We start from the raw sequence: 57303 nt of genomic DNA on the forward strand, positions 1-57303 counted from the left end.
TGCCGTTCAAGAATGTGCATAAACACTTTAATTATTTGATTGTCCTCTTGACAGGAGCCGAGCCATCATTTCTTTTTTTGCGAAAAATTATCTCTACTTGAAATTAATTGAATACTTAGCTTTAAATTCACCGGCTGGATCAAGTTTATTGATCCCCTTTTTCTCGGTCAATTCGCCTGAAGTATCGATCGAATCAGCGATTCCCCACCAAGGCTCTAAACAAATATAATCGCCTTTTTTCGGATAAGCAGACCAAATACCGAGGAATGGGGCATCCTTAGTTTTCAGCGTGACGCTATGTTCGGTTTTGTCAGACAAAATTTGAATTTCATTTTCGTCATTCAATTGGAAAATCAAGGCATCATTTTTGAAAATCTCGTGGTCGACTTGCCAATCAACATCCGTCGGAGCCAAGGTACGATGTTCGAAATCGATTCCGCCTTGTGGATTGAGCGGAATTTGAATGCGGCTCTTACTAGGCTTGAAGCGCATGAAATAATCGTCAAACTTCAGATCATCAGTCAACGGCACTCTAAAGGCAGGATGACCACCGACACTGAAGTAAAGTGGCTCGGTCGAACTTGGATTGGTTACATAATACGTCACTTTGAGCAATTGATTGATCAAAGCGTACTTAACTCGGAATTCAAAACTGAACGGATAAACCGCGTGTGAGGCTTCTGAATCTTTCAGCAAGAAAGTAATACTGTGATCCGTTTGACGTTCTACCGCAAACTCTTGATCACGCGCAAATCCATGTTGTGTTAAATGATAAGTTTTCCCCTGATAGGTGTACTCGTCATTCTTCAACTTACCAACAATTGGGAAAAGCACTGGCGCATGACGCCCCCAAACCGCTGGATCTGCTTGCCACAAATACTCATAGTCATTATGTTGACCAACGACGCTCTGTAATTCGGCGCCCAAGGTCTCAATTTTGATCCGATAAAATTCATTACTTAATTCAATCTGCATTACGTTCACCCGCCATTAAAGAATATATTTGCTTAGATCTTGATCGGCAACAATATCATCGATCCGATCAGAAACATATTGTTCCGTGAGCAAGACTTCACCCATTTGCATATCTGGCCCGTCGAACAGCACTTCTTCAAGCACTTTTTCGAGGATGGTTGAAAGACGACGCGCACCAATATTATCACTCCGTTTATTGACCTCGTCGGCAGTTTCAGCGATTTTTTCGATAGCCTCTTTGGTAAAGGTCAATTTCACACCGTCGGCACCAACCAACGCAATGTATTGCTTGATCAATGCGGATCGAGGTTCAGTCAAGATTTGAATGAAATCGGCTTTGGTCAAGTCATTTAGCTCGACTCGAATTGGAAAACGACCTTGTAATTCAGGAATCAGATCACTCGGTTTACTTTGTGCAAATGCGCCGGATCCGACGAACAAGACGTGGCTCGTATCTAAAGGACCATATTTCGTGTTCACTTGCGAACCTTCAACAATTGGTAAGATATCGCGCTGAACACCTTCACGGGAAACGTCGCCAGAATTATTTTGTTTGCGAGAAGTTAACTTGTCGATTTCGTCAATAAAAATAATCCCATCATCTTGGGCGCGGCGAATCGCGCGTTGATACAAATCATCTTGATTGACAAGTTTCTCAGAATACTGACGGACTAAGATTTCGCGTGCTTCCTTAACTGGCAACGTCCGTGAAATCTTGCGTTTCGGTGCCAGTTGACCGAGCATATCACCCATATCAACACCCATGCTGCCCATCATTTCATTCATTTGGTTCGTCTTTTTCGGTTCTTCAACCTTGATCGTCACTTCGCGGTTTTCGAGCAAGCCCCGATCGAGTTTCTCGGCAAGATCCATTCGTTGTTCTAAAATTTCCTTGGAAACTTCTTGCGAATCATTATCATCCTGATCTTGATTAGGAACTGGCTGTTGCATCAGCTGATTCATCATTTGCATCATGTTATTGGGCTGTTTTTGTTGCTTCTCTTTACGTTCGCTAGGTGCTAATAAACGGATCAACTTTTTATCGGCTTCTTTAGTTGCTTGACCGCGAACCTGATCGTAAGCTTCATTTTGCTCGATGGTCACCGCAGTGTCAGCCAAATCACGAACCATTGCTTCCACGTCGCGGCCAACATAGCCAACTTCAGTAAATTTAGTTGCTTCAACCTTAACAAATGGCGCGTTGACAATTGCGGCTAACCGACGCGCAATCTCGGTCTTACCAACACCAGTCGGTCCGATCATCAAAAGGTTTTTCGGGGTAATATCTTTTTGCATCTGCTCATTGAGCTGGTGACGTCGATAACGATTATAAAGCGCAATCGCCACCGCCCGCTTGGCCGCATGTTGGCCAATTACATACTCATCAAGAGCAGCAACGATCTCTTTAGGTGTTTTTTCTAAAGCCATAGGAAACTCCTTTTTGTAAGTTGTGAGCCGCCACGGGTTGAAATCAAGCATTAACTCGGCTTTAGATAAAATCCTGCTTTTGGATTTCATCTAAAGCCAGTTAAGCGGAAATTTCAGTGGTGGCGAACACGTTTATACTTCGTTCATCCACAGATACTTTCTCGCTGATTAATCCGTGAATTGATCCGTAATGATTTCTTGATTCGTGAAAATATCGATAGATGACGCAATTTCGATGGCTTCATGAGCGATCTCTTGTGCAGTCATGTCTGGTGAATGCCGCGTCATCGCAATAGCAGCCGCTTGGGCAAAATTCCCACCAGAACCAATCGCAATCACGTTCTCATCTGGTTCGATCACTTCACCGTTGCCCGAAATCAGCAATAAATGCTGCTTGTCAAAAGCAATCAACATGGCTTCTAGCTTCTGCAATGTGGGGTCTTTACGCCAATCCTGTGCTAATTCAACGGCAGAGCGACGCAAATCGCCACTATAAGTACTTAATTTCTTTTCAAACCAGTCAGTCAAAGTGAATGCATCCGCAACGCCGCCGGCAAAACCGATGATGACGCGATTGTCGAAAATACGACGAACTTTATGTGCGCTTGCCTTCATAATATATTTCTCGCCCATAGTCACTTGACCATCACCTGCGATGGCGATTTGTCCTTGATGCTTTACTGCAACGATTGTTGTCATTTCGAATCCTCACTTATCTGTATTTTTTTCTTTAGCTCTGGGAAAATACTGTTGATAATCAGCTTGTAAATGTTGCATGGTCACGTGTGTGTAAATTTGGGTCGTCGACAAACTAGCGTGACCTAATAATTCCTGCACAGTTCGCAAATCGGCGCCGTGGTTCAACATTTGGGTGGCAAAAGTGTGGCGCAACATATGCGGATGAATGTCGCTAGTCAGACTCGATTTTTTAATCACCTGATCTAAGACATAAGCGATCCCGCGTGACGTGATCTGTTTTCCAAGTTGGTTCACGAAAACATAATCGTGTTGCACTGGCGTTTTACCATTCATTAACTTGACTCGACCATCTGCTAAGTATTGTGTTAACGCATTTTTGGCATGATGTCCAAAGGGAACGTACCGATCCTTGTTGCCTTTACCGTGAACGAGAACAATTTGCATATCTAAATCCAACTGACCGATCGTCAATTGGCTGACTTCGCTGACCCGCATACCTGTTGCATAAAACAATTCTAACAAAGCTCGATTACGTTGGGTCAAAGGTTCATCGCCTTGAACCGCTAAAAACAAAGCGTCCATTTCTTTTTCGTAAAAGAAACGAGGTAAGGTTTTCGCCTGTCCCTTGATTTGGATAGACGTAAACGGGTTTTGTACAACTAGTTTATGGTTTTCCAAGAAGCGATAAAAGGACCTTAAGGCGGATATTTTGCGGCTGATCGAACTTCTGGCTAATTTTTTCTGGGTTAAATCGGCTAAATAGGTTTCGACTTCGTAACGTTGAACGTCTCGGTACGACTTTAAGCCGCCGTTTTGTTCAAGAAAGTCTGTAAATTCATTGATGTCGTCTAAGTAGGCTATTTTTGTGAGCTCGGAATAGTGTCGTTCAACGATCAAATAACGCGAAAATTCTTCCAGCCACTTTGTTTCTGCCATAAAAAAGCCTCCATCCAATATATATACTTTAACATATTGTCTGCAGGTTTCGAGTAAAAACTCTTTTTAATTAACGGTTTGTGCCGTTTCGGCGATTAATGCCAGCGCACGATCTGCCAGTGCTTGCTGCCGAGCTTTTTTATCACGGATCTGTGTTGGTAATCCGGGGAAAATACCAAAGTTAGCATTCATCGGTTGGAAATGTTTCGCACTCGCATGGGTGATATAGTGTGCCATTGAACCCATTGCAGTTGCTGGTGGCAAGGTCAGCGGTTCTCGATCTGTTGCTAAACGAGCGGCATTAATGCCAGCTAACAAGCCACTTGCGGCACTCTCCACATACCCTTCAACACCTGTCATTTGACCGGCGAAAAACAGTTGCGGATTTTTCAGTGACTGGTAAGTCGGCGCCAACAATTCTGGTGAACTCATGAAAGTGTTCTGGTGCATGACACCATAGCGAACGAATTCGGCGTTTTCCAAACCAGGGATCAAACGGAAAACACGCCGTTGTTCACCCCACTTCAAATGTGTCTGAAAGCCAACAAGGTTATAAAGACTCCCGGCAGCATTATCCTGACGCAATTGAACCACCGCATAAGGTCGTTCACCCGTCCGCGGATTCTCCAAGCCAACTGGTTTCAGAGGCCCGAATAACATCGTCTTCGCCCCACGCCGAGCCATGACTTCGATCGGCATGCAGCCTTCAAAGACTTTATCATCCTCGAAGCCATGCAATTCAGCCTGTTCTGCGTGCGCCAATTCATGCTGAAAGGTTTCAAATTGCTCCCTGTTCATTGGACAATTCAAATAGGCAGCCTCACCTTTATCGTAGCGAGACTTTAAATACACCTGGTCAAAGTCGATCGATTCTTTCGTGATGATCGGCGCAGCAGCATCGAAGAAATGCAAACCGTCAACGCCATTAAATTTCTGAATCGTCTCGGCCAACGCGGATGAGGTCAAAGGACCCGTCGCCACAACAGTGATACCTTCAGGAAACTCGCTAAGTTCTTCATTGACGATTTCAACGTTAGGTAACTGTCGTAAAGTCTCGGTAATTTGCTCCGAAAACTGATCGCGATCGACCGCCAAAGCACCGCCGGCAGGAACCGCATTTTCGTCGGCCACCTTCATCACCAACGAGTCCAGTTGACGCATTTCTTCTTTGAGCAAACCGACAGCATTCGTGACTTGATTGGCGCGCAATGAATTCGTACACACTAACTCGGCAAACTGAGCCGTGTGATGTGCGGGCGTGCTTTTCACCGGCCGCATTTCAAATAAGCGGACTTTGACACCACGTTTGGCAATTTGCCAAGCGGCTTCAGAGCCAGCCAAGCCAGCACCGACAACATTTACAACAGGTTCATTCGTCATTTAGATAACCTCATTCGGATTATTTTTGAACTTGTTCTTCATAATCGCCGTTAGGACAAATCACTTGGCGACCGCCTTTAACTTTTTTCTCAACTAAATAATGGCCATCGACTGGGCAATCACGACCAACTGGCTTGTCCCAATTGACGAAATCACAGTCAGGGAAACGAGAACAGCCATAAAAGATCCGATTGCGTTTCGACTTACGTTCGATAACTTGACCCTTGCCACACTTGGGACAAATTACGCCGATTTCTTTAACGATTGCCTTGGTATTTCGGCAATCAGGGAAACGACTACAAGCATAGAATTTACCGAAACGGCCCATTTTGATCACCATTGGTGCCCCACAAATATCACAATCAAAACCAGCGGGTTCATCTTTGATCTGAACTTTTTCGATGCCGGTTTCGGCTTTATCTAATTCTTGGGCAAATGGCCGATAATAGCGGTCCACAACTTTGACCCAATTTTCTTGACCGGCTTCAACGCCATCTAGGTCGTCTTCCAGTTTGGCAGTAAAATCGATATTAACAATATCTGGGAAAAATTCTTCGATCAGCTTATCAACGATTTCACCTAATTCAGTCGGTTCAAAACTTTTACCGTTTAACTTCACGTAATAACGCTTCTGAATCGTATCGATCGTTGGTGAATAGGTTGACGGACGACCAACGCCATTTTCTTCCAGTGCCTTGACTAAACTTGCTTCGGTATAGCGTGCGGGTGGCTGAGTAAAATGTTGCTGGGGATCGGTTTTAACCAGTTTAACTTGATCACCCACAGCTAAGTCAGGTAATAGATTATCCTTGGAATCATCGCTGCTGCCTTGATAAACTTTGGTGAAACCAGCAAATTTCATCTGCGATCCGTTGGCACGGAAAATCACACCATTTTGTTCCAAATTAACGGTAACAGTATCGTAAATCGCTGGTGTCATTTGACTAGCCAGAAAACGGGACCAAATTAATTGATAGAGACGCATCTGATCTCGCGTTAAAACGTCCTTCAAAGATTCAGGTGTCCGTGTCACCGAGCTTGGACGAATCGCTTCGTGGGCGTCCTGCGCCCCTTCTGGATTCTTCGTCTTGTGGAGTTTAGTCGCGGAATATTCTTCGCCGATATTTTCATGTAAATAAGTTGCGGCCTCATGTTTGGCAATGCTAGAAATTCGTGTGGAGTCTGTCCGCATATAAGTGATCAGACCAACAGTTCCTTGCTTGCCCAGACTAATTCCTTCATACAATTGTTGTGCCAACATCATCGTTTTGCGAGTCTTGAAATTCAGACGACGGTTAGCTTCCTGTTGTAATGAACTCGTTGTGAATGGCGCAGCCGGGAAGCGTTTACGCTCTTTCTTAGTGACGCTGGTAATCGCAAAAGGTTTTTTCTTATCGACTTTTTTGAGAACGGCTTGAACGGCATCATTGTCGGCTAACGGTTGCTTCTTACCGTCGAAACCGTAGAAATTGGCTGCAAATTTTTTGTCGCGACCTTTTTGGAATTCTGATGCCAGACTCCAGTATTCTTCAGGCACAAAGGCTTCAATGGCGCGCTCACGATCGATCACTAATTTCAGTGCAACCGATTGAACCCGCCCTGCTGACAGCCCTTTTTTGACCTTTGCCCACAAAATTGGACTGATCGAATAGCCAACTAGACGGTCCAAGATCCGCCGTGCTTGTTGGGCGTCCACTAAATTCATGTCGATGCTGCGAGGTGTCTTAAAGGCATTCTTAACGGCATCTTTGGTAATTTCGTTAAAGACAACGCGATTATCCGCACCCGGATCGAGATCGAGAATATGCGAGACGTGCCAAGCAATAGCCTCACCTTCACGATCGGGATCGGCTGCCAGATAAATATTATCGGCTTTTTTCGCTGCCGTCTTCAGACTTTTAATGGTATCGCCTTTACCGCGAATATTAATATAACGAGGTTGATAATCATGCTCAATGTCAATGCTCATCTGACTTTTGGGCAAATCACGAATATGGCCTAAACTAGCAACGACCTTATAATTTTTACCCAAATATTTCTCAATGGTTTTGGCTTTTGCTGGGGATTCCACAATAACAAGATTTTTGGTGGCCATGCAAAAACTCCTTTCTTGATCCAATCACACTATTATGAATCTCCGAAAATACCGACGATTCAAATCGGAAATAATCATAAGCTAGATTTTATCAAATTGTCAACCATTAGAAATCAGGCAATCAAAAAATAGCCTGACCAAGTCATTAAAAAGAGCTTTGATTAGGCAGATATATTCAGCTGAGAAATCCCTTGAAAACTTGAGAGCGGTCACATCATTGTCGGACTTACTGGAATTTGGAGGCACTACTAACTGAGGCGGTATTTTATTTTTCGGTCCAGGTAAATATTTATTAATTTAATGATCATGTACTCAGACTTGATAGGCCTGAAAATCGGTCAAAATATCTTGAGCAGTCAATACTGGCGTTGCGCCAGCCTGAATTAATTGATTCGTTCCTTCTGATTCTTCATCCAGAATACGACCAGGAATTGCAAAGACATTACGATTCTCCTGCAACGCCAAATTAGCCGTGATTAATGAGCCGCTCCTTCTGCGAGCCTCCGTCACCACCACGGCTTCCGATAAACCAGCGATGATCCGATTGCGCTGAGGAAAATGGAAACGTCGTGGTGGATCACCAGGCAAATATTCCGACAGCAATAAACCTTGCTGACTAATAATCTGTTGCAAGGGGGTATTTTGGGGCGGATAAACAAGATCCACCCCATTGCCGATCACCGCGATCGTTTTGCCTTTAGCCGACAGCGTTTCTTGATGGACTAACATGTCAACACCCACTGCCAGCCCACTGACAGTCACGAGTTGATGATTCACTAATTCGGGAATGATTTTCCGTAAGCACGTCTGACTATATGGTGTACATTTCCGCGCACCCACAATGCCAACTTTTCGCGACTTCAACAACTCCCGCTGCCCTCGATAAAAAAGGATGATCGGTGGTTCGTAGATTTCCGCCAATTCCAACGGATAATCCGCATCTAAAATCGTCAAGTATTGCTCCGAAATCTTCCGGTTGTTTCCATGAGATAAATAGCCTGGGAAAAATTCGAGATGCGCACGCAAATAAGTGTTCACTTCTACCCAAGTTGTTTCTGCTGTAAATGGCGCAGTTGCCAGTGCTTTCGCCAATAATAGTTGATCATGATACCGCCAATATTGATTCGTTTTAGCGGCCAACAAAATTTCATTTTTATTCAAAAAAATCACCTACTCTTAATTACACCAGAATAGATGATTTCCCTTTTAAATTTATAAATATTGATGAACCGGACTAAAACTGTGACGATGAATTGGCGTCGGCCCCAATTCAGCCAGGCCAGCCAAATGTTTCTGCGTACCATAACCGGCATTGTGGGCAAAATCGTAACCCGGATAAACGTGATCGTACATACCCATTAAATGATCACGAACTTGCTTGGCAACGATACTGGCTGCGGCAATGCTCGCTGATTTTTGATCGCCTTTGATCAACTTTTGTTGTGGGAGATCAACGGGCACATGCATCGCATCCACTAACAGAAAGTTAGGGTGAAAATGTAAGTCATTAACTGCTTGAGCCATCGCCAGTTCGGTAGCGTGATAAATATTTTCGCGGTCAATTGTCGGTGCGTCACAAATGCCGATGCTTAAATCGACCGCCACGCCGAGGATCTCTAAATATAGCTCTTCCCGTTTGCTCGCCGATAATTGTTTCGAATCATTCACGTCGAGTAACTGAAAATCGTGGGGCAAGATGACTGCTGCCGTAATCACTGGACCAGCCAGCGGTCCCCGACCAACTTCATCGATGCCGGCGATCAACGGATACTGTGGCCATAATTGTTTTTCGAGGCGTAAGCGTTCTGCTAGCGCCTGTTGACGAGCCTGTACCTGTGCCTGCCGTCTTTGAAACTGTTTCAAGGCTAGTTGTACCCCTTTGCGTGGGTCGGCCGCCAGCACGGTTAAACGCTCCAAATCAGGCGTCATTAAAAGTTCGGCTTTAATTTGGGCAATCGACTCCGACTCACTCACGGTCTGATCACCTGTGATTCCACCGGCGGTTGTTCCAAGGTCAAGCGTCCCAACGCACCACGCCGATAATCTAGAATGATTTTAGTCGACATGCGATCAAAATCATCGCGATAGCCATATTTTTTCGTCATTGCCAATAATAAATCTGGATCGCTTAGTTTCAACTGCTCGGCAGTCATACCGTAAACTTTCGGTATGACGTTTGGATAATTGGCTCTCAAAAAATGGATGGCAAACAAGGCGATATCATCTTCGTGATACAACCCTTCTTTAATTGCGCCAGTCAAAGCCAACTTTTGGCCGATCAATTCATCTTCAAACTTGGGCCATAAAACACCCGGTGTGTCGAGAATTTCTAAGTTCTGTTTGGTCTTCAACCAATTTTGATTTTTAGTCACACCAGGGCGATTTCCTGTAACAGCCACATTTTTACCGACTAAGCGGTTCAGAAATGTTGACTTGCCCGAATTCGGAATACCGATACACATTGCTCGGATCACCGAAGATTGGATGCCACGCTCATGCTGGAGTTTTAATTTATCCGCCAACATTTCGTTGGCAATTTTTAACAGTGGACCGAGCGGTTGTTTGTGTTGCGAATCGGTTGTTAAAACCGGCAAACCATTATCTTGATAATAATTTTTCCAGGCCGACGTTAACCGTTCATCCGCCAGATCCGTCTTATTTAAAACTAGCAGATGTGCCTTCTGTTGAACGAGTTCATTCAACATCGGATTACGGGAACTTTCAGGAATGCGCGCATCACTAATTTCGATCACTAAATCAACTAACTTTAATTGCTCTTGGATATGACGGCGCGCCTTGGCCATATGACCCGGAAACCATTGAATAGTTGCCATAGTGTATATCCCCTTTCGTAGCAAGGCTTTCAAGCTCTTGCTCTGATAAATTTTCTTAATGGTACCACTTTTGTGCCATGTGTCCCGTTGCTGGTACCATATTATTAGCATTTTAGCGGTAATAGCTGAACTTTGTTTACACCGGTTGAAGACTAATACCAACCTTCCTAGCGAACGTATCAATTACTTCAACCGACTTTTCTTGTGAATGTGAAAGGCGGTGCGTATAGCCATCAGTCGTCCGTTCTTCAACGTGACCGACTCGCTCTTGCACTTCTTTCAACGTTACAGAGGAATCATCACGCAAGACGGAGATATGAATGTGTCGGAAACTATGTGGCACTGGATTTTTCGTCCATTTGAAGCCATAGCGTTTTTCACAATTCTTTTCCAAGTCTGCTTTAATTCTGCCAAGTACTTCACGAAAACTATGTGACGTGATCGGTGAACCGTACTCGGTCCGAAAAATCACTTGAAATTCATGAAAAGCATCACTCGGTAATTCCTTCATCCGCCTATCAAATACGGCATTACGGTGTATCGCACGCTTCAATGCAGCAATCGCAAAATCAGGTAACTGCTCCACCCGTTCGCCAGCAACCGTTTTGACGGTATCTTCGTAGTACTCATCAACCCGTAAGTCATGTGATTGCATGGAACTAGAAATCGTAACTGTTTTTTTAGCAAAATCGATCTTATCAGATGTTAACCCTGATGCTTCACCAATTCGGCAACCTGTTGCAATCATAAATAGTGCCAGATCATAGTACGCCGGATTGCGGCGTTGTGCCAATTCAGTGAACAAGACTTTGACCTCACGCGAATCAAGAAACTTACTTTCCAAGCGATCCTTCCGCTCGATTTTTTCAGTCGTTGTCGCTTTTAAATGCAGAACGGCTGTCGGTGAAGCTGGAATGATGTTATATAGCACCGCATGGTCGAAAAGTTTATTGAAAGTTGATTTGATGTGTTGCATGGTGGCAAAACTAGCGCTGTATTTTTCGCGATAGTCTTGCAAACATTTATTGACTAACATAGGCGTGATGTTTTTTACCAAAATATCGTCTGCAATAATTTGATTCAACCGCCTAATAACAAGCGCCTCGCGCTTAATTGTCATTGGTTTAACAGACTGTTTCCACAAATCAAACCAATCTTCGCGTAAATCTTTGAACGTCCATTTTTGAACGCGCTCATCAAGTGCTTGAGCTCGCTGTGAAGTTAGCTCTTCGATCTTTTCATCAAGTTCTCGCGCCGCTTGTGCTTTACCTCTTTGAGAATTAGACTTAAAACTTACTGAGGCCCGTTTCCGTTTGCCAGTTAAGGGGTCAATATAATTCTCGAAAGCGCGATAAGTTGAAGTTCCGTCAGCGAGTACTCTTTTTTGAAAATGCATAATTTTATCCTCCAATTCAAATTAATAAACAGGAAAGATAAAATGAGATTAAATAGCTATTTCATTTTACCATGTCCCGGCGGTGTTGTCAGACGTTTCGGATGTAATGATGCTGTTTCCAAAACAAGAATTCTTGAAAGGTCGCAAAGTTGATCAATACAATTTTGTGTGTAGGATTAATAACGCCCTGACGAAAAGTAGCGTCATTACGCATTTCCGACAACCACCGATTTAATGTATAAATATTTAGACCCTCATAGCGTTTCAACAATGCTTGCTTGGTTCCCCATTCCGCTTTACCGGCGGAGTCGCCACTATATGGTACACTTGTATTTTCCATTTTTTCACTTCCTAATTTCTAGATGAAGTGAGATAATAATCGTAGATAGATTGCTTATTTTATCTATTTTAAGGTGTAACTACTTGCTTTGGTCGGCGTAGTTGCATCTTTTTATTATCTCAATCGCCATTATGTTTGGGTTGCTGAATCATTATTTCTTCGGGACTAGCCAACATTTGTTGAATCATCACTTGTTGATTTTCACTTAACTTGGCCTCAGCAATGATCGTCATTAGAGTATCCTCGCTTTTAGCCGAATCAATTGCCATTAACATTTTTAAACTTGGCGCCACTTGTTTCTTGATCCATTGAATAGTTTGGTCTAAAGTGACCGGTTCCGGCGAAACGGCCAAACGTAACTTATCGGCATATTTACCAATAAACTGTGCCCACCGATCGTCCAACGGCCATTTTGACGTTGGCTTGTTGGCAATCGGCTTCACAAAACGCAAGTAATTATTGATAATACCGAACACGGTTCGCTGCGGGTTGCGATAGGCCAATAGATCGGCGACCGTTTGCTCAGCCCGTTCGTCAAACACACGAATCTCAAATCGATTCTTGATTTTGGTCTCCGCCAACGCTTTACCTAATTTAAAATATTGCTCAATATCTTTCTGATAAATACAAAAATAAATTGCACTTTTACGTGAGCCAAAATAGAGACTTTCTCCTTTTAAATTGTCTTTGTCGCGGACAAAGTATTTACACTCCCTGAACTTTGTAATGTATTCATGACGCATACTCTTTTTAATCAAGTAATGAACCGGGAGCACATCTAAATAATCATTGATGGCTAGATCAATGCGTTTAACTACGCCATCAAGGGCCAGTGCCTGCCGTAAAAAGTCATACCAGCTCTGTTCACTGGCCACTAAAATGCCTTCCAGTTCGCGACAACCTTTCCCCTTCAACTCAATCAATGAACCGCGATTATCGTCTTCCGGTGAAACAAAAATTTCCATATCGCCATGCCGAAATTTTCCACTGTAGCCATAACGGCCATAAGGTTCATAAACAAAATAAATCGGCTTGATGCAGAAAAGTGCCACGATCAATTCGTCAACATCATGGGTTGGAAATCTGATCCGGACATAGTCAAAACAAATGTTTAATGCGGTGATGCCACTCAGTTCGCGAAAGGCTGCGGTTAATCGTTGGCGCATGGCCTCAGTTAATGGTCGCTTACTGTTCAATAGTTGATTGAGATAAGAACGACTGATGCCCATTGACTTAGCTAGCTGACTTTGCTTAATTTTTTTATCCTCCAACTGTTGCCAAAAAATATTAAGCCAATCAGCTTGGACCTGGTAATCAATTAGAGTTAAATCTTCATTCAAGTACGCTCACCTCCAAAATTTGCAATTCTTAGTCACGGTTAACAGCAACTTTGTTGCTTGAATACCTAGAAATTGGCATTTCTTGCTGCTGGATTAATTAACCGTTTATACTTTCTACCCCCCTATTAGAACTTGGGGGTTGAGGCGGCCGGCTAAAGCCGACCGCCGCTCACGCTAGCGGCTTTCGCGTTGCACGCCGCGCGTGGCGGCGGCTAATCTTTTTTCCTCCTTTATTCTGTTTTCAAGGAACGATTATGATCAATGCCAGCAAAAATTTGTAAGAATATTTCACTTGGCTTAGATCATATAAACATGATAACGTAGGCCTTTAGAGCTGGTCAATCACCTTATGCCACCTACTCAAAGACCGTGAGTAGTCGTTGTAGTTGTCTACTTTAAGTAACTAAGTTAAGATAATCATGAGGTGATGATAATGATCGAAAACTTTGGTCAAAACATAAAAAGATTGCGGCAAAAACACCAGATCACGCAAGAAGACTTAGCCATTGCCATCGAAGTTCAAAAACAAGCAATTTCAAATATTGAACGCGGTAAAAGTTATCCTAGTTTTGAAAACTTGGACCGAATTGCCAGATTTTTCAATGTTTCCGCCGTCGACTTATTTGGCACACCGGCTGAAATTGAAATCAGTAGCACTACTGCTATTCTTGATCGCATTGATGAATATACTGACAAAACTGAGCACCTCTTTCGCTTAATGCACCGCATAGATGATTTTTCACCGCGTCAAATTGATGGTCTTAGTGATCAAGTTCATGAAATTATGAGCTATTTTCAACCCTACACAAAAATCAATGAAGATGGTACCCCAGAGACTGATAACAATGATCGACCGATCGTCCGCCAATCAAAATATCGGCAATTACCAATTAAAGAAATCAATGCCTTATACAATAAAATCAATACCATCAATGCTTATCACCAAACGCAAAAAAATCACCTTCAAAAGAAGATGATCAATGAATGATAAAAAATATCGACTACTGCTTAATTAAAATAATAGCTGCATAATATGCCTAATAGTGTCACTTTCAAGAATGATCATGATGCCTAAACCAATATAAATAATGGCCATGATCCAATCACCAAAACGATCAAGAAAGTTCTTTACAAAATTCACTTGTGAGAACTTATCACCAAGGAAAACTAAAAAATAAATACAAATGGTAAAAACAAACAGCGTTACGATTAGCTGTACCAGTGATAATGATACGAAGTAAGGAACAAAAAGGCCAATATTATCCGCACCACAAGAAGCTACCGTAATTAAAGCCACCGTTGCAATTAAATTCTTATTTTTACGCGCTTCAATTTTCTGATCAACTTCTGCGGCTTCATCTTCTTTGCTAAATATATATTTGATTCCAAAGGCAATGGGAATCAACCCTAAAAAACCTAGTAACCATTTGGCGGGTACGTAATGGAGAATAAATGCAAAAAACAAACTAATTCCAATGAGCGTATATGAGCCTAAGAACTGACCAATATAAATTTGTCGGCGATGCTTTGTTGAACGATATTTTGAAAAAAGTAACATTAAAATAACTAATAAGTCGATTGCAGTTGATGTATAAAGAATAATACTCGTTATAATTGTCCTGATCATTTTATTTTCCCCCACCAGCATTGATTTTTCCGGCATCTTCAGCTAAACACCATGCCCGTTCTAATAAAATTGCCGTACATTCATCAATGATCTGATATTCAATGAAGTTGCCATTACGCTTCGCTTTAACTATCTTTTGATCTACTAGACGTTGTAACTGGTTTGAGATGGCTTGGACCTTCATATTTAGTGATGTAGCAATCTCACTAACGGCCATATCTGGTTCACGCGTTAAGCAATGTAAAATTCTTAGCCGCGTATTATTTGCGAGTACTTTAAAAAGTAAAGCAATGTCAGCGGCTTGATTCTCATTTAACAATGCCCGATCAGCCAAATCTGGTTTACCCGGACAACAGTCTACTTGTATCATTAGATCACTCCTCGTTTATTAATCTATTACATTATATCATGTAATAGTGTTGTCCCCAATTTAATTTGAATCAAAAAATAGAGTAGCTCCTATAGCCACTCTATCTGACATTAACCACTATTCATATTCACTAGTTAAATTAAAACTAAGATACAGGTCTTAGTTTTAATTTAATCTACCAGAAGATGCCAAAGTTTCGTTACTATCATTTTGCGCCATTTTAATTCTTTCAATATAAATAGCCGCCAATCATTGTCCTCAGAGTAATCTGGTAATCATATAAAAACAGATAGTAGAAAGCTTAATTAATAATGAAGTGAAGTTGTTCCTTCAGTTATAAATTAATTCCTTAGCGTTTCGCATTCTGTTGTTCCCAGTTCTGTGCTGCGATTTGTACTGCATCCCAAGGTGATCCAACTGGTGGTGAATAGGATAAGTCTAGGTCGCTAATTTCGGCTACTGTCATATCATTAAAAATTGCCGTAGCAAAAATATCACTGCGTTTAGCAACTTCACTACCGTAATGACCAATTAACTGCACGCCTAAAAGCCGGCCACTTTTTTGATCACCAGTAATTCTGATCTTAATTTTTTGAGCACCGGGAAAATAAGCCTTATGGTCATCAACATCAGTTGTTACCGTGAAAGGATTAAACCCTGCCTGGATAGCCTCACTTGTCAATAACCCTGTCCGTACAACAACTAAATCAAATGCCTTTAAAACTTGTGTCCCCAGGCTACCTTTAAAGGCACGTTGAATTCCAGCAATATTAAAACCAGCAATTCTTCCTTGTTTATGTGCAGTCGTACCTAATGGCAAGTAGGTTTCACCTAATAAATGATGTCTTGTTTCCACCAAATCGCCGGCCGCCCATATATCAGGTAATGAGGTCTGCATATATTGATCAACCTCGATGGCCCCGGCAATTCCAGTTTCAGCACCTACCTTGACCAGTAGCTCATTATTTGGTTGAACACCAACAACGATTAAGACTAAATCATACGTAGAAGATTGTGTCTTTTGATGCTCATTTAAGCCAACAATTTCCACGTTGCTACCAGTTTCATTAATTTCTGAAACGGTTAAACCAGTAATAACATTGACGGCATTAGCAGACAACTTTTGATGAATAATTCGGCCTAAATCAGCATCAACCGTGGAAAGTATTTCTGAACCTCGTTGAAAAATAGTGACGTCTAAATGCCGTTTTCTTAAAGCCTCCGCCATTTCGATTCCGATATAACCAGACCCAACAATTGCGACCTTCCGAACACTATCTGTAGCTATATTTCTTTCAATCGCAAAGTAATCTGCCATTGTATGCAAAATACGAACTTTACTATCTTGCTGTTGAGCTTGCGCCAGGTCCACACCTTTAATACCCGATAGTTTTGGTCTAGCCCCTGTTGCTACAACCAAGTGGTCATAATGATAAGTTTTTAATTCGCCTGTAAGCGCATGTGCTACGACTTCATGTCGTTGCGGTTCAATTTTATCTGCAATCATGTTCATTTGAAATTCAATACCAGTCGAAGTCAATTCTTGTAAATTACGATGAGCTAGCAAGTGCCAATCCGGCACTTCTCCGCTGACTGCATAAGGTATTCCACAAATTGATAAATTTGGGTACTCATCTGCTAATAATATCTGAACTTTTAATTCAGGTTTAAGTTCTTTAGCCTTTAAGGCCGCCGAAATTCCGGCGTCACTGCCGCCGATAATTAATAATTTTTCCGTTTCATTTGCCATTTAATTAATTCCTTTCACCGTTGTTAGCGAACAAATGCACGACTTAAATCCTGATGTAGATAATCTGAAAACTCTTGGAAGGTTGGATAATCTCTTTGTTTAAAAATTATACCGTTAACCATAGTAATTGGTAATACAGTGATTCCATATTTTTTTAATAGGTCATTTATTTGATGATTACGAACAAAGGCGTCCGGATTTTGTGTAAGATTTCTGCGTATGATTATATTTTCACCATCTGCATTAACATGACGTTGAATTGCGGTAGTCTGAATCAATTCTTTCTTTACACTGGGACCACAAACACCAGTTGCACAACACATCGCCTCTTCAAATATTTCAATTTTAATCGTCTTTCACCTCGCATATTAGACGATGAAAATGTTCAAATTCCTTTTCTATTTGTGTATAATCACGAAAATAGCTGACCGCTAGATTATTTAAAATCAAGTGATTTATTTGCAAAAAGGCTATTTTTACCTTATACAAGTTCTGTTGTATTGTTAATTCACTACTGTATTTTAATTCAAGCAAATTAATTTCTTGGTTGGCTTGAATCAGGTAAACAGCAGAAATTGATTCTATTTCAGCTTTCGTGGCCTGTTTCACTAAAGCATCGACTATGTTTAATCTATTAGCTAATGAATCTTGTTGTGCATACTCAGTTTGCATCATAGCAAGTCATCCTTTCTCAACCAAAAAGACTTAGCGATAACCATAAACCACATAATGTAATAAATAGGACTGGAATCGTGATCGTGATCCCAATTTTAAAATAAGTACCCCAAGCAATTTTTACGTTTTTTTGCGCCAAAACATGTAACCACACTAACGTCGCCAGCGAACCGATTGGTGTGATCTTTGGTCCTAGATCAGAACCAATAATATTTGCATAAACTAACGTTTGGTGCATTAACCCTGATACATTAGCGCCCTTGATCGATAAAGCATTGATCATTACCGTTGGCATATTATTCATCGCTGATGACAGGAACGCTGCCAAATAACCCATTCCCATGGTCGCCACAAACCGGCTACCAGTTGCCATTTTGGCGATAACACCAGCAAGTAATGTTGTCAAGCCAACATTTTGTAGGCCATAAACCACCACATACATTCCGATTGAAAAGAAGACGATGTTCCACGGTGCTCCTTTAATGACTGCCTTAGTATCAACGTGATGACTTTGTTGACCAACCAACAAGAAAATTGCGGCAATCGTAAGTGCAATAAACGAAACGGGAATGTTTAGAAAACTACTGCTAAAATAACCGATCAATAACGCCGCTAACACGACCCAAGAGAACTTAAATAATCGTTGATCTTTGATTGCAGATTTTGGTTCAGCAACCTGATCTGCATCATAATGTTTGGGTAAGGCCTTGCGGAAATACAAATATAAGATACTGATGCTGGCGATCAGTGAAAAAAGATCAGGGATCCACATTCTTAGGGCATACTCGGAAAATGTAATGCCGAAAAAGTCAGCGGAAACAATATTGACTAGATTACTAACAACTAATGGTAACGAAGTCGCATCGGCAATAAAGCCACTGGCAATAATAAATGGGAAAACCTTTTTTTCATCAAAATGTAGGGCTCGCACCATTGCCAGAACGATCGGCGTTAAAATCAATGCCGCCCCATCGTTGGCAAAAAGTGCCGCCACGATCGCACCTAAAATAACGATCAAAATGAACATACGTACACCATTGCCTTTAGCCAGTCGTGCCATATGTAAAGCGGCCCACTCGAAAAAGCCGATCTCATCTAAAATCAATGAGATCAAAATAATGGCAACAAACGACAAAGTGGCGTTCCAAACGATCCCAGTAACGGTACCCACATCTTTAAATGTGACGACCCGAAATAGCAGTGCAAGTACTGCCCCACCAATTGCGGTCCAGCCTATTGATAGCCCCTTAGGTTGCCAAATGACGAATAATAACGTGAGTAAAAATATAAAAACAGCAAAAAAGACTTGCATAATTCCTCCCAACTACCAAAATCAGGGTATCGCTACCCTGATCAATTGATATCTTTATTTAAATCGTTAATAGCGTTTGTTCAAAATCTGGTTGCCACTGTTCCACTGCAAAATGATTGGCCGAAACGTCTTTGACTTTTTCGATCCATTCAACTTCATTTTGTGCCCGTGCTTGTAAACACGGATGCGTGGTTTGTGTAGCCAGCATGCTTTGATTGACCAACCACCATGTATGGGCAATTTGCGCCCGGTTTAAATCTTCATTGAGCCGCATTGATTCGTAGACTGGCGTTGTTTCCGGTAAAGTCACCATCACGATCTCGGTTTGTTGGGGATCTTGCAACCGTGGCAATAGATCAATAATTGCTTGTGGCACGTCACCGGCTGTGCGCTTAACTTCCTGTGCATAGCTTTGAGTGGAATCTAATAGTAACAACGTGTGCCCAGTTGGCGCCGTATCGATCACCACCACGTCACTGTCGTTTTGCGCCACAATATTAGCAAAAGCGCGGAAAACCGCAATTTCTTGCGTACATGGTGAACGGAGATCTTCGGCGACATAATCAACGTCAGCCGCTTTCATGGTTTGGCGAGCCGTTGCCAGTACTTCAGCTTGATAATCTTTCAATACCTGCTGCTCGTCAATATGGCTGATCGTAACTGCCGGATCAGCTGTTTTAAAGAAATCTAGATGATCGGCCGGATCAGTGGTGGCTAGATGAACGGTTTTATGTTGGGCCACTAATTTCTGCGTGATCTGCACCGCAACCGTTGTTTTACCGACGCCCCCTTTGCCCATGGTAAAAATAATCTTTTTATCCGTCTTGATCAGATCAGCAACGATCGTATCTAAGTTGGGATAGTTATTGGTCAGCGGCGGATAGGTAGCTAATGCGGGTTGTGTTGCCTGTAACACCAGGTGTAATTTATTTAAGCCGGTAACGTTGTAGGCGCGTAACGGCACTTCATACTGAGCAAATTTTTTTAATACAGCCGGCATTTGTTGTAGATCAGCCTGTTGTTGCGCAAAAATAGCCTGCGAAGCGTGATCCGTCGGTGTTTTAAGCGTGCCATTAATGATCAACTGCTGATTAGTCATGCCGATCGCGGCTAGTTCTTGTGCTGCTCGTGCTGCTTCAAGTAATGAGGCTTTTTGTGGCCGCGTCACCAACATTAATGTGGTCAAGTCCCCATTGCTTAACGTTGCTACCGCTTTTGCATAAATTGCTTTTTTATCACCCATACCGGCTAATTGGCCTAAGCAAGAAGCACCGCGATCATTTTCATCTAAATAATTATTCCACGCTGACGGTAGCTGTAGCATGCGCAAGGCATGACCAGTTGGCGCCGTGTCAAAAATAATATAATCAAAGCGCTGGTCAACCGCCGGATCAGTTAAAAAGTTGGCAAATTCATTGAATGCCGCGATCTCGACCGTACAGGAACCGGATAGCTGTTCTTCCATATTTTTAACAGCAGCATCCGGCAATACGCCGCGATAAGGGCCAACAACACTTTCCCGATACTCACCAGCTGCGGTCACAGGATCAAAATTGGCGGCAAACAACCCTGATACACCATTGATTGCTTGCGGTTTATTGGTTAATGCTGTATTGAAAACATCCTGTAAATTACTAGCTGGGTCAGTTGAAACGAGCATCACTTGATTACCAGCATCAGCCAAATTAATGGCGGTTGCACTGGCCGTCGTTGTTTTACCAACGCCACCTTTACCGGTAAAAAACAAATAATGAGTTAAATTAGCGTTTTGTGGTTGATAGTCCTGCATTGATATCCTCCTCAGTCACATAGATATTTATCTATATATAATTCAAAAGAAATGGCCGCGCCATCTCTTACCTTTAGTAAAATTTAGCAACAGTCACCATCACCGCCACAGCAACCGCCTGTTTGCTCAGCTGGCACGAAAACTAGCCCAGTATAGTCAGATAATTCATCGATCGTTGGGTACGCGCCCGTTTTAACGATCTGGCCGTCAACCACGGTGATCGGTAAAACAGCGTCAGCATCATCCTTGATGGCCGCTAAAATATCGGCTCGTTCACTAAAAACATCAGGATTATTACTTAAATTGTAACGGTCAGCTTCAATCGTTTTAACACCTTGTAAAGCATCAAAGGCAGACGTGATCATTAAGAGATTTTGATCAACGGACGGACCACAAACCCCAGTCGAGCAGCACATTGCTGGTTCAAATAATTCAATTTTTTTCATTTGTCATAACAACCTTTCCTGAAGCACATTCTTCACAATCAACACAGCCGTCATCGTGGCAAATACAGTGATCATCACTTGATAATAATTGCGCCGTATCCTGCTTAAAGGTCAGCATAAAATCGGGGCGTAACGTATAATGCTGCCACTTACCTTCCTTGCGTGCCGCAACAATACCAGCATTTTGCAAAACTTTCATATGGTGGGATAAAGTCGGCTGTGAAAAGTCGAAGTGCTCTAAAATATCACAAGCACACAAAGAACCACAGGAAAGCAGATCAATAATTTTTAAGCGATTTGGATCGGCCATTGCTTTCAGCATTTGAACATACTTTTGATAGTCCATTTGTAAGCTCCTATTCCATAATTAAGGTAATCTATTAGTTAAATACGCTAATAATAAACATTGATGTTACAGTGATACAGACTGAACTTGCTACTTTTGGTTTTGGCTTAATCAACAACAGAAAGCCAATCCTGTTTAGCAGAAAATATTCAACAAGCAGATACTTCTTGCTAATCAGTGTTGCCAAAATGAATGATTATGACCGCTTTCGTGGTGATTTTAGGGAACTTAGTTGCAAACTCCGCAACTGCATTTCCTCAACTCAACTTGCTTCGATCACCGCAAGAAACATCGTATTTTGTAAACATAGACGCGCATCTATATCTATAATATAGACCCATATCTATGTAAGCGTCAAGCTTTATTTTGAAATAAAATAGCAGCATCTATTTTAGATCATACTGAATAATCACATTCTTCCATGATTAGTTTTTTAAGCCGATAGATTAACCAACTTCAAACTTGGATCGATATTTCGTTTTGAAAATAACTTATTCAAATCCATAAAAGGAAGTCCATATGTCCCGGCGGCCTTTTTGCGGTACCAATTTTGGTACCATAATTTGATAATCATTGCTTATTATTGCTCAATCGGCCAAATTTCTATACAAAATTGGGAGAAAAAGATACCTAAACTTTCAAATCAACGGCAAACAAAAAAGCCCGTTTTATCAGGCTTTTAGCTACTTAAATCTCATATTATCCCGCTGCTTTTTTACAATATCTAGTCATTTTTTATAGTGAGCTTCCAGTCTACCATTGAATCGTACTCATGCTCGTAACTCCTTTCGAATTAACTTAACGTTTTAGAATCGATATTTTCAGCTGTTAAAAATCTTCTTTTCAATTGAAACCATCTCGTAATTAAAAATGAATCAATCCAGATCAGTATCTTCTATTTTAACATTTTTAAGGCTACTTTGCTTTAGTTTTCTGATCTCTGAACGAGTCATCCACTAATGGCACCGGCTGAATTCTGAACCACCTCACAAAAACACTTTACTTTTAAGTATATAGTTAGTACACTAACTATATCTCGAAAGGAGTTTCTTTTATGCCCAACACCGGTTATTTACTCATGAATATTTCAAAGAAATTAAAATATCGTCTGAATGACGCACTCACTGAGCTAAATATCACCATTCAACAATGGTCGGTCCTCCAACAATTACACCGGCTGAGTCAGTCCGGCGCACAAATTGCGGCGAATGATTTGGCGCAGAGATTAGATATGGATAAGCCGACTATTTCCGCAATCATCAAACGGTTGGAAGCAAAAAAGCTCGTCTACAAAACTAAAAACAGTCACGATAATCGCCTCTTTGATTTATTTTTAAGTGAAACTGGCGCCGAAATTTACACAAAGGCCGCCGTGATCAGCAATTCAGTTCTAAATCAGTTCATGGCGCAGCTTTCAGAGACAGAGAAGTCCCAATTAAACCAACTCTTACAAAAACTCGATCGTGAGGAACAATCATCATGACAAAAATATTAGTGCTCGGTGGCACCGGAAATATCGGCTTTCCCTTGATCAATGAACTTGCGCAACATCAAGAGATTCAAATTATTGCCGGCGTTCATCATCCTGAAACAGAAGCAGCCAAATTTGCGGCGTTCAAGAATGTGGCGGTAGTTCGTTTTGATTTTTTAGATTCAACAACTTTTCCTGATGCATTGGCGGATGTTGAGCGCGTCTTTTTCGTGCGACCGCCACAACTGTCAAAGCCCAAGGTGGATATGTTTCCCTTCTTGGATCAAGTGAAGGCTCATCAGGTTAAACAAGTTGTTTTCGTCTCGTTGATCGGCGTCGAGAAAAATCCAGTCACGCCCCATCATAAAATCGAAAAGCGCATTGTCGAATTGGGTATTCCCCACACCTTTATTCGGCCCAGCTTCTTCATGCAAAATTTAAACACCACACACCTCGCCGATATTCGCGACCATCACGATTTATATATTCCTGCTGGTCATTCAAAAACTAGCTTTATTGATACTCGCGACATTGCGGCCGTGGTGGCCAAATGTCTTTTAACCGACCAATACCTGAATACCGAGCTGGAAATCACCGGTGCAAAAGCCTTAACATATGACGAAATTGCAAGTATAATGTCGAAAATTCTACAAACGCCGATTCGTTATAGCCAGCCAAGCCTATTCAGGTTCCGCAAGACGATGCTCAAACGTGGAGTTAAAAAAATTACGTGAATGTAATGGTAATGCTCTATCTGATCACTCAGCTCGGTAATGCGAAACAGACAACATCAACGATTGAACAGGTTCTTGGGCGCAAACCGATTTCGTTTGAGCAATATGTGAGTGACCATCAAGCCATTTTCGAATCTTGACTCTAATTCGATCAAAATAATTCATAAAATGAATCGTACGACAAAAAATCCCTCAAGTTTGAGGGATTTTTGTCTTTCATTCAGCTGCATTCAAATTATTGTTTTACTTACTTTGGATCTCTTTCACTGCTGCATTCAGCGCATTATCATGATTGAGAATGTAGACACTTACTTCTTGATAGAGCGCGTTGCGGGTTGCTTCGTCGAAAGTACCGGTTTGATTCGCTAATTTGGCTTTGATCTGCAATTGCTTCACTGCGGCAATTGTTTGTTGATCGTAGATACTTGTTTCCTCGACGGTGTAACCGAGCGCGCGAAGATTCTGTTGCAACAACTTCACTTCAGAACCAACGGATCCCGTTTTCAGCGACTTTTCATTTGAAATCAGTGCCAAATTGGCGATGGCTGGATAACCCGCCTTGATATCTGGTGTGATCCCTTTTTTATTGATCCAAGTTTTATTCGGTGTTAACCATTTGGCGATGGTAAATTTCATCTCACTGTTATTTGACAGCGGGATTACCGTTTGAACCGTCCCCTTGCCGTACGTTTTGGTACCGACTAGCTGGGCGCGTCCAGCTTCTTGCAACGCTGCACTGAAAATTTCGGCGGCGCTCGCACTGCCCCCATCCACTGAAATCGTGACTGGCTCGTCGATCTTGAATCCCTTATCATACTTTTTACCAGCACGATAAACCTCTTCGCTGCCTTGGCGCGCCTGCACACGCATGATCACTTGCTTATTCTTGAGGAACATACTGCTCAATGACAAGGCTGTATCCATTAAACCACCAGGATTACCACGAACATCGATGATAAATTTCGTCGCACCTTGTTTACGCAACGATTTAATAGTTGTCTTCATTCCACTAACCGTGTTCTCAGCAAAAGTCGTGATTTGAATCTTGCCGATCGTGTGATCTGTCGCTAATAACTGACCAGTCACGGTGGCTTGATCGACTTTTCCCCGCTCAACTTTCACGGTAAAAGTTTGGCTGCCTCGCTGAATTTTCAACGTGACTGAACTCCCCGACTTACCGCGAATCTTGCTGACAGCTTGATCGACAGTCATTTTGGCCGTCGATTTGCCATTGATCGCCACGATTAAGTCCTTGGCTTTCAATCCTGCCTTTTCAGCCGGTGAATTTTTGATCGGTGAAACAATTTCGATGGCATTTTTACCTTGCTGAACCTCGGCACCGATGCCTTCAAACGAACCAGAAATCGAATCATTCAGGCTAGTAGACTCATCACTTTGCAAATACTGTGAAAACGGATCGTCGAGACTCGACAACATCCCGTCCACTGCGCCATTGATCAGTTTTTTCTTGCTGACGGATTTATAATAATTGCCCCGGATATTCTTGTAGACGCCGATCACTTGACTCAGCTCTGAATTGGTCGCGATCGTATCTTGAAGACGCGACAAAATAAGCAGCACGCCAATAATCGTCCCGACACAAAGTGCACACAGCAAGCTGAACCAATAAGTGAATCGTGTAAAACGTTTAGGTGCTTTTTTCTTGGTTTTGACTGGTTTTTCATTGTCAGGTGCTATTTTTTTCGTCTCATTTTCTTCTTTTGTGGCCAAGTTTTCCTCACCTATGCTTCGCTGTCCAGATAATGCTGATAAGCAAGATCAAAGACGGTCATATTTGGTAAATAGTTGCCATTTAATTCTAAGTAGCGAGAAATGCGGTCATAATCCTTGTCCTGCTTTGGAAAAGTTTGGTCAAAGAAGGCATTATTCGCAAATTCTGCGATTTCATCATGACTATTGGGATTACGCTGAGTCATGAGATATTGATAAAAAGAACGTCGTAATTCCATGCATGCACCTCTCTATTTTTAGGTTGTGAATTTCTAGACGCCGATAACTCAGCGCATTGCCCTTTATTCAGGCAAAAATGCGCTGAAGTCGATTTTGTCATTGTCGAGATCGATGTGATCCGCTCGAAAACTCATGCCATTATCGGTTTTAAACTTACTCAAACGCAATGTGATCGTTTGTTTTTTCGTATCTAGTGAGACCCATTTTGGAAAATGATAATCATGTCCAACAAAATTCATGACGGTGCTGACTTTTACCGGTAATGCGCCGATTGCTAATTGCTTGGCCTTCAACTGAACATCACCATTTTCAAGAACGAAGGGATCAAAACTCAGGGTAAATGGGATTTTAGCACCTAAGAATTTGAATTGCCCCGACAAGATCGCCCGATCCGATAAAGTAACTTTGTACTTGAGTGAATCGTCTTTTAAATAATGTTTGAGATAAAAAGCGACCATACTATTAACTTGCTTTTTAGTCATTTCCACGGTAAAAACGGGATCATCTGCTCGAGCCACATCCTTGGCAGTCGTCGTTTGTGCCGGTGTTGTAAAAAGTTTGGTGCCCAGAAAAATGCCCGTTCCCAAAAGCAAACCGAGCAAAATTAAAAATAACCATTTCCAAATATTGACCCCACGCATTTTGCGCGTGGGTCGTTTAGTCTTTTGTTCCATGAATAACGTTTCCTCTGTTAACAGATTATCGACTACTCTTCATAAAGCCATGTCGATTTGATGGCTTGGATCTTTTTAATGAGTGTATTGGCGATTGCTTGGTAACCACGATTGTTCGGGTGAAAATGATCCTCCGTGTACAAGAAGGGATTGCTGGCACTGGTCTTTGTACTCGTTTGACTCGTTGCCAGAACGGAACCTTTAGGATCGGTCATGACTGAATCAATATCCACGTAATAAGTCTGCTTGAAGTTCTTAATCACAGTTTGCGTGGTCTGATTCCAATGATCCATCCCTTGTTGCAATGCCTTTAGTTTAGGGAAATAAACATAAAACGGATCATAAATACTCGCGATCACGATCGGCGCGTCTGGATTTTCGGTGCGGATCGCCTGAATCAGCTTGGTTAAATTTTTCTGATAAGTCTTGCTGGCAGTAATTACTTTGGCCAGATCAATATCGGAAATATTATTACTGATCGTGTGCATCAGATCATTGGCACCGACGGTCATCGTGATCAAGTCGGCGTCAGCTAATCCTTGCCGTACTTTCTTCTGCGTATTGATCCGTTTCAAGATTTGAACAGACGTATCGCCACTCACCCCGTAGTTTGAGGTCACAACATTCGTTTGATCGCGCAGTTCCATTTCTTTTTTGATCAGGGGCACGTAACCGCCGCTCGAGGTTGCATCGCCGACGCCATAGGTCAACGAATCACCGATTGCCGTGAGCCGAACCGTCTTTTTGATCTGCTTTTGCTTTGAGACCGTCGCGACTTGTGACGATTCAGTGGCAGGCGACTTGATCAGCACGTTTAATCCGACGAAAACAATTCCCGCAACTGCGAGAACGACAATTAACATTCCGATTATTTGTTTAACTTTTTTCAATATAATTCACAACCACCATTAATTTAAAAATAAAGAGTGACTAAAAAAGGAGGCACAGGAACTGCCCCACTTTTCTGACTAATCTGTATAGAACATGACCGCCATCGCGCCGGCACCACTATGCGTTGATACCACTGGGCTAGTCGGAGCCACCAAGACCGCAACGTCTGGGAAAATGACTTTTAACTGCTCCTTGATTTGATTGGCTAGCGTGGGGGCATCCGCATGAGAGATCCCGATCATTTTGATAGGTCGAACGGATTGCTGCATCTGTTCCAACAATTCGTGATAAAAGTTATTGATCGTCTTCATGCCGCGACCCTTATGAATCGGTTCCAAGGTATTATCACGAAATTGTAGAACGACTTTGACATTCAATAAGGTCGATAAAATACCGGACACCCTGCTGAGACGACCACCTTTAACTAAGTTCGTTAAATTCGTGACCGACATATAAAGTTGCGTATGTTCCTTGACTGTCTGCATCGCATCGATAATGGCAGTCATCTCTTTGCCTTCTTGGGCCATTTTCGCAGCCGTCAAAACTTGAAAGGCCATGGCGCGATCGATAAATTCGCTATCAACCACCGTGACGCCGGCTTTAGAGATTTGTGCAGCTTGTCGCGCCGCATTGACAGTCCCGCTTAAATTCTTAGACATGTGAATTGATAAAATTTCACTGCCATCTGCGGATAATTCATCGTATTTATCTAGAAAAGTTCCGATCGAAGGCTGGCTTGTTTGGGGTAAATTTTTCGCAACCGCCATTTTCTCCATAAACTCCGTACGCGTGATGTTGACGCCGTCCGTGTAGATCATTTTATCAATGACAATTGTCAACGGGACAACCGTAATTTCATATTGTTTGACTTCTTCCGCTGACAATTGAATCGATGAATCGGTCACGATCTTAATTTTATTTGCCATGCCTAAACTTCCTTCCAAAAATCTGGATTAAATATCTTGATTTTATTGATCTAAACTCATGAAGTTTACTGTTAATAATGCTAATACAAATTAACCAAAAAGTCGACAGAGAGGCTCTAAGATAACCTGAGATTTATGACACCCGTTTGATTTCACTGTCAACGTTATCCATTATAACATGCAGGATAGAAATTCCCCACAAAAAATCGGGTGGTACACCTCATTTTAAAGCTAGATCCGTTGGAACTGATTGAATGTTAATGCCGGTGTATTGCTACTGGCAGGTACTTTTTTCTGACTGACCAAAGCAAATTCGTGCCAAGGGAGTGCGGACATGTATAAGTCACCTTGGTAAAGATGCGCAATTTTGGTTTGATAAAGGATGTCCACCGAATCCGCAAATTCCTCGAACAAGCTGACACCACCGATCACGAAAAACAACTCATCCGGCGCATCACGAACCAACTCATGAATCATCGCGGGTTGATCAACCACCTGCACCCCTTGCGGAAATTCGGACGCCGGTCGATGAGTCAAAATCACATTCGTTCGGTTTGGTAAGGGTCCCTTGGGAAATGATTGAAAAGTTTTTCGGCCCATAATAATCGTGTGTCCAGTGGTAAGTTCCGTAAAATGTTTCATTTCGGTTGGCAAGTGCCAAGGTAGTTGACCGTGGTTACCGATCAAGCCGTTCTGGTCTTCTGCCCAAATATAACTCAGCATGGTTTCACACTCCTAAACTGCAATTGGCGCCGAAATTGCCGGCTCTGGTTGATAATTTAATAATTTAATATCCTTCATTTGGTAATCCGCTAAATCAGCTCGTGGTTCATCGGTCAATTGCAAAGTTGGTGCGTCATGAATCGGACGTTCCAACTGCAACTTGACCTGTTCCACGTGATTATCATAAATATGCGCATCACCAAACGTGTGAATAAATTCGCCGACTTGTAAACCAGTTTGTTTAGCAACGAGATGAGTCAGCAACGCATAACTGGCAATATTAAACGGCACGCCTAAGAAGATATCGGCGCTACGCTGATAAAGCTGCAACGATAATTTACCTTCGTTAACATAAAATTGGAACAACGTATGACAAGGTGGTAAGGCCATATTAGGGATATCTTCCGGATTCCAAGCAGAAACGATCAATCGCCGTGAATCTGGATTGGTTTTAATTTGTTCGACCACATCATGAAGCTGATCAATGGTTTCACCTTGACTCGTCTGCCATTGCCGCCATTGCCGACCATAAATCGGACCTAATTCACCAAATTCCGCGGCAAATTGATCATCATCTAGGATTTGCTGGCAAAAAAGTTCGTGCTGTTGTTGATACGCCTCCGCAAACTGTGCGTCCTGCAATGAACGATGACCAAAGTCAGTCATATCTGGGCCGTGATAAGCAGCGCTGCTAACGTAATTTTGAAACGCCCACTCGTCCCAAATATGATTATGATGTTGCAGTAAGAAACGAATATTGCTATCACCACGTAAAAACCACAATAATTCGCTCTTGATCAAGCCAAAAGGAACTCGTTTAGTGGTCAATAATGGGAACCCAGCTTGCAAATCAAAGCGCATTTGGTAGCCGAACAAACTATAAGTTCCTGTCTGTGTGCGATCATTTTTGTGATGACCGGTTTCTAAAACGGTTCTGGCAAATTGCAAATAGGTTTCTTCATTAATGTTCATTGTCATCCTGCTTTCATTTGTCGAGTTGGTTTGTTGCCCACTGTAACAAAATATCCGATTGATTTTTAAGTTGTCCCGTCACAACTGCGGCTTCGGCTTCATCCAGTAATTCACCGATGATCGGACCTGGTCGCAAATTTAATTTATCGATCAAATCGGCACCATTAAGCTGCAGTTCGTGCCGCGCTTTGATGGGAAGTCGCTGATACATAATTGCCAGCTTCGTGAAATCGGCGCGCCAACTTAACAACGGCCAAACAGTGGCTAAACGCTCAATAATATTGGCATCGATTCGATAAAGTTGGATGGCAGTTGGCCAGGCTTCGGCTTTTAATTGGCGGCTAAAAGCTAACGTGCTCAAGCTATCCTCGATCACTTCATTAGCCGATTTCCAAGCGTGTAATAATTGTGTCAATTGTTCACGAGAAAGCTGCAAACTTTCTGCTAATAAGACCCAAATTGCGGCTTCATCGAGTAATGGCTGTTGTCCTGACAAAAATGTTGGAAAGACAGAATCAAGTTGATCAAAAAATGGGGTTTGTTTGATCAAGCCACTTTTCACGAATTGTTGCCAACCAATGCGCCAATTTTTACTTAGCATCATTTTAACAAATTCAGTATGGATCCGTTCAACGGCAATCTTTTGCAATAACGGCGCGTTATGTAGTAAGCTGTTGTAAGTATCTGCGGTGATCTGGAAGCCTAACTGGCTGGCGAAACGAACCGCACGCATCATGCGTAGTGCATCCTCGTGAAACCGTTCATCCGCATTGCCAACGGCACGAATTTCCTGCGCCGCTAAATCATCGAGACCGTGATATTCATCGATCACTAAGCCATCCGCGCGAACCGCAAGCGCATTGATGGTGAAATCGCGTCGTTGCAGATCTTGCTTGAGTGAGCGCACAAAAGTCACATGATCTGGTCGCCGAAAATCCTGGTAGCCAGTCTCGGTCCGAAAAGTTGTGACCTCATAACCAACACTGTCCATCATCACCGTGACGGTGCCATGCTTAATACCAGTATCGATCGTCTTATGAAAAATTTCCTTGATCTCAGCCGGAAACGCACTCGTGGCAATATCAACATCCGCAATTGGTTTCCCTAATAAAAAGTCGCGAACAGAACCGCCAACAAAATAAGCTTCATATCCATGAGCCTCAATTTGCTGTAAAATAGGTAATGCCCGTTGAAATTCAACTGGAAACTCTTTTAAATACATTTAAACACCTGTTTCTTTATAAATTGATCAGATCGACTGTGTGAAACCACACCGCCAAAACATTGACTTTCGCAACTTGTAATCGTGCTTGCTGCCACTGAAATTTCCGTTTAACTGATTAAGCATTTGATTCTAAAACAAATCAAAGTGCTTAACGCAGTTAATACTCAATTTCAACCGTGGCAGTTCGCAACTTTATTTTAGGAGTAATCATCATGCAAATGCAAAATACAGAATGGAAAAGTATTGATTGGCGGACCACGATCCGCGAATTTCTGATGATCACCATCGGTGCACTGACTTATGGGTTCGGATTAGTGGCCGTCAATATCAAGAACAACCTAGCAGAAGGTGGCATGACTGGGGTCACCTTGATTTTACGCGCTTGGTGGAACTTTGATCCCGCCTATTCAACTTTGATTTTAAACATTCCCCTAATCATTCTTGGGTACCATTTTCTCGGTCGCAAAGGCATGATCTACACGATTTATGGGACGCTGGCGCTCTCTGCATCTTTGTGGATCTGGCAACGCGTGCCCTTCGCACAAACTTTAAACCTACATCATGATTTGTTCATCGCCGGTGTTTTAGCCGGTATTTTCGGTGGTTTCGGTTCTGGACTGATCTACCGTTTTGGGGGCACGACGGGTGGTAGCGATGTTGTCGCTCGCATTCTCGAATTAGAACGCGGTATTCCCATGGGAAAAACGTTACTCGCCATTGATGTGATCGTTTTGCTGACATCATTAACCTACTTGGACATTGAGCATATGATGTACACGCTGTTGTCCTCGTTTGTTTTCTCCAGAATCGTGGATGCCACTCAAGATGGCAGTTATTCTGCGAAAGGCTTGCTGATCATTAGCGACCAGAATGAAGCTATCGCCCAACAATTAATGGATCAACTAGAGCGTGGCGCCACTTTTCTGACTGCGGAAGGCGCCTATCAGCATGATAAACGGCCAATCGTTTATTGTGTGGTGGCACCGAGTGAAGTCGTTCAAGCTAAGAAAATTATTATTGGCCTCGATTCGCAAGCCTTTGTTTCGATCATCGAAGTCCACGAAGCCGTTGGCGAAGGGTTTACCTACTTGCGCAAACCCACGCGAAATCTACTCAGCATTCATCGACGTCAACATTAAAACTGGTTGTCGTCTGCCTCAAGATCTAACAGCATCGCTTCAAAATCCGCATCATCTGGCACTAATTTCAAATATTGTTGCAACGCTAATTTTAATTCCGGTGTCATGGCTTGGGATTGCAAGAAAATAACCATTTGTTTCATGAACTGCGAATTATCTTTTAAATTCGGATAAGCCGCAAAATAGTTTTGTTTAGCTAGTTCAGGATCATCGAGATGATCATACGCTTGTGCCAATTGCCAATTCACTTGTGGATCAGCTTCATCTTCATCAGCCAAAGGCGCCAACAGATCGACGCTGTCTTGGTCGTGACCGGTTTCTAAATAATGCTGTGCTAACATTAATCGTAAGGATTGTGCCTCGGGATCGAGGCTCAGTCCTTTTTTAAGTAGCTCTTCAGCCTCGTGCTTAGCGCCCACTTTAAGCGCCGCCTGAGCGCCCAAACGATACAAGTCTAGATTATACTCATCATAGCCTAAACCGACCTGTGCAGCCTGTAGGGCCTGCTGATAGCGTCCTAAATCAGACTGGCTCTGAACCAATGGCCGATACAACGCACTATAGTCAGAATTTTGTTGTTGCAAACGGGTCAGGACTTGAATGGCCTTGTCATCATCATGAACTTGTTGATACAACACACCTAATTCAAATAACTGTTCATCCGTTGCCAGATTCTCAGTGAGTTTCTCGTCAATAGCAATCGCTTCTTCATATTCACCTAAACCTGACAAAGTTTCGGCCAATCGTTGCTGAATGGAAACTTGAGCCATGAAGTCGACTTTTTGATCTAATAACGACTGATAATAACTAAGCGCATCTTGATAACGCCCTTGATTCAAATATAATTCACCCAAAGCAAAATCTACAACAGGCTCATCTGGCAATAAAACCTTAGCCTCTAACAACTTACGTTCACTAACCTCAGGCAAGTTGATCGATTGATATAAATCAGCCGCTGTCAGCAAACTTTGCGGATAAACAGCAGAATTCCCCGAAATCTGATCGAGTAACAACAGTGCCTCATCTGTTTTATCATCACCGATATCCAGTTCTGCCAGGATCAACCGCACATCATCCGCATCTGGATATTTAGCCAACAACTTCTCGGCGATTCTTCTCGTTTGCTGATTAAATCCGAGTGCCTGCAATTCTTCGGCCAAACTAAATAACGTGTCATCATCATCATGACGCAAGGCAGACGCAAACTTCTTCTTAGCTTCTTCTAAATCTTGATCATTCAGCGCATCTAGCATTTCTTCAGAATAACTCAATTAAATCCCCCGCAATTATTTATTATCTATTAATTATAGCGAATTTGACCAAAAGTAGCCAACCCAACGCGTTGAATCAAAAAAGTTCCCCAACCGACTCATTCATTTCAAATCTGTAAACCACCCCCACTCCAGCGTTCAAAATAGAGGTCATCAATCATAAATACCCCATCAAACCATCGTCTATGATCTAACCGCACTAACTCTACAAACCGAATGAGACGTTCATACCAGCCAACCACCACCCCAAAAACAAGCCACAAAAAAAACCGCTAAAGCTTCACAGCTCTAACGGTTTATGTCTTACTTATTTTACTGCATCTTTAAGTGCTTTACCTGGTTTGAATGCAGGTACAGTACTTGCAGGAATTTCAATTTCTGCACCAGTTTGAGGGTTGCGGCCTTTACGAGCTGCACGTTGACGAACTTCGAAGTTACCGAAGCCGATCAATTGAACCTTCTCACCCTTAGCAAGAGTTGATTGGATTGAGCTGAATACGGCGTCAACTGCTGCAGTTGCGTCTTTCTTAGTCAAGCCAGTCTTTGTTGCTACGTTGTCGATTAATTCTGCTTTATTTGCCATGGATTTCACCTCCTGCTGTCAAGTTTTTTCAACTTGAACATATCATTTCTAACTCAATAAAAATGATGAAACAATGATACATTTGAATCACTATTCCACAACTTAAGTTACCATAGAAACACCGTGGCGACAAGGTTTTTTTCAAAAAAATCATCAATAATCAACAAAAAAGTTGTTAATCAGTCAATTTAGGTACAAAAAGTGCCTTTAAGCCTGCTGTTATTTGCGTTGACGCGCAATTAAATGAATTGGTGTCCCAGAAAAATCGAAGCTGGCGCGCAATTGATTGATCAAGAAACGCTGATAAGAAAAATGGAATATTTCTGGATCGTTGACAAAAGCAACGAAGGTCGGTGGCTTGACCGCAACTTGGGTTAAGTAATAAACACGAAGACGTTTGCCTTTGACCGTTGGTGTCGGTGTGATTGCAACTGCGCGTAACAAAACATCGTTTAAGACAGATGACTGAATTCGGCGTTGTTGGTTGACTGAGACGGTTTTGATCAATTCAGGTAACTGGTTCAGGCGTTGCTTCGTAATCGCTGAGACGAAGACAATAGGGGCATAATCGAGGTACTGTAGTTCCCCACGCAACTTCTCAGTGAACTTCTGCATTGTACTGGTATCTTTTTTTACAAGATCCCATTTATTGACGACGATCACAATTGCCCGCCCGGCTTCATGCGCGTAACCAGCAACTTTCTTATCTTGCTCACGCAAGCCAGATTCACCATCGATCACAAACAAAACGACGTCGGAACGATCGATCGCACTCTGAGCACGCATGACGGCGTACTTTTCGGTAGATTCATAGACTTTACCACGTTTCCGAATACCGGCTGTGTCGATCATGGTAAACTTCTGTCCAGTTTCATCGGTAAACTGTGTATCGATGGCATCACGAGTGGTCCCTTCAATTGTCGACACGATTACACGTTGTTCGCCTAAAATCGAATTGACCAACGAAGATTTACCGACGTTAGGACGACCGATCAAACTGAATTTGATCGTATCATCAACTTCGTCTTCGGTTGTCACTGGGAATTTAGCGACGACGGCATCGAGTAGATCCCCTAACCCAGTTCCTTGTGAACCAGAAACGGGAATCGGATCGCCTAACCCGAGTGTATAGAAGTCATAAATATCTTGTCGCTGTTCTGGATTATCGGCTTTATTAACGGCTAAAATAACGTCCTTTTTAGCACGATAAAGGATTTGTGCAATCCGTTCATCCGTGTCCGTAATGCCTTCACGTGCACTAACCATGAAGATGATCACGTTAGCTTCATCGATGGCGATTTCGGCTTGATTACGAATTTGGTCGATAAATGGCTGGTCGGTGAAATCGATCCCACCTGTATCGATAAGACTGAAATCATGATTTAGCCAAGTACTGTGCGTATAAATACGATCTCGAGTTACACCAGGAGTGTCCTCGATGATCGAGATCCGTTGACGTGCAATACGGTTGAAAATAGTCGACTTGCCCACATTAGGGCGGCCAACGATTGCTACTACAGGAATTGCCATAAAACTCACCTCACAATTATTCTTGAAGATTGATCCTTAGGTACTTTTCATAAAAAAAAAGTCCGACCAGATCAAGGTCCGAACTCCTTAAATCGTTTATTTCAATAACGAAGATCTACTGATCAGAATCTTTGTCGAGATCTTTCTTCAAAGCATCACCGATCATTTCGCCTAAGCTAAAACCAGTGTCCGTTTCTGGCATTTCATAATGTTCATCAGAAGATTCAGTTGATGCATCTTCCTTTTGATTGTCAGAACCAGCAGGTTTCTCTGTTAAGGCCTTAATTGATAGTGATAAACGACGATTCTCAGGATCAACGCTCAAGACTTTAACTTGAACTTGTTGACCTTCTTTAAGAACTTCATTAGGTGTGGCAATGTGTTGATGTGAAATCTGAGAAATATGAACCAAACCTTCAACGCCAGGGGCAACTTCAACGAAGGCACCGAAAGTCGTCAAACGTTTAACTGTTCCCTCAATAGCAGCACCAACTGGCGCGATTTCAGCAACATTATCCCAAGGTCCAGGCAATAAAGCTTTGATCGATAATGAAATACGACCCTTTTCAGCATCTACGCTCAAGACTTTGACTTTAACGTCTTCGCCAACTTTTAAAACATCACTTGGCTTATTAACTCGTTCGTAAGAAATTTCAGAAATATGAACTAATCCATCGGCGCCGCCTAAATCAACGAATGCACCAAAGTTAGTCAGGCGCGCAACTTTACCTTCAACAATATCACCAGGTAATAACTTTGCAAATAAAGCTTCACGTTCAACGGCTTTTTCTGCTTTGAGTAATGCCTTACGTGATAAGATCAAGCGATTCTCGCTAGGTTCGATTTCGATAATTTGAACGTCAAATTGTTCGCCAACATACTTCTTCAAGTCGTCAACATAGTGATCGGCAACCATTGATGCTGGAATAAAACCACGAACACCATCAACATCAACGACTAAACCGCCTTTAACGACTTCCTTAACGGTTGCAGAAACTGAATTGCCAGCTTTGAATTGTGCTTCAATGTCTGTCCAGATTTTACGTGCTTCTAAACGGCGCTTCGAAAGTAAATAGCTACCGTTTTCTTTATCATGGCCGATACTTGCGATCACAACAAGGTCAAGAACATCTCCGACTTTTGCTTGATCATTGATATCAGCATTACGATCAGCCGTTAATTCCTTGAGTGGAACAACGCCTTCAACGCCAGTTTCTTGAATGCCGATGACCAATTGACCGTCATCAATGGCTAAAACTTCCCCTTTGACGACGTCACCGATCTTGACTTCATGCACACTGCTGAGTGCTTTTTCCATTTCGCTTTGACTGTAATCTTGCTCTGACATAAATAATCCTCCCAAACTGCTATAACATCAATCTTAATTTTAGTAGAAAGTTAACAAACAAGCTAGTAAAAAGTACTGAAATGATGAAAAAATATTATTTTCGCTCATTTGCGAGTTTAACAATGGCTTGTGTAACTTCCTCAATAGATAAATGTGTTGAATCAATTTCGACTGCATCATCCGCTTTCGTCAACGGCGAAACGCGACGATGTGAGTCTTTGTAATCTCTTAATTCGATTTCTTCTTGTAGCTTAGCCAAAGGTGTTTGGATTCCTTTGGTGATATTTTCTTCAAACCGACGACGCGCGCGTTCGTTTGCCGACGCGATCAAGAACACTTTAAGCTCGGCGTCTGGTAAAACCGTCGTACCAATGTCGCGACCGTCCATGACAATATTGTTGCCTGAAGCGATCGATCTTTGTTGGCGAACTAATTCTTCGCGAATCTTTGGTAAGGCCGAAACCTGCGACACATTGTTTGTGATTTCAGGCGTTCGGATCTTAAGCGTCACGTCCTGATCATCCAGAAAAACCAGCTGTCCAGTTTTTGCAGGTTGGAACTTGATGGTTGCCTGCTTGAGTAAAGCCAAGATCTGCTCCTCGTCACCATAATCGAGTTGGTTTTGCTGTGCTAAGACAGTTGCTGCCCGGTACATGGCACCTGTATCGCAATAAATAAAATTTAATTCTGTAGCGACTAACTTTGCAACTGTACTTTTACCGGCAGAAGACGGTCCATCGATTGCAATTTGCACGAAAAAATGCCTCCTGATAAATATTTATTTAACTCTTAACGTTTGCCCTGGTGCAATACTTGAGTTTGAAGACAAGCCATTTAAACTCAATAATTCTGACAAGGTCAAGCCATTATTGACGGCGATCCGATACAAGTTATCCCCGCTTTTGACGGTATAAGTTTGTGCATTAGTATCAGTATCCGTGTCAGTTGTTGAGCTCGAAGATTTTGTTGTCTCAGATGAACTTGCCGAAGAACTCGAGTAAATCGTTGAACTCGATTCCGAGCTAGTTGCTTCTTCTGAACTCGAAGATTCAACAGAAGAGCTAACTTCAGAAGAGCTTGATTCCACTTCACTACTCGATGATTTCTTGCTTGATTTATCCGAAGCAGATGCAGATGATGAGGATTTCTTTGAAGATTCCACCTCGATTTTTGGACTCGCATCGTTTTTATCCTGTGCGGAGACCCAAGACCAAATCGTGGTCGCAATCACAGCTAACAGAATAACAACTAGAATAGCGACGAAAACCTTGTTACCCCGATCTCTCTTCTTGGTCGCAACTCGAGAAAGTTTGCCATCGTCATCCGTGTCGTTGTCAAAGGTGTTCTCCCAAGGGCGTTCAGTATTTTGCTTGTCTTGAACATCTTTATCGTTATCATGATCTTTGTTCATAGCTGACCCTCCAATTATTTACTCTTAATTTTATCATAGTCCACCGATAAATAAGTTAAAAAACTGATAAAGTATGTTTTTTTTAGAAAATTATGTTGTTTTTTGTCAATTTATCTGGAAATACGGTCGATCAGTCGAACAATCTCTGCCAAGCCTGTTGTCGTGTTGCCAAACTATTGGCCACTTCCTCAACAGCTTCTGCAGGCAAATTCAGCCATTGCAATACTTCTGCAAGCGTACTTTGATGTGAATTGCTACAACATAATTGATCATGTGGTTGTGGTGCATCCTCGTGATCGAAGTATCGACAGATTTGTTGGCGTAGACACTGATCTGAATTTAAAAAATCCCAAAAAATCTGCAATTGATCATCGCGAACCTTACTCGTCTTTTTTAACATGGCAATAACCGTCTCTTGTGGGAAGTGGGCACGCCGATAAGTTGCCAACACCTGATTTTGTTCGATCGATAAATCTGCCTGCGGTTGAATGCGTGGCATTGAAAAGAAATGTTCGACCATTTCCGGGCGGATTTGGTGGCTCGTTTGTCGTTTCAGGAGGCGCGAATAATCATGAACGTCCACGAAAATCAAGGTCAGCGCCTGATTGCCATCGCGACCAGCACGACCAATTTCTTGCAAGTAATTCTCGAAATTGGCCGGCATTTCGTCATGGATCAACAATCGCAAATTTTGTTTGTCGATCCCCATCCCAAATGCACTCGTGGCAACCACAACATCTAACTGATCGTGTAAAAAAAGTTGCTGGATGTGTAACCGAGCACCATCCTCAAGTCCTGCGTGGTAAAATGCAACTCTTCGCTTTGTTTTTTGGGCAATCAATAAGGCGAGTTCCTCCGCACGCTTGCGAGTCGATGCGTAGATCAAGGTCGGCCAAGGATGCGCTAATAATTGCGTCAGTATTTCCCATTTTTCTTCTGGATTCGACACAAATTCGGTTCGTAAATAAAGATTGCGACGGTCAACTGAATCTTTGTAGAGATAGCTGGGTTCTTGACCAAAGAGGCTTTGTTGAATATCTTGAACCACTCGATCTGTTGCCGTCGCCGTTAGCACCAATGAAGTCAGCGGTTTGATCTGCCGACGGATCGCGCCAAGTTGTAAATAATCCGGACGAAAATCCGGCCCCCAGCTGGAGATACAATGCGCCTCATCCACAATGAATAAGCCAACGGATAAACGTTGCAATTGGCGGATCACTTCTGGTTGCTGCAAGGTTTCAGGGGCGAGAAATAAAAATTTTGTCTTTGCTAACCCTTCTAAAACATATTTTTTCTCTTGAAAATCTAATTGCCCATTGAGTACGGCAACACCGCCCAGATCGGACATGCGAATGCGATTGGCTTGATCTTCCATCAATGAGATCAATGGCGTCACGATCACGAATAGGCCAGGTAAATGCAACGATAAAAACTGATAAATCAGCGATTTACCACTACCCGTTGGCAAGACACCGATCACATTATCGCCTGCCAATAAAGCTTGAATCAATTCCACTTGACCGGCATGAAAATGATCATATCCAAAATTTGCTTTCAATTCAGATTTTAGTTGTTGTTGGTCGATCATTACAAAGACACGCCTTCTTTCAAGCTTTTGATTTGTGTCAACTTTTGGGCGAAAAAGCCCTCAGGATCTTCCTGACCTATTTGTCTGACCAATGGTGCCTTGAAATCGAAATCCGTTAACAGAATCGCCGCTTCTAACAGATGCTCCTTTAAAGTTCCCTCTTTTTGACGACTCATTTGCTGAATCTGCGACCATGATTTCCCTTGCTGAACCAAATCATAGGTTCGTTGCGCCGACCGACTTAGCGTTTGCTCTGGCACTTGAAAGAGACTTGGCAATACTCGAGCTGGATCCTCCGCAAGAATTAATGTCATTAACGAACTAATGGCCTCGATCCGCGCCAGTTGAAACTCCGCGCCTGTCAGTTGTAAATCTTGCGCCAGTTGAAAATCACTTACCCCCGCAAACGTTTCGCTGTGCAGTGAATTCACTAGGATCGTTTGCGCCAGTTTAGGTAATTGCGCAATTGATTCAGCTAATGAATCGATGAATTCTTGTTGCTGGTGGGCACCAACTCGATAGAACCAATGCCGAATTTCGCGTAACAATAACGGATGATTGGTTGTCGGAATATACTTAGTTATATGATGGCGATAATTACTGATCACTTGCACACTCAGCATTAATTTTTCCCACTGAATTTGCCAATCGCCGATTTCGAAATAGTTGACTGAATGCAGCCAATAATCTTGCTGACACAAAACGGTCTTCGCCAATTTGCCCGTTGTTGTTAAACGTGCGACCGGCTGTTCATCTGTGCGTTGTACGAGATAATGCTGCGCAGTCAACTCTGCCAGTGCCTTGAAATAATCTGCTTGACTTAGTTTAGGAAAAATCCGAAAATAAGGAAGTAAGCCATATTCGAGACCAGCACTTAAATTAGAAATGGTACGTTTCCCAGTGAGCAGATAATAAATGGCTTTGACGCGCCGAAAATCTGTTGAAAAAAATGGTAACAATAAATTAGGTTGCATAAAAAACACCACCAAAGAGGACAAAATGTATACAAGAGTCGTTCCAGAACAATGTATTGCTTGTGGTTTGTGCCAGTTGAAGGCACCGGAAATTTTTGGCTATGATGAAGATGGCATTGCTTACGTCAAACTTGATAATAATCAAGGGACTAAGGAAATTCCATTGCCACTTTTGGCGAGCTTTAAAGCCGCCTACACGGCTTGTCCAACCGGCGCAATTCTCCGCAATGACCAGCCTTTCCCTAAGGATAACAAAAATTCAGACTGAAATAAATCGTTATCAGATAATTTCAAGCCGTTAGATGCAAAAAAGAGCCGCAACAATTCGTTGCGACTCTTTTTTGACCACCCTGATTGGCCAATAGATTTAATAATTATTCTTTTGAATCTTCAACCAAGCACCGATTTTCGCATAAATTAGCGTGAAAACGCCGGTAACTAAAACACCCTTGATCAAATTAAACGGTACGATCGCAATCAAGACGTATTTCAGATAATCCATGCCGATCTTGAACCCCGTCACATTCACATACAATGGCGTTAAGACGAAGTAATTCATCACGGCCATCACTAGGGTCAAGACAATAGTGCTGGTGATGATCATCAAAATTTTCCGTTGCCAATCTTTGGCCGCTTTAATAAACAAATAAACAACGGCGATCAACGCAATACTCGCCACAACGGACCCTAATTCACCGATCAAAGACGGAACTGCAAATCCAGTCATGATCAGATGGAGAAATGCTCGAATCAACGCGGTGGCAACTGCACCACCAAATCCGAAAATATAGAGTCCACACAACACAATCAAATCACTAAAATCCAATTTTAAGAATGGAAACCCTGGTAATATTGGAATCTCGATCAACATGATCAAATAACTTAAAACTCCGAACATGCTGATCCCAACTAATGTTTTCAACCGATGATCACGCATTTAAACGCTCCCTTTAACGGCTGTCTTCAAATTAGACGCTATCTGGAATTTTTGCATAAAAAAACTGTTAGTCAGGGACTAACAGCCAATCTGCATCGTTCACAAATAAGACTGTCTTCTTCCATCTAGACTTTACTATCGGTTCCAGAATTGCACTGGATCGGCTACTTTTGCAAGTAGGTCGCGGACTTTAACCGCCGGTCGGGAATTACACCCTGCCCTGAAGACAAACCAAATATTTAAGTACAACGTTATTATATCAGATTATATTGAGTAAGCAATAATTATTCCTTGGGGCTTGTACATTATGTTGAAAGAAGTGACAATCAACGTCTCATGAGCTCTGTGGCATTAGTTCTGTGAGTGCGCAAACTCGTGTGTTATACGTTCTTACCTTCTGCCAAACGATACAAACGATCAACTTCCTCATGACTCAGCTGACGCGCCTCGCCGGGTTGTAGTCCAGTTAAATCAAGAAAAGAAACTTTTTCGCGTTTCAATTTCATGACTGGGAAACCGACATCACGCAACATCAACTTCACTTGATGATTCATTCCTTCATGAATTGTCAAACCCACAAGTGCGGTGTTTTTAGTCTGATTTTTATTTTCGATCCAGACTTTCGCTTCGGCTGTTTTGCGGTTGTGAATTGAAACCCCTTGACGTAATTTTGCTAAGGCAGTTGCCGTGGGAATGCCTTCCACCTTGGCCATGTATGTTTTGTCGACTTTAAACTTAGGATGCATCATTAAATTAGCGAGTTGACCATCATTGGTCACCAAGATCAAGCCAGATGTATCGTAATCTAAGCGGCCGATCGGATATAAACGCGCATCCTGATCTGCGAAATAATCTGTGATCACCTTACGATTTTTATCATCACTGACGGCAGAAATAACCCCACGTGGTTTGTAAAATAAAAAGGTCATTGTCTTCTGCTGTTTGTCGATAGGAACGCCGTCAACTTCGATTTTAGCGTGTCCATCGACTTTGGTGCCTAATTCGCGCACGATTTCACCGTTAACGGTGACCCGACCGGTTGAGATCATTTCTTCAGCCTTGCGACGTGACGTCACGCCAGCATTAGCGATCACTTTCTGAAGCCGTTGCATCGATTCCGTTGGTTTCATTTTCTTGCTCCTCTTTCGTTTCTACTGTTTCTGAACTTGCAGATTGCTGCTTGTTCTTAAAAAATAAATCTAAATTACCATTTTGATCAAACTGACCGGAACCAAATTCAGACAACGGTGGCAGATCATTCACCGAATTCAAGCCAAAATAATCTAGGAAGTATGCAGTCGTCTCGTACAAAATCGGCCGGCCCGCAACTTCTTTACGACCAGCTTCTTTAACCATCTGCCGAGAAATCAAAGTTTGCAGGGCGCCGGTACTTTTGACCCCTCGGATCTGATCAATGTCGATCCTAGTGACAGGTTGTTGATAGGCAACAATCGCCATTGTTTCGAGAGCGGCCTGACTCAAACTGGTCGGTTGATGTTCGCTGAAATACTGATGTAAAATCGGGGCATATTGCGGTTTGGTCGCCATTTGATAAATATCATGATGTTGAATCAGCGTGATGCCACCGTCATGTTGCTCATAATCTTTTTGTAATTCCTCAAGCAACTGACGAACCGCACTGGCATGCAGTCCCAGGATCGACGCTAAATTTTTCAAAGAGATCCCATCATCGCCGAGCGTATACAGAATGCTTTCGATTTCGCCTTGATATTGACTCACGCCTTCATCCCCTCCCAGTTCAGCCGAATCTCCTCGTTCAGACCATCTTGATAGCAAGTGATCACCTTATTCTTCATGAGTTCAAGGCACGCCAGAAATAAAGAAATCACTTGTTGACGCGTGGTTTGTCCTTGAATGAGCTGAGAAAAACGCAGTCGATGACCAGCAACAGCTTTTATTTGGGTACAGATCAATTCCTGTGCCGCTTCAATCGAAAAAACCTCGCGATCAATGGTTTGATTGACGAATGCAACATCTTGCGCTTGTTTCGCCAATAAACCACTGAGCGCGGCGCCTAGCTCTGTTGTTGTCACCAATCCCTTTGGCAAAGGCTGAATCGGTTGCTGGGGAATGGCTGAAACTTCCTTGGTGAAATAACGGGCACGCTGTTGAGATTGTCGCGCCAAGAAATGGCTGACTTCTTGATAAGTTTGATAAGCCAATAATTGATCGACTAACGCTTGCCGTGGATCGATCGGTTCTGCATCACCAGCGTCCAATTGCGCAACTTTCGATTGTGGTAATAAGAAGCGACTCTTGATAGCCATCAAGGTTGCAGCCATCACCAAATATTCACCAGCGATATCGAGTTCAAGTTTCTCCATTGAGTTCAAATAAGCGAGATATTGATCCGTAATTTGGGCAATCGGAATATCATAAATATCGATTTCTTGTTTCTTGATCAGCTGCAACAATAGATCTAAGGGACCTTCAAACTTGGTCAACTGTAATTGTAATTCTTGTGTCGCCATAATCGTTATGCCTCGTTATTTTGCGCATTCTCAGCACAATGGCGTTCCCAAGCAGTCAACAGCTCGCTCATATCAACAGGTGACATGATGCGTTTGCCTTCGAAAAAAAGATGGACTGCATCTAAAACTTCGAATTGTGTCGCTTGATGCCGATAATCAGGTGTGAACGCAAGATGACGTAACATCACATAAGTGGGCTCAACTTCAACCCCAACGATGCCGACGAAATCGCCTTGGCTATTTTTCCATAAAAATAGTTGGCGGTTCTCTTCTGAACTATAGGCTGCCAATTCTGTAGATAAACGCTCGAAGTCCTTGAGATCCGGCGTAAATGAGAGCAGCCCTAAAGCAATCTTCTCATAATCCTGTTTGTACTTAACTAACATTAAATACCTCCATATCGTTCAACAAGAACTGATCGTGTTAATCGCGCGGATGCGATTTCTGGTAAACATCCAACAACCGTTGCTTAGTAATATGCGTATAAATCTGAGTTGTTGAAATATCGCTATGTCCTAACAATTCCTGAACAACACGCAAGTCTGCCCCATTTTCTAGTAAATGCGTTGCGAACGAATGCCGTAACGTATGCGGGGTCACATTCTTTTTAATTCCAACCTGATCGATATATTTTTTGATCATTTTCCAAATGGCTTGTCTTGACATCGAATGGCCATGAAAATTAAGAAAAAGCGCACCAACATAATGGTCGGAGCGAATTAGTCGCGGTCGACTTTCTTGCATGTATTGCTGAATAAAATCGATTGCTACATCACCAATCGGCAACAATCGTTCTTTATTCCCCTTACCGATCGTTTGGATCAGTCGCATTTCCAAATGCAAATCACCCAATTGAAGATTGACCAACTCGCTGACTCGCAAACCGGTCGCATACATCACTTCTAAAATTGCGCGATCACGCAGTCCAAGTGGTTTATTAATATTTGGTGCAGCCAGTAACTGCTCAACTTCGGCCATACTCAGTGCGACTGGCAAATGTTGACCGCGTTTAGGTGACGGAATTGTTTGCATCGGATCATGCGTGATCAATTCGCGATCAAACAACCACCGATAAAAATGACGCAAACTCGAAACGGCCCGCATTTGACTGTTTTCGGCTTTTTTTTCAATCACTAATTGATTCAAATATTGACTGATCACATCAGCATCTTCTGGAAAACCATCTAATTTTTGCGATTGGATCCAGTTAATAAAGTGTTCCAAATCGCGTCGATAGCTAGCAATACTATTCTCTGCTAACCCTTGTTCGATCGTCAGTGAACGTAAATAATCGACCAGTGCGTTATTCAACGTACTCGATTCCTTTAGGTGTCAACTTGGTGCCCGTATCATCAGTCGTGATCAACCCATTTTTCAACAGATTACCTAGAGCGCGCTTAAACGCACCCTTACTGATCCCAAAGTAATCTTTAATGATAGTTGGATCACTCTTGTCGTGATAAATAAAGGCATGCGTAGGATCGCGTTGCAAAATCGTCAACAACATTTTCGCATCTTCTTGAATCTCCACGAATGCAAATGGCTTCAAGCTGATCGATAAACGACCATCCTGCATGCGGCCGATCACACGGCCAGTAATTTCCTGACCCATGCGAGGTTCCTCGTCTCGTTCGCTCTCATGAATGAATCCTAAACGAAGATCATTTAACATCAAAAACGAACCGACTCGTTTGGTAATATAAACAATCCCAGTAACGGTCTCGTTGCGCTCAAATGACGGACTAAAGTGACCGATTTCTTTAAAAACATCATCAGTCGCTAAATCCGCCCACAAACGATTCTTATGATCCGTTTTCAACGAAATCATCAAGCGGTCGCCTTGTTGCGGCCATAAATTATGCATGAGTGGCAGATCATCTAATGACAAAACGACATCCTTGTCTGGCAAACCAATGTTAATAAAAACACCCAGATCACGACGCGCTTGAACGACCTCGCCGTAAGCATAACGATCCATCCCAACCGCGGAAATTTCAGTCGTCAACACCCACTGATCCTTCATATTTTCATACGCGAATCCTGTCACTTCGTCTTTAAGCTGCCAATCTGATTTGGGACTGTGCAAACGCAAGGTTTCTCCTTCATATTGCACATAAAATTCCTCATCGTTTTGATCACTGACAACCGCTGTAATAATTGAACCTGAACTTATCATTTTAACCTCACAATCGACTTAACGCCGAATTCATTATCGTAATAAAAACATATGTCATACCTGAAGCAATTACCGGGCCAGCAGCAATGCCTTTAAAAGCAACCACACCAATAATTGTTCCGAAAACTAACGCAACCGTAATTTCTGGACTCTGTGCCAGTAAACCAACGCCCTTGGACGACAAAACTGCCACGAGAATGCCGCAACCGACCGCAATAAAACCTGCGGGTGTCTTAAACGCATTGAGTAAGTCACGAAATCCAATTTTGCCAGTGGCGATCGGTACCAAGATCGCGACCGAAATAATAGTAACGCCCCAATTGATTCCTTGTGCTGAAAGCAATCCAAAAACTTTGTTCGATTGCGGTAAAAGCTTGATCACCAAGACAACCGCAGCCGCAATAATTAAAGATTGATTATGGCTTAATAAGGCAACGATCAATATTAAGCTAAGAAAAAGCCAGCTTTCCACACGCACACCAACTTTCATAAAAAGTCTCTGCATCCATTGTACCAAAAAAACCGATATTAAGAAACGGTAAAGAAAATGTTGGTCGGATCAGGGCTTTATCTATGGTGGATTTCATGGCAAATGCTTAAAATCTTATCTACCTTCGGCAGAAGTTGCTCCAGAAAATAGTGGGAAGTTGCTGTGGGGACGGCTGCAAGCTTTTGGAAGTGCGCCAAAAGTTTTCCGCCTAAAATGTGAGCTCCGGAAAATCGCCGGATCTCACATTTCCCCTTTCTGTAAATTAGCAAAGTACGCTCATTAACAGAAATACCACTGCAATCCCACTATTTTCTTCCGCAACTTCTGCCTAATCCTATTTTGGTTAGGCTAGGATCTGAATAACAGGGTTCCTCAAAAATGATTAACATTGTTGCCTTTACTTTAAATAGTTCAACTTAAAAGTCTGAGTGATGAACCAGTCCGCCTTTCGTCTTCTAGAAATTAAAGTTGCGGTACAAATCAGTCGCACCGGACTAGACGTTGACTAGAGTAACCACTATAAAACTGCCAAGATGAGTCAGAACGCGGAAGAAAAAGTTGCGACTCGCAGTGAAATTGTTCTTGCGGGACTAAATTATTTTCTAAATGTTCTTCGATGAGTTGACTAACAACGCAGTTACCCACCAAACCATAGTCCCGCTAGAACAAGGGTGATCTTCAAGACTTTTGTGGGCTTCAAAAGGCTTGAAGTCATCCCCACAGCGAGACGCAACTATTTTCTGGAGCGTTCTGACGGAACCAAATAAAATCCTACCTCACGCAAACAAAGCCTTCATAAATCGGTTTAAAGTTTTCAAATATCACTCTCACAGCAAAATGCAAACAAAGCCTTCTAAACTAATTTAGGTTTAACCCGTTAAAAACATTAAAAGAGCCTGGCTTTTCAGCCAAGCTCTTTAATAATCAATTTAATTCAATTCATTAAAGATTAAAGTGAATTTGAAGCACCGCGGTAGATAACACCACGACGTGAATCAACAGTGATCAATTCGCCATCTTTAACTAATGAAGTTGCTTCAGCAGCACCAACAATGACAGGAATGCCCATTGCGATACCAACAACAGCAGCATGAGAAGTCAAGCCGCCTGTTTCAACAACGATTGCGCTTGCCTTTTCGATTGCTGGCAAGTAATCTTTGTCAGTTGTCTTAACAACTAAGATGCTGCCATCCGTTGCTTTGTCAACTGCTTCTTTTGCTGATGAAGCAACAACTGCTTTACCAACAACTGTTTCGTCGCCGACACCTTGGCCCTGAGCTAACTTAGATCCAATTAATTGAACCTTCATCAAGTTAGTTGTACCAGATTCGCCAACCGGAACACCAGCGACGATCAAGATCAAGTCGCCTTCTTTAGCGAAACCAAGATCTTGTGCCTTTTGAGCAGCAATTTCAAACATTTCGTCTGTTGATTCTGGTTTAGCAGCCAAGACAGGAGTAACACCCCAAGTAACAGTTAAGCTACGTTGTGTCTTTTCGTCAAAAGTAACAGCTAAGATATTAGCATTTGGACGATATTTAGAAATCATACGAGCTGAGTAACCTGATGAAGTAGCAACAACAATTGCATTGACATGTAATTCTTCAGCAGTACGAACAACGGATTCGCCGATAGATTCAGTTGTGTTAGAACCTTTATATTCTTCGAAACGTTGTAATGCTAAAGTATTACGTTTTTGCAATTCTTCTTCAGTACGGATGTTGATACGGTTCATAGTTGCAACAGATTCTACAGGGTAGTCACCGTTAGCACTTTCACCAGAAAGCATCGTTGCATCAGTACCGTCTAAGACAGAGTTAGCAACATCGGTAACTTCGGCACGTGTAGGACGAGGATTTTCTTGCATTGAATCAAGCATTTGTGTAGCCGTAATAACTGGCTTGCCTAAAGCGTTGCACTTCTTGATCAAAGCTTTTTGAACGAAAGGAACGTTTTCGAATGGAATTTCGACACCCATGTCACCACGAGCAACCATCAAACCATCAGAAACCTTCAAGATGTCATCGATATTGTCGATACCTTCTTGTGATTCGATCTTAGGGAAGATCTTAACGTTGTCAGCATGTTTTTCTTCAAGAATTTGACGGATGTCCAAGACATCAGATGCTTTACGTACGAAACTTGCAGAAATGAAGTTGATATCATTGTCACAGCCGAAACGAATATCGTCGGCATCTTTTTCAGTGATACCTGGGAGGCGGATTTCAACACCAGGTGCGTTAACACCCTTCTTTGAGCCAACTTTACCGTCGTTTTGAACTTCGGTAACTAATTCTTTGTTAGCTTCGTCTTTAGCCGTGATTTTAAGATCAACTAAACCATCATCGATCAAGACATGGCCACCAACGTGTGTATCATCATAAAGACCAGGATAAGTAACGGCAATTTTGTCAGGATTACCAACTAAAGTAGCATCCATTGAAATGCGCATCACATTACCAGTCTTAGCTTCAAACTTGCCGCCTTCTTGATCAGTTGTCCGAATCTCAGCACCTTTAGTGTCAAGCACGATACCAACTAATTTGCCGGTAATTTTTTCAGCTTCACGAACCATGTTCATCCGTGATAAATGTTCTTCATGATCACCATGTGAGAAGTTAAAGCGGAAAACGTTAGCTCCTGATTCGATTAATTTAACAATAGTATCAACGTCATTACTTGCGGGTCCAAGTGTAGAAACAATCTTGGTCTTTTTCATGTAAAAAAACGCTCCTAACATATTTTTTTTTAGCTTTTCAAAGCCATTTTACCATAAATTATTGGGAATCCCTAACATTATTACTGATTAAACTTATTGTTCATATCATAAAGGTCTAAATCAGCATGATGCTTCTCATCGAACAGTTCTTCCATCGGATGTTCAGTGACTTGGTTGTTCTCGATACCGATCGCCAAGCCGCCTTTACCGGCGAGTAACAATTCAACGGCGTAGTTCCCCATCTTGCTAGCTAAAACACGATCACGAGCCGTTGGTGAGCCACCACGCTGCACGTGGCCGATCGTTGTTGCACGGGAATCGAAATCACCGTGTTTATCCAATTCAGCCTTGAAATCAGCGGCGCTCATGACACCTTCTGCAATAACGATCACCGCATTGTCATGACCAGCTTCGCGATAGTCGGTCAGCTTCTTAGAAATTGCTTCAATATCGTATTCCTTTTCAGGAACAACGATTGCTTCAGCACCAGCAGCGACGCCAGCCCACAATGCCAAGTCTCCGGCACCGCGACCCATCACTTCAACAACGAAGACACGTTGGTGACTCGTTGCTGTATCACGGATCTTATCGATCGCATCAACAGCAGTTGTTAATGCCGTATCGAAGCCGATCGTAAAGTCTGTGTAAGGAATATCGTTGTCGATCGTTCCTGGCAAACCAACTGTATTGTAGCCATGTTCAGTCATGCGTAACGCACCATGATATGAACCGTCGCCGCCAATAACAACCAACGCATCGATACCAAACTTCTTGAGTTGGTCGATACCTTTCAGCTGACCCTCAACCTTAGCAAATTCAGGATAGCGAGCAGAGTATAGGAATGTACCCCCACGGGCGATCTTATCCGCGAGAATTTCGCGTGTTAATGGGAAGACATCACCAGCAACTAAACCAGCGAAGCCATAATTGATCCCAAAAACTTCAAGACCTTCATCAAAAGCTCGTAAAGCAACGGCTCTAATAGCAGCATTCATACCTGGAGCATCGCCGCCACTCGTTAAAATACCGATCTTTTTCATTTTTTCACCTCAGATTAAGAATAATCTCATACTTGGTTGAGCTCAATGAACGAAATCACCAAAATTGCTCTTGGAATATCCAAATTCGATCATTGCTCAACACGAACAATTTAATATTACCACCTTTGGCACAAATTGTCTTTAGATATCCTTATGAAAATTTAGTTTTCAGAAAATTTAATGCTTAGCCACCACATTTTCACCACCTAAAAGCTGTGCCAGTTTCTCGATCAGTTCACCAGAGACATTTGCTTGATACTGTTGTCCTAGCTGAATATTGCGGTGATCAGCAGCGAAATGAACAATCACCTGTGAAAATCCATGATGCGTTAAAAGCAGTTTTTTCATTTCATCCCTGACTACAGGCTGGTCTCGATCAGCAGCAACTTGCAAAAATAAAGTTGCAGGTTTCTGGTCAGGCGCGGCGAGGTCGATCTCATTGGCAATAAACTGTTGCTTGCCACCCTGTCCAGGCCGTGAATCCAATTTTCCACGTAGCAAGACTACCTTGCCAGTTGCCAAATAGGATTGTGCCTTCTGAAACGTCCGTGGGAAAACCGTGACTTCAATATCATCGGTTAAGTCTTCCGCGCTCACAAACGCCATCCGTTCGCCTCGTTTTGTTCGAATCGTTTTGACGTGGCGAATATAAACTAATAAAGTGGCTGGTTGCTCGGTCAGTTGCGCAACAGTTGTGGCGTTATTTTTTGTAAAAGTTTGTTGATAATTTGAAAGTGGATGGCCCGAAAGATAAACGCCTAACAGATCCTTCTCTAATTCGATTCGTTCTTGATCAGAATAGTCACTGACTTGCTCGACTTTCGGCGCGAGGACATCGAATAATGGCACGCTATCACCTGAAAGCTGCAGGCTCTCGATCAGATTTTCAATATTGGTCACCACTTGTTTACGATTATGATCAAAGCTATCGAAGCCCCCGACCTGAGCCAAAGTTTTAATGGGATCTAATTTCAGATAACGTTGCGTTTGACGTTTGAGAAAATCATCAAGATTGGCATAACGCCCATTAGCTTGACGTTCGTCGGTAATGGCATGAATAAAGTCTCGCCGAATTCCCTTGATCGATTCGAATCCGAAACGAACTGTTCCATCGGCTAAAGTGAATTCCGCCTCGCTTGAATTAATATCCGGCCCCGCCACTTTCACTTTACGATTACGCAATTCCTGCAGATAAGCGGCAATTTTGCGATCATTATTTAAATTGGCGTTCAATAAGGACAAGAAGAACTCGGCTGGGAAATGGACTTTAAGATAGGCTAACCAAAAGGCGATCATGCTGTAGGCAACGGAATGTGATTTATTAAAGCCATAATTAGCGAAGCGTTCGATATAATCGTAGACCGTCGTCGCCACGTCTTCTTGATAACCTTGCTGTTTTGAACCACGAATGAAACTTGCGCGGGCATTATCTAAATCGGCTTTCTTTTTCTTGCTGACGGCGCGCCGCAAGTTATCGGCTTGCGCTAGCGTGAATCCGGCCATCTTAACTGCCACTTGCATGATCTGTTCTTGATAGACCAGCACGCCATAAGTGTCCGCTAGAATATCCTTCAGTTCAGGAACTGGATACGAGACTGCTTCTTTGCCATTTTTCCGAGCAATAAATGTGGGAATATTCTCCATTGGGCCTGGCCGATATAAAGCATTCGTCGCCACAACATCGCGAAATTGCGTGGGATGCAGGCGTCTCAGAACACTGCGAATACCATTGGACTCAAACTGAAATACACCGTCTGTGTCACCTTTTTGAAAAACGGTCAAGGTTTCCTGATCTTCGAGATCGATTTTACGCGGATCGAAATCGCCCAGTTCCGGATGGTGTTGTTGAATGGATTGAACCGTCCGATTCAAAATACTCAAATTACGCAAGCCTAAAAAGTCCATCTTAAGCAATCCGAGTGCTTCGACATCGCCTTTGGGCAACTGGGTGAGCTTGATACCTTCACTGCCATCCTGCACGGGAACTGTATCCGTCAATGCAGATTGGCTCAAGACGATTCCCGCAGCATGAGTTGAATAGTGCCGTGGCAATCCCTCAATTGCTAGCGCTGTTTTGAATAACAATTTATTTTTTTCACTGCCTGCAACTAAATTCTTAATGCCTTCTGATTGTTTGTAAGCAGCTCGCAACGTGATATTAAGTTGATTCGGTACGGCCTTCGACCACTCACCCATTTCGATCTGAGTCAGGTTAAAAGTGCGTCCCACATCGCGCAGTGCTTGCTTAGCGGCCAACGTGCCAAAGGTGATGATCTGCGCCATGTGTTGATCACCGTAACGGTCGTGCATGTACTGAATCAACTCGTCGCGACGATCATCTGGAATATCTAAATCGATATCCGGCATGCTGACTCGTTCTGGATTCAAAAACCGTTCAAATAAAAGATCGTATTTCAACGGATCGACTTCAGTGATCCCCAAACTATAAGCCACCAACGATCCGGCAGCGGATCCCCGACCAGGTCCGGTCATGATCCCCACCTGATGCGCATGGCGAATCACGTCCCAGATAATCAGAAAATAATCCGCAAATCCCATTGAAATAATCACTTCGAGTTCATATTTCAGCCGGGTTTCATAATCATCCGAGACTTCTGAACCGACCCGCCGTTTCAAACCTGCCTGAGCGAGACTTTGCAGATAAGTTGCCGCCGTTGTGTTTTCGGGAACCTCAAAACGAGGCAGCTGTGCGCGTTTAAATTCTAATTCGACTTCACACTGATCCGCAATTTTCTGTGTGTTGACGATTGCCTCGGTCAAACCAGCCCGTTGATAACGAGCTTCCACGTTCGCCTTCGTATCTAAGTAATAAGTGCCCTGTTGATTCGCACGCATCACCGGATCGTCCAGTTGTTCGCCGTGATCAATGGCAGCTAAAACTTCGTTGGTAAACGTATCTTGTGGGCGTAAATAGCGCACATCGTCGACCGCAACCAGCGGTAGCTTGAAGTCAGTAGCAAGCTGTTGAAACTGTTGCTGCGTCGCTGATGATGCGCCGCGCGTCGAAACACCCACGAAAAGTTGTTCGGTGACGTTTTTAAAGCCGACGCTAACTTGTTTGTACCAGTTATTTTTGATCTCTTGATCTGCTTGCAGCAATTCCGCAGTTTCGCCCAAGTTAGGGGGAACAATCGCAATCACGTTTGCTAAAAACGGCTGAATATCTGACCAAGTTAATTGTGCTTGGGTCATCTTCAAAGAAGAAATCCGAAATAAGTCATGATAACCTTGATTATTCTTCGCCAATAAAATGACGTCAAATGTTTTCTCGCTGGAAATGACACCTGCGACCTGAATCGTCAGACCAATAATTGGTTTAATTCCCGCATCCTTCGCTGATCGATAAAAATGGACAACACCATACATCGTGTTTAAATCAGTCAGTGCGAGCGCTTGATAGCCGAATTCCTGGGCTGATTTAACCAGGTCATCGATTTTGATCGAGCTTTGTAATAAGCTGAAACAACTTCGAACCTGTAAATTAACAAAAGTCATGGTCGCACCTCTTTCTATTGCCATTATAACAAAATCGACGCTTAAATTAACAACATTACCGCTGACTAAACATTTTTTGTGGCGTCCTATTTTTTCAACCCGTTCATAAAAGCTGCTGTTGACACACAATTTTTCAGCTACTTTCATGATTGTTCTTGGTATTTTGAAAATAATTATGCTAGAATGGAGTCTTGAAAGTGAAAGAAGGGTTGACCGTGAAACGTGTCGTCGTTGTCGTCTGGGCAGTGATCCTAGGTGTCGTTGCCGGTTTTATCGGTGCTAAGCTCGATCAGAGTGGTGTCAATATTGCGTTGAGCGCGATTGTCTTTGCGATTTTTGGCTTGCTTTTAAATTTTGTTCCCGAAATTATGAAGGGCACCTATTCGAATGACTCCGATTCTAAATCAGAGACTAAATAAGTAAATATTCGACAAAAAAGAACGGCAGTTGATCATTGATCAACTTGCCGTTCTTTTTTGATTCTAGATTTATTTAACAGTTGCTTTCAAAACAGCTTCGTCGGTCGTCACTTGACGATCAGCAGTTGCAAATTTGAAATAGCCGACTGCCGTCATGTTCGTAACCACGACAAGCATTGTTGTTTTCTTACCTGCTTCTTTGATGGCATCAAGATCAACGGTTGCTAATTTCGCACCGTGTTCGATACTTTCACCTTCAGAAACGTGTAGTTCAAATGGCTTACCGTTTAATTCAACGGTGTCTAAGCCCATGTGGACAAGAACTTCTAAGCCATTCTCAGTTGTGATACCTAAAGCATGCTTAGTTGGGAAGATGGTTGTGATCTTACCACTAACTGGTGAAACGATCTCGCCAGAAGTTGGTTCAACTGCATAACCGTCACCGATCATCTTTTGTGCAAAAGTTGGATCAGAAACTTCTTCAATATCCAACAGCTCGCCATCTGCCAAGCTATAGAAGTCATCCGTTGCACCTGAATGAACATTCGGTTCAGAAACCGTTGCAGCTTCCTCAGCCGGTGTTTCAGTGGTTTGATCTTCACTAGCAGTTGCAACTGGCGCCTTTTCTTCGTAAAGCTTAGCTAAAGCATCGGCAGTAAATTGAACTTCGGTACCAATAATAATTTGTAAGTTAGTCTTGTCTAACGCATTCACACCGACTGCACCGGCCGATTTGATCTTACCTTGATTGATCTTGTCTGTATCATCAAGTTGCAATCGTAATCGAGTCGTACAATTATCGATGTTGGTAATATTGTCGCTACCACCAATTGCGGCGTAAATTTTCTTCGCCTGAATCATGTACTTATCATCAGTCGAATCGGTTGCAACTGCGGCGTCATCGACACTAGCAGCTTCAACTTTTTCGCGACCAGGTGTCATTAAGTTAAATTTCTTAATGGCAAAATTAAATCCGAAGTAATAAATGACTGCCATGACCAAGCCTTGCACGATCAGCATGTACGGTTGGTTGGCGATCGGATTTTTCAGACTAAGCACATAATCGACTAGACCTGCACTAAATGCAAATCCTGCGGTCCAATGCATAAATGCCGCAAAAGCCAACGAGAGTCCCATGAAAACTGCGTGCAGAACATAAAGTGGCCAAGCAACGAACATGAACGAGAATTCTAGTGGTTCAGTCACACCAGTAAAGAATGATGCAAACGCACCGGCCAACATCAATGAGGCCGTTACTTTTTTATTCTCAGGACGTGCATTACGATAAATTGCGTAAGCACCTGCTGGTAAACCAAACATCATAACTGGGAAGAAGCCAGCTTGATACATACCGGTGATACCTTTAGGCCCCTGTGACGATAAGAATTTACCGATATCATTGATACCCGCAACATCAAACTAGAACACCGAATTTAAAGCTTGGTGTAAGCCAGTTGGGATCAATAAACGGTTGAAGAAACCGTAAAGACCGGCACCAACTGCACCCATGCTGACAAATGTTTTACCAAATGTAACCAGCGCATCATAAACGGGTGGCCAAACGAACATTAAAATCACCGTGACCCCTAACATAACAACGGAGGCCATGATTGGAACTAGGCGTTTTCCACTGAAAAACGAAAAGGCCATTGGTAACTTTGTATTATGAAAACGATTATATAAAGCTGCGGCAATCAAACCTGCAATAATACCCACCAACACGTTATTGGCAATGTGGCTAAATGCAGGATCAACTGCGCCGACCTTAATTCCCATCAAGGTTGCAACTGAGTCTGGTGCCAAAATTGAAACTGGCACGAAATAGGCAACAACACCAGCCAAAGCAGCTGAACCATCCTTGTCTTTAGACATGCCCAACGCAAGCCCAACGGCAAAAAGTAATGCAAGTTGCCCCAAGATGGCATTACCACCCGCTTGCAAGAAAGCAGAGATAGCATCTGGGTGCACTGAGTCCCACCAGTTACCAATACCAACGATTAATGATGCTGCTGGTAAGACGGCGACTGGGAGTTGTAATGAGCGCCCCATTCTCTGGAGATATGACTTCATGTGAAAACTCCTCTCGAATCTGATAGAAAACTTTTAACTGTCTTAATATACACTTAGAAACGCCCTTGTGCAAACGTTTTTAACTGTTTTCGATATGGTCTATACCGATTTAACAATCGAACAAGCTGTTTGACCACTTTAATTTATTTTTGGTATACCACAAGATTTTTAGGCTAATTTGGGAGATGTATGCATAAAAAGACCTAACCGTGCACTAGGCCCTGTCAAGTTGACAAATGAAATAATATAAAGTTGAATCTGTTTCTAAGCGGCTT

53 protein-coding genes, 2 pseudogenes and 1 riboswitch are annotated in these 57303 nt (G+C 42.6%); of the genes and pseudogenes, 6 read left to right on the plus strand and 49 right to left on the minus strand.

Translation table 11 applies throughout. The features are described from left to right. Positions 1-93: 93 nt before the first annotated feature. The 12 genes from EKM67_RS04710 to EKM67_RS04765 form a co-directional block, all read right to left on the minus strand. Positions 94-975, minus strand: coding sequence for an aldose 1-epimerase family protein (locus EKM67_RS04710; protein WP_125577798.1), 882 nt, complete (start codon positions 973-975; stop codon positions 94-96). Positions 976-990: 15 nt separating this feature from the next. Continuing rightward, positions 991-2403 carry an ATP-dependent protease ATPase subunit HslU gene (gene hslU / locus EKM67_RS04715; protein ID WP_125577800.1) on the minus strand — a complete coding sequence of 471 codons (1413 nt, stop codon included), beginning with the start codon at positions 2401-2403 and terminating at the stop codon, positions 991-993. A gap of 168 nt (positions 2404-2571) precedes the next feature. Then, complete coding sequence (gene hslV, locus EKM67_RS04720; RefSeq protein ID WP_125577802.1) at positions 2572-3102, minus strand: ATP-dependent protease subunit HslV; 531 nt, start codon at positions 3100-3102, stop codon at positions 2572-2574. Between the two features lie 9 nt (positions 3103-3111). Next, positions 3112-4038: a tyrosine recombinase XerC gene (gene xerC, locus EKM67_RS04725; protein ID WP_125577804.1), complete on the minus strand. Its 927-nt coding sequence runs from the start codon at positions 4036-4038 to the stop codon at positions 3112-3114. Positions 4039-4104: 66 nt separating this feature from the next. Beyond that, on the minus strand, positions 4105-5418 hold the full coding sequence (trmFO, locus tag EKM67_RS04730; protein ID WP_125577806.1) for a methylenetetrahydrofolate--tRNA-(uracil(54)-C(5))-methyltransferase (FADH(2)-oxidizing) TrmFO: 1314 nt from the start codon (positions 5416-5418) through the stop codon (positions 4105-4107). 19 nt (positions 5419-5437) lie between these two features. After that, complete coding sequence (gene topA / locus EKM67_RS04735) at positions 5438-7513, minus strand: type I DNA topoisomerase (protein WP_125577808.1); 2076 nt, start codon at positions 7511-7513, stop codon at positions 5438-5440. A gap of 312 nt (positions 7514-7825) precedes the next feature. Further along, positions 7826-8674 (minus strand): DNA-processing protein DprA, encoded by an 849-nt coding sequence (gene dprA, locus EKM67_RS04740; RefSeq protein ID WP_164506566.1) that lies wholly within the window; start codon positions 8672-8674, stop codon positions 7826-7828. 51 nt (positions 8675-8725) lie between these two features. Beyond that, positions 8726-9487, minus strand: coding sequence for a ribonuclease HII (locus EKM67_RS04745; protein ID WP_125577812.1), 762 nt, complete (start codon positions 9485-9487; stop codon positions 8726-8728). Continuing rightward, on the minus strand, positions 9484-10347 hold the full coding sequence (gene ylqF / locus EKM67_RS04750) for a ribosome biogenesis GTPase YlqF (RefSeq protein ID WP_125577814.1): 864 nt from the start codon (positions 10345-10347) through the stop codon (positions 9484-9486). The genes EKM67_RS04745 and ylqF overlap by 4 nt, the downstream gene beginning before the upstream one ends. Before the next feature lie 136 nt (positions 10348-10483). Beyond that, positions 10484-11743, minus strand: coding sequence for a tyrosine-type recombinase/integrase (locus tag EKM67_RS04755; protein ID WP_003678442.1), 1260 nt, complete (start codon positions 11741-11743; stop codon positions 10484-10486). An 88-nt stretch (positions 11744-11831) separates the two neighbouring features. After that, the gene (locus tag EKM67_RS04760) at positions 11832-12083 is read right to left on the minus strand and encodes a hypothetical protein (protein ID WP_021349957.1); all 252 of its coding nucleotides are present in this window, start codon (positions 12081-12083) and stop codon (positions 11832-11834) included. Between the two features lie 119 nt (positions 12084-12202). Continuing rightward, on the minus strand, positions 12203-13423 hold the full coding sequence (locus EKM67_RS04765; protein ID WP_053069018.1) for a replication initiation factor domain-containing protein: 1221 nt from the start codon (positions 13421-13423) through the stop codon (positions 12203-12205). Positions 13424-13856: 433 nt separating this feature from the next. Between EKM67_RS04765 and EKM67_RS04770 the strand changes: the two genes are divergently transcribed. Continuing rightward, the gene (locus EKM67_RS04770) at positions 13857-14411 is read left to right on the plus strand and encodes a helix-turn-helix transcriptional regulator (RefSeq protein WP_003678446.1); all 555 of its coding nucleotides are present in this window, start codon (positions 13857-13859) and stop codon (positions 14409-14411) included. A gap of 24 nt (positions 14412-14435) precedes the next feature. Here the strand turns inward: EKM67_RS04770 and EKM67_RS04775 are convergent, their stop codons facing one another. The 9 genes from EKM67_RS04775 to EKM67_RS04815 all read right to left on the minus strand — a co-directional run bounded on the left by EKM67_RS04775 (position 14436) and on the right by EKM67_RS04815 (position 21738). Further along, positions 14436-15050: a CadD family cadmium resistance transporter gene (locus EKM67_RS04775; protein ID WP_003678449.1), complete on the minus strand. Its 615-nt coding sequence runs from the start codon at positions 15048-15050 to the stop codon at positions 14436-14438. 1 nt (position 15051) lies between these two features. After that, positions 15052-15420, minus strand: a complete 369-nt coding sequence (locus EKM67_RS04780) for an ArsR/SmtB family transcription factor (RefSeq protein ID WP_003678450.1) — start codon at positions 15418-15420, stop codon at positions 15052-15054. Between the two features lie 349 nt (positions 15421-15769). Further along, positions 15770-17170: an FAD-dependent oxidoreductase gene (locus tag EKM67_RS04785; protein ID WP_125577816.1), complete on the minus strand. Its 1401-nt coding sequence runs from the start codon at positions 17168-17170 to the stop codon at positions 15770-15772. 23 nt (positions 17171-17193) lie between these two features. Then, complete coding sequence (arsD, locus tag EKM67_RS04790) at positions 17194-17520, minus strand: arsenite efflux transporter metallochaperone ArsD (protein WP_225351580.1); 327 nt, start codon at positions 17518-17520, stop codon at positions 17194-17196. Then, on the minus strand, positions 17516-17845 hold the full coding sequence (locus EKM67_RS04795; RefSeq protein ID WP_003678453.1) for a hypothetical protein: 330 nt from the start codon (positions 17843-17845) through the stop codon (positions 17516-17518). The genes arsD (EKM67_RS04790) and EKM67_RS04795 overlap by 5 nt, the downstream gene beginning before the upstream one ends. Positions 17846-17861: 16 nt before the next feature. Further along, positions 17862-19157: an arsenic transporter gene (locus tag EKM67_RS04800; RefSeq protein ID WP_054737350.1), complete on the minus strand. Its 1296-nt coding sequence runs from the start codon at positions 19155-19157 to the stop codon at positions 17862-17864. A 58-nt stretch (positions 19158-19215) separates the two neighbouring features. Then, a complete protein-coding gene (gene arsA / locus EKM67_RS04805; RefSeq protein ID WP_011222022.1) occupies positions 19216-20946 on the minus strand; it encodes an arsenical pump-driving ATPase in 1731 nt (576 codons plus the stop codon). A gap of 83 nt (positions 20947-21029) precedes the next feature. Continuing rightward, positions 21030-21392, minus strand: coding sequence for an arsenite efflux transporter metallochaperone ArsD (gene arsD, locus EKM67_RS04810; RefSeq protein WP_125577818.1), 363 nt, complete (start codon positions 21390-21392; stop codon positions 21030-21032). Next, positions 21379-21738: an ArsR/SmtB family transcription factor gene (locus tag EKM67_RS04815; RefSeq protein ID WP_011222020.1), complete on the minus strand. Its 360-nt coding sequence runs from the start codon at positions 21736-21738 to the stop codon at positions 21379-21381. The genes arsD (EKM67_RS04810) and EKM67_RS04815 overlap by 14 nt, the downstream gene beginning before the upstream one ends. Positions 21739-22792: 1054 nt before the next feature. Here EKM67_RS04815 and EKM67_RS04825 point away from each other — a divergent pair. Beyond that, positions 22793-23221 (plus strand): MarR family winged helix-turn-helix transcriptional regulator, encoded by a 429-nt coding sequence (locus EKM67_RS04825; RefSeq protein WP_125577820.1) that lies wholly within the window; start codon positions 22793-22795, stop codon positions 23219-23221. Continuing rightward, positions 23218-24083, plus strand: a pseudogene (locus tag EKM67_RS04830) (SDR family oxidoreductase). Before EKM67_RS04825 ends, EKM67_RS04830 begins: the two are co-directional and overlap by 4 nt. 103 nt (positions 24084-24186) lie before the next feature. Here the strand turns inward: EKM67_RS04830 and EKM67_RS04835 are convergent. The 8 genes from EKM67_RS04835 to EKM67_RS04870 all read right to left on the minus strand — a co-directional run bounded on the left by EKM67_RS04835 (position 24187) and on the right by EKM67_RS04870 (position 31322). Next, positions 24187-25674, minus strand: coding sequence for a S41 family peptidase (locus EKM67_RS04835; RefSeq protein WP_125577822.1), 1488 nt, complete (start codon positions 25672-25674; stop codon positions 24187-24189). Between the two features lie 11 nt (positions 25675-25685). Continuing rightward, positions 25686-25913, minus strand: coding sequence for a YozE family protein (locus EKM67_RS04840; RefSeq protein ID WP_125577823.1), 228 nt, complete (start codon positions 25911-25913; stop codon positions 25686-25688). Positions 25914-25976: 63 nt separating this feature from the next. Beyond that, positions 25977-26588, minus strand: a complete 612-nt coding sequence (locus EKM67_RS04845; protein ID WP_125577825.1) for a YpmS family protein — start codon at positions 26586-26588, stop codon at positions 25977-25979. A gap of 32 nt (positions 26589-26620) precedes the next feature. Next, positions 26621-27478, minus strand: a complete 858-nt coding sequence (locus EKM67_RS04850; protein WP_125577827.1) for an SGNH/GDSL hydrolase family protein — start codon at positions 27476-27478, stop codon at positions 26621-26623. Between the two features lie 78 nt (positions 27479-27556). Then, positions 27557-28405 carry a DegV family protein gene (locus tag EKM67_RS04855; RefSeq protein WP_125577829.1) on the minus strand — a complete coding sequence of 283 codons (849 nt, stop codon included), beginning with the start codon at positions 28403-28405 and terminating at the stop codon, positions 27557-27559. Between the two features lie 231 nt (positions 28406-28636). After that, on the minus strand, positions 28637-29128 hold the full coding sequence (locus EKM67_RS04860; RefSeq protein WP_125577831.1) for a dihydrofolate reductase: 492 nt from the start codon (positions 29126-29128) through the stop codon (positions 28637-28639). Positions 29129-29140: 12 nt separating this feature from the next. After that, positions 29141-30094 carry a thymidylate synthase gene (locus EKM67_RS04865; RefSeq protein ID WP_164506568.1) on the minus strand — a complete coding sequence of 318 codons (954 nt, stop codon included), beginning with the start codon at positions 30092-30094 and terminating at the stop codon, positions 29141-29143. Positions 30095-30113: 19 nt separating this feature from the next. Next, the gene (locus EKM67_RS04870; protein WP_125577835.1) at positions 30114-31322 is read right to left on the minus strand and encodes a CCA tRNA nucleotidyltransferase; all 1209 of its coding nucleotides are present in this window, start codon (positions 31320-31322) and stop codon (positions 30114-30116) included. 221 nt (positions 31323-31543) lie between these two features. On the opposite strand from EKM67_RS04870, the gene EKM67_RS04875 reads away from it, so the two are divergent. After that, a complete protein-coding gene (locus EKM67_RS04875; protein WP_225417318.1) occupies positions 31544-32464 on the plus strand; it encodes a YitT family protein in 921 nt (306 codons plus the stop codon). Here EKM67_RS04875 and EKM67_RS04880 read toward each other — a convergent pair. The 8 genes from EKM67_RS04880 to EKM67_RS04915 form a co-directional block, all read right to left on the minus strand. Next, positions 32461-33735, minus strand: a complete 1275-nt coding sequence (locus tag EKM67_RS04880; protein ID WP_125577837.1) for a tetratricopeptide repeat protein — start codon at positions 33733-33735, stop codon at positions 32461-32463. The two genes, EKM67_RS04875 and EKM67_RS04880, sit on opposite strands and share 4 nt — an antisense overlap. A gap of 307 nt (positions 33736-34042) precedes the next feature. Beyond that, positions 34043-34318: an HU family DNA-binding protein gene (locus EKM67_RS04885; RefSeq protein ID WP_057825199.1), complete on the minus strand. Its 276-nt coding sequence runs from the start codon at positions 34316-34318 to the stop codon at positions 34043-34045. 219 nt (positions 34319-34537) lie between these two features. Further along, positions 34538-35848 carry a ribosome biogenesis GTPase Der gene (gene der / locus EKM67_RS04890; protein ID WP_125577839.1) on the minus strand — a complete coding sequence of 437 codons (1311 nt, stop codon included), beginning with the start codon at positions 35846-35848 and terminating at the stop codon, positions 34538-34540. Positions 35849-35963: 115 nt separating this feature from the next. Continuing rightward, on the minus strand, positions 35964-37196 hold the full coding sequence (gene rpsA / locus EKM67_RS04895) for a 30S ribosomal protein S1 (RefSeq protein ID WP_125577841.1): 1233 nt from the start codon (positions 37194-37196) through the stop codon (positions 35964-35966). Between the two features lie 94 nt (positions 37197-37290). After that, entirely contained in the window at positions 37291-37950 is a 660-nt protein-coding gene (gene cmk / locus EKM67_RS04900) for a (d)CMP kinase (protein ID WP_125577842.1), read from the minus strand. 24 nt (positions 37951-37974) lie between these two features. Then, positions 37975-38607, minus strand: coding sequence for a LysM peptidoglycan-binding domain-containing protein (locus EKM67_RS04905; protein WP_125577844.1), 633 nt, complete (start codon positions 38605-38607; stop codon positions 37975-37977). A 130-nt stretch (positions 38608-38737) separates the two neighbouring features. Then, a complete protein-coding gene (locus EKM67_RS04910) occupies positions 38738-40195 on the minus strand; it encodes a RecQ family ATP-dependent DNA helicase (protein ID WP_125577846.1) in 1458 nt (485 codons plus the stop codon). Next, complete coding sequence (locus EKM67_RS04915; protein ID WP_125577848.1) at positions 40195-41169, minus strand: hypothetical protein; 975 nt, start codon at positions 41167-41169, stop codon at positions 40195-40197. The genes EKM67_RS04910 and EKM67_RS04915 overlap by 1 nt, the downstream gene beginning before the upstream one ends. A 25-nt stretch (positions 41170-41194) precedes the next feature. Here EKM67_RS04915 and EKM67_RS04920 point away from each other — a divergent pair, with 25 nt between their 5' ends. Continuing rightward, positions 41195-41437: a ferredoxin gene (locus EKM67_RS04920; protein ID WP_125577850.1), complete on the plus strand. Its 243-nt coding sequence runs from the start codon at positions 41195-41197 to the stop codon at positions 41435-41437. Between the two features lie 99 nt (positions 41438-41536). Here the strand turns inward: EKM67_RS04920 and EKM67_RS04925 are convergent, their stop codons facing one another. The 11 genes from EKM67_RS04925 to dnaE form a co-directional block, all read right to left on the minus strand. Then, positions 41537-42106, minus strand: coding sequence for an ECF transporter S component (locus EKM67_RS04925; protein ID WP_125577852.1), 570 nt, complete (start codon positions 42104-42106; stop codon positions 41537-41539). A 109-nt stretch (positions 42107-42215) separates the two neighbouring features. Continuing rightward, a riboswitch (FMN riboswitch) is annotated at positions 42216-42338 on the minus strand. A 148-nt stretch (positions 42339-42486) separates the two neighbouring features. Then, positions 42487-43218: a pseudouridine synthase gene (locus EKM67_RS04930; RefSeq protein ID WP_125577869.1), complete on the minus strand. Its 732-nt coding sequence runs from the start codon at positions 43216-43218 to the stop codon at positions 42487-42489. After that, a complete protein-coding gene (gene scpB, locus EKM67_RS04935) occupies positions 43190-43846 on the minus strand; it encodes an SMC-Scp complex subunit ScpB (RefSeq protein ID WP_225417316.1) in 657 nt (218 codons plus the stop codon). The genes EKM67_RS04930 and scpB overlap by 29 nt, the downstream gene beginning before the upstream one ends. After that, complete coding sequence (locus EKM67_RS04940; RefSeq protein WP_125577854.1) at positions 43843-44598, minus strand: segregation and condensation protein A; 756 nt, start codon at positions 44596-44598, stop codon at positions 43843-43845. Before EKM67_RS04940 ends, scpB begins: the two co-directional genes overlap by 4 nt. Positions 44599-44603: 5 nt before the next feature. After that, on the minus strand, positions 44604-44984 hold the full coding sequence (locus EKM67_RS04945; RefSeq protein ID WP_125577856.1) for an N-acetyltransferase: 381 nt from the start codon (positions 44982-44984) through the stop codon (positions 44604-44606). A gap of 37 nt (positions 44985-45021) precedes the next feature. Next, on the minus strand, positions 45022-45909 hold the full coding sequence (xerD, locus tag EKM67_RS04950) for a site-specific tyrosine recombinase XerD (protein WP_125577858.1): 888 nt from the start codon (positions 45907-45909) through the stop codon (positions 45022-45024). Beyond that, positions 45902-46774, minus strand: a complete 873-nt coding sequence (locus EKM67_RS04955; protein WP_125577860.1) for a CvfB family protein — start codon at positions 46772-46774, stop codon at positions 45902-45904. The genes xerD and EKM67_RS04955 overlap by 8 nt, the downstream gene beginning before the upstream one ends. A gap of 7 nt (positions 46775-46781) precedes the next feature. Next, entirely contained in the window at positions 46782-47246 is a 465-nt protein-coding gene (locus EKM67_RS04960) for a DUF441 domain-containing protein (protein ID WP_125577873.1), read from the minus strand. Positions 47247-48213: 967 nt separating this feature from the next. After that, entirely contained in the window at positions 48214-49983 is a 1770-nt protein-coding gene (gene pyk, locus EKM67_RS04965) for a pyruvate kinase (protein ID WP_125577862.1), read from the minus strand. 80 nt (positions 49984-50063) lie between these two features. After that, positions 50064-51023, minus strand: a complete 960-nt coding sequence (pfkA, locus tag EKM67_RS04970; RefSeq protein WP_125577864.1) for a 6-phosphofructokinase — start codon at positions 51021-51023, stop codon at positions 50064-50066. A gap of 177 nt (positions 51024-51200) precedes the next feature. Then, positions 51201-54539 carry a DNA polymerase III subunit alpha gene (gene dnaE / locus EKM67_RS04975; RefSeq protein ID WP_164506567.1) on the minus strand — a complete coding sequence of 1113 codons (3339 nt, stop codon included), beginning with the start codon at positions 54537-54539 and terminating at the stop codon, positions 51201-51203. A gap of 197 nt (positions 54540-54736) precedes the next feature. Here dnaE and EKM67_RS04980 point away from each other — a divergent pair, with 197 nt between their 5' ends. Beyond that, the gene (locus EKM67_RS04980; RefSeq protein WP_225417319.1) at positions 54737-54958 is read left to right on the plus strand and encodes a DUF2929 family protein; all 222 of its coding nucleotides are present in this window, start codon (positions 54737-54739) and stop codon (positions 54956-54958) included. Between the two features lie 69 nt (positions 54959-55027). Here EKM67_RS04980 and nagE read toward each other — a convergent pair. After that, a pseudogene (gene nagE, locus EKM67_RS04985) lies at positions 55028-57028 on the minus strand (N-acetylglucosamine-specific PTS transporter subunit IIBC). Positions 57029-57303: the final 275 nt, after the last annotated feature.

It is taken from the genome of Lapidilactobacillus mulanensis, assembly GCF_003946215.1.
GTDB lineage: Bacteria > Bacillota > Bacilli > Lactobacillales > Lactobacillaceae > Lapidilactobacillus > Lapidilactobacillus mulanensis.

What these genes read in the sequence shown, in the direction of transcription:
- hslU (WP_125577800.1), bottom strand. Translation starts at nt 2,403, where the DNA reads ATGGCTTTAGAAAAAACACCTAAAGAGATCGTTGCTGCTCTTGATGAG.
- topA (WP_125577808.1), bottom strand. Translation starts at nt 7,513, where the DNA reads ATGGCCACCAAAAATCTTGTTATTGTGGAATCCCCAGCAAAAGCCAAA.
- rpsA (WP_125577841.1), bottom strand. Translation starts at nt 37,196, where the DNA reads ATGTCAGAGCAAGATTACAGTCAAAGCGAAATGGAAAAAGCACTCAGC.
- EKM67_RS04775 (WP_003678449.1), bottom strand. Translation starts at nt 15,050, where the DNA reads ATGATCAGGACAATTATAACGAGTATTATTCTTTATACATCAACTGCA.
- trmFO (WP_125577806.1), bottom strand. Translation starts at nt 5,418, where the DNA reads ATGACGAATGAACCTGTTGTAAATGTTGTCGGTGCTGGCTTGGCTGGC.
- EKM67_RS04940 (WP_125577854.1), bottom strand. Translation starts at nt 44,598, where the DNA reads ATGGCGACACAAGAATTACAATTACAGTTGACCAAGTTTGAAGGTCCC.
- EKM67_RS04825 (WP_125577820.1), top strand. Translation starts at nt 22,793, where the DNA reads ATGCCCAACACCGGTTATTTACTCATGAATATTTCAAAGAAATTAAAA.
- EKM67_RS04925 (WP_125577852.1), bottom strand. Translation starts at nt 42,106, where the DNA reads ATGCGTGATCATCGGTTGAAAACATTAGTTGGGATCAGCATGTTCGGA.
- arsD (WP_125577818.1), bottom strand. Translation starts at nt 21,392, where the DNA reads ATGAAAAAAATTGAATTATTTGAACCAGCAATGTGCTGCTCGACTGGG.
- EKM67_RS04845 (WP_125577825.1), bottom strand. Translation starts at nt 26,588, where the DNA reads ATGGAACAAAAGACTAAACGACCCACGCGCAAAATGCGTGGGGTCAAT.
- EKM67_RS04875 (WP_225417318.1), top strand. Translation starts at nt 31,544, where the DNA reads ATGCAAAATACAGAATGGAAAAGTATTGATTGGCGGACCACGATCCGC.
- EKM67_RS04905 (WP_125577844.1), bottom strand. Translation starts at nt 38,607, where the DNA reads ATGAACAAAGATCATGATAACGATAAAGATGTTCAAGACAAGCAAAAT.
- EKM67_RS04800 (WP_054737350.1), bottom strand. Translation starts at nt 19,157, where the DNA reads ATGCAAGTCTTTTTTGCTGTTTTTATATTTTTACTCACGTTATTATTC.
- EKM67_RS04785 (WP_125577816.1), bottom strand. Translation starts at nt 17,170, where the DNA reads ATGGCAAATGAAACGGAAAAATTATTAATTATCGGCGGCAGTGACGCC.
- EKM67_RS04815 (WP_011222020.1), bottom strand. Translation starts at nt 21,738, where the DNA reads ATGGACTATCAAAAGTATGTTCAAATGCTGAAAGCAATGGCCGATCCA.
- hslV (WP_125577802.1), bottom strand. Translation starts at nt 3,102, where the DNA reads ATGACAACAATCGTTGCAGTAAAGCATCAAGGACAAATCGCCATCGCA.
- pfkA (WP_125577864.1), bottom strand. Translation starts at nt 51,023, where the DNA reads ATGAAAAAGATCGGTATTTTAACGAGTGGCGGCGATGCTCCAGGTATG.
- der (WP_125577839.1), bottom strand. Translation starts at nt 35,848, where the DNA reads ATGGCAATTCCTGTAGTAGCAATCGTTGGCCGCCCTAATGTGGGCAAG.
- pyk (WP_125577862.1), bottom strand. Translation starts at nt 49,983, where the DNA reads ATGAAAAAGACCAAGATTGTTTCTACACTTGGACCCGCAAGTAATGAC.
- EKM67_RS04860 (WP_125577831.1), bottom strand. Translation starts at nt 29,128, where the DNA reads ATGCTGAGTTATATTTGGGCAGAAGACCAGAACGGCTTGATCGGTAAC.
- EKM67_RS04770 (WP_003678446.1), top strand. Translation starts at nt 13,857, where the DNA reads ATGATCGAAAACTTTGGTCAAAACATAAAAAGATTGCGGCAAAAACAC.
- xerC (WP_125577804.1), bottom strand. Translation starts at nt 4,038, where the DNA reads ATGGCAGAAACAAAGTGGCTGGAAGAATTTTCGCGTTATTTGATCGTT.
- EKM67_RS04920 (WP_125577850.1), top strand. Translation starts at nt 41,195, where the DNA reads ATGTATACAAGAGTCGTTCCAGAACAATGTATTGCTTGTGGTTTGTGC.
- dnaE (WP_164506567.1), bottom strand. Translation starts at nt 54,539, where the DNA reads ATGACTTTTGTTAATTTACAGGTTCGAAGTTGTTTCAGCTTATTACAA.
- EKM67_RS04780 (WP_003678450.1), bottom strand. Translation starts at nt 15,420, where the DNA reads ATGATACAAGTAGACTGTTGTCCGGGTAAACCAGATTTGGCTGATCGG.
- EKM67_RS04945 (WP_125577856.1), bottom strand. Translation starts at nt 44,984, where the DNA reads ATGTTAGTTAAGTACAAACAGGATTATGAGAAGATTGCTTTAGGGCTG.
- EKM67_RS04885 (WP_057825199.1), bottom strand. Translation starts at nt 34,318, where the DNA reads ATGGCAAATAAAGCAGAATTAATCGACAACGTAGCAACAAAGACTGGC.
- EKM67_RS04755 (WP_003678442.1), bottom strand. Translation starts at nt 11,743, where the DNA reads ATGCATTTTCAAAAAAGAGTACTCGCTGACGGAACTTCAACTTATCGC.
- EKM67_RS04855 (WP_125577829.1), bottom strand. Translation starts at nt 28,405, where the DNA reads ATGGCAAATAAAATTAAGATCGTGACCGATTCATCGATTCAATTGTCA.
- EKM67_RS04930 (WP_125577869.1), bottom strand. Translation starts at nt 43,218, where the DNA reads ATGCAACGGCTTCAGAAAGTGATCGCTAATGCTGGCGTGACGTCACGT.
- EKM67_RS04910 (WP_125577846.1), bottom strand. Translation starts at nt 40,195, where the DNA reads ATGATCGACCAACAACAACTAAAATCTGAATTGAAAGCAAATTTTGGA.
- EKM67_RS04915 (WP_125577848.1), bottom strand. Translation starts at nt 41,169, where the DNA reads ATGCAACCTAATTTATTGTTACCATTTTTTTCAACAGATTTTCGGCGC.
- EKM67_RS04710 (WP_125577798.1), bottom strand. Translation starts at nt 975, where the DNA reads ATGCAGATTGAATTAAGTAATGAATTTTATCGGATCAAAATTGAGACC.
- ylqF (WP_125577814.1), bottom strand. Translation starts at nt 10,347, where the DNA reads ATGGCAACTATTCAATGGTTTCCGGGTCATATGGCCAAGGCGCGCCGT.
- EKM67_RS04870 (WP_125577835.1), bottom strand. Translation starts at nt 31,322, where the DNA reads ATGTATTTAAAAGAGTTTCCAGTTGAATTTCAACGGGCATTACCTATT.
- EKM67_RS04795 (WP_003678453.1), bottom strand. Translation starts at nt 17,845, where the DNA reads ATGATGCAAACTGAGTATGCACAACAAGATTCATTAGCTAATAGATTA.
- EKM67_RS04955 (WP_125577860.1), bottom strand. Translation starts at nt 46,774, where the DNA reads ATGATAAGTTCAGGTTCAATTATTACAGCGGTTGTCAGTGATCAAAAC.
- EKM67_RS04840 (WP_125577823.1), bottom strand. Translation starts at nt 25,913, where the DNA reads ATGGAATTACGACGTTCTTTTTATCAATATCTCATGACTCAGCGTAAT.
- EKM67_RS04760 (WP_021349957.1), bottom strand. Translation starts at nt 12,083, where the DNA reads ATGGAAAATACAAGTGTACCATATAGTGGCGACTCCGCCGGTAAAGCG.
- arsA (WP_011222022.1), bottom strand. Translation starts at nt 20,946, where the DNA reads ATGCAGGACTATCAACCACAAAACGCTAATTTAACTCATTATTTGTTT.